This is a genomic window from Shewanella sp., assembly GCF_047975355.1.
Lineage (GTDB): Bacteria > Pseudomonadota > Gammaproteobacteria > Enterobacterales > Shewanellaceae > Shewanella.
This window is the reverse complement of the sequence record NZ_JBKEDJ010000022.1, coordinates 1-52,807: the sequence shown is the minus strand read 5'-3', so window position 1 is coordinate 52,807 and position 52,807 is coordinate 1. Positions and strand designations below refer to the sequence as shown.

At 48.4% G+C, this 52,807-nt stretch carries 43 protein-coding genes; 10 read left to right on the top strand and 33 right to left on the bottom strand.

All coding sequences use genetic code 11. From position 1 onward, the window contains the following. Positions 1 to 85: 85 nt before the first annotated feature. Positions 86 to 1,249 carry a cystathionine gamma-synthase gene (gene metB, locus ACK5NH_RS08190; protein WP_416919086.1) on the bottom strand — a complete coding sequence of 388 codons (1,164 nt, stop codon included), beginning with the start codon at positions 1,247 to 1,249 and terminating at the stop codon, positions 86 to 88. 222 nt (positions 1,250 to 1,471) lie between these two features. On the opposite strand from metB, the gene metJ reads away from it, so the two are divergent. Together metJ and ACK5NH_RS08180 are read left to right on the top strand one after the other, a co-directional pair. After that, on the top strand, positions 1,472 to 1,786 hold the full coding sequence (metJ, locus tag ACK5NH_RS08185) for a met regulon transcriptional regulator MetJ (protein WP_416919076.1): 315 nt from the start codon (positions 1,472 to 1,474) through the stop codon (positions 1,784 to 1,786). Positions 1,787 to 1,893: 107 nt separating this feature from the next. Further along, positions 1,894 to 2,637 (top strand): sulfite exporter TauE/SafE family protein, encoded by a 744-nt coding sequence (locus ACK5NH_RS08180; protein WP_416919074.1) that lies wholly within the window; start codon positions 1,894 to 1,896, stop codon positions 2,635 to 2,637. A gap of 100 nt (positions 2,638 to 2,737) precedes the next feature. Here ACK5NH_RS08180 and nrfD read toward each other — a convergent pair whose 3' ends face one another. The 4 genes from nrfD to ACK5NH_RS08160 form a co-directional block, all read right to left on the bottom strand. Next, positions 2,738 to 3,682: an NrfD/PsrC family molybdoenzyme membrane anchor subunit gene (gene nrfD, locus ACK5NH_RS08175; protein WP_416919072.1), complete on the bottom strand. Its 945-nt coding sequence runs from the start codon at positions 3,680 to 3,682 to the stop codon at positions 2,738 to 2,740. 2 nt (positions 3,683 to 3,684) lie between these two features. Further along, on the bottom strand, positions 3,685 to 4,251 hold the full coding sequence (locus ACK5NH_RS08170) for a 4Fe-4S dicluster domain-containing protein (RefSeq protein WP_416919071.1): 567 nt from the start codon (positions 4,249 to 4,251) through the stop codon (positions 3,685 to 3,687). A gap of 12 nt (positions 4,252 to 4,263) precedes the next feature. Further along, positions 4,264 to 6,546, bottom strand: coding sequence for a thiosulfate reductase PhsA (phsA, locus tag ACK5NH_RS08165; protein WP_416919069.1), 2,283 nt, complete (start codon positions 6,544 to 6,546; stop codon positions 4,264 to 4,266). Between the two features lie 382 nt (positions 6,547 to 6,928). Then, positions 6,929 to 7,555, bottom strand: a complete 627-nt coding sequence (locus tag ACK5NH_RS08160) for a pentapeptide repeat-containing protein (RefSeq protein ID WP_416919067.1) — start codon at positions 7,553 to 7,555, stop codon at positions 6,929 to 6,931. A gap of 703 nt (positions 7,556 to 8,258) precedes the next feature. Here ACK5NH_RS08160 and ACK5NH_RS08155 point away from each other — a divergent pair. Further along, positions 8,259 to 9,362, top strand: coding sequence for a phosphoribosylaminoimidazolesuccinocarboxamide synthase (locus tag ACK5NH_RS08155; RefSeq protein WP_416919064.1), 1,104 nt, complete (start codon positions 8,259 to 8,261; stop codon positions 9,360 to 9,362). A 571-nt stretch (positions 9,363 to 9,933) separates the two neighbouring features. Next, complete coding sequence (locus ACK5NH_RS08150) at positions 9,934 to 10,833, top strand: DUF2971 domain-containing protein (protein ID WP_342201576.1); 900 nt, start codon at positions 9,934 to 9,936, stop codon at positions 10,831 to 10,833. Between the two features lie 363 nt (positions 10,834 to 11,196). Here ACK5NH_RS08150 and ACK5NH_RS08145 read toward each other — a convergent pair whose 3' ends face one another. The 3 genes from ACK5NH_RS08145 to ACK5NH_RS08135 form a co-directional block, all read right to left on the bottom strand. Further along, on the bottom strand, positions 11,197 to 11,982 hold the full coding sequence (locus tag ACK5NH_RS08145; RefSeq protein WP_416919062.1) for a class I SAM-dependent DNA methyltransferase: 786 nt from the start codon (positions 11,980 to 11,982) through the stop codon (positions 11,197 to 11,199). A 132-nt stretch (positions 11,983 to 12,114) separates the two neighbouring features. Then, positions 12,115 to 12,891 carry an EAL domain-containing protein gene (locus tag ACK5NH_RS08140; RefSeq protein ID WP_416919084.1) on the bottom strand — a complete coding sequence of 259 codons (777 nt, stop codon included), beginning with the start codon at positions 12,889 to 12,891 and terminating at the stop codon, positions 12,115 to 12,117. Between the two features lie 190 nt (positions 12,892 to 13,081). Beyond that, positions 13,082 to 13,792, bottom strand: a complete 711-nt coding sequence (locus tag ACK5NH_RS08135; protein WP_011624181.1) for an oxidative stress defense protein — start codon at positions 13,790 to 13,792, stop codon at positions 13,082 to 13,084. A gap of 436 nt (positions 13,793 to 14,228) precedes the next feature. On the opposite strand from ACK5NH_RS08135, the gene rimO reads away from it, so the two are divergent. Further along, on the top strand, positions 14,229 to 15,659 hold the full coding sequence (gene rimO / locus ACK5NH_RS08130; protein ID WP_416919060.1) for a 30S ribosomal protein S12 methylthiotransferase RimO: 1,431 nt from the start codon (positions 14,229 to 14,231) through the stop codon (positions 15,657 to 15,659). Between the two features lie 289 nt (positions 15,660 to 15,948). On the opposite strand, the gene ACK5NH_RS08125 is transcribed toward rimO, so the two are convergent. Continuing rightward, the gene (locus ACK5NH_RS08125; RefSeq protein WP_416919058.1) at positions 15,949 to 16,182 is read right to left on the bottom strand and encodes a ribosome alternative rescue factor ArfA; all 234 of its coding nucleotides are present in this window, start codon (positions 16,180 to 16,182) and stop codon (positions 15,949 to 15,951) included. Positions 16,183 to 16,464: 282 nt separating this feature from the next. Between ACK5NH_RS08125 and ACK5NH_RS08120 the strand changes: the two genes are divergently transcribed. Beyond that, positions 16,465 to 17,283, top strand: coding sequence for a substrate-binding periplasmic protein (locus ACK5NH_RS08120; RefSeq protein WP_416919082.1), 819 nt, complete (start codon positions 16,465 to 16,467; stop codon positions 17,281 to 17,283). Between the two features lie 186 nt (positions 17,284 to 17,469). Further along, positions 17,470 to 19,596 (top strand): TonB-dependent receptor, encoded by a 2,127-nt coding sequence (locus ACK5NH_RS08115; RefSeq protein WP_416919056.1) that lies wholly within the window; start codon positions 17,470 to 17,472, stop codon positions 19,594 to 19,596. Positions 19,597 to 19,741: 145 nt separating this feature from the next. On the opposite strand, the gene pmbA is transcribed toward ACK5NH_RS08115, so the two are convergent. Further along, positions 19,742 to 21,085, bottom strand: a complete 1,344-nt coding sequence (gene pmbA, locus ACK5NH_RS08110) for a metalloprotease PmbA (protein WP_416919054.1) — start codon at positions 21,083 to 21,085, stop codon at positions 19,742 to 19,744. Between the two features lie 175 nt (positions 21,086 to 21,260). On the opposite strand from pmbA, the gene yjgA reads away from it, so the two are divergent. Then, on the top strand, positions 21,261 to 21,794 hold the full coding sequence (gene yjgA, locus ACK5NH_RS08105) for a ribosome biogenesis factor YjgA (RefSeq protein ID WP_011625015.1): 534 nt from the start codon (positions 21,261 to 21,263) through the stop codon (positions 21,792 to 21,794). Between the two features lie 28 nt (positions 21,795 to 21,822). Beyond that, positions 21,823 to 24,339, top strand: a complete 2,517-nt coding sequence (locus ACK5NH_RS08100; RefSeq protein WP_416919052.1) for an Ig-like domain-containing protein — start codon at positions 21,823 to 21,825, stop codon at positions 24,337 to 24,339. A 53-nt stretch (positions 24,340 to 24,392) separates the two neighbouring features. On the opposite strand, the gene ACK5NH_RS08095 is transcribed toward ACK5NH_RS08100, so the two are convergent. Continuing rightward, a complete protein-coding gene (locus tag ACK5NH_RS08095) occupies positions 24,393 to 25,724 on the bottom strand; it encodes an APC family permease (protein WP_416919050.1) in 1,332 nt (443 codons plus the stop codon). A 514-nt stretch (positions 25,725 to 26,238) separates the two neighbouring features. Here ACK5NH_RS08095 and ACK5NH_RS08090 point away from each other — a divergent pair. Then, a complete protein-coding gene (locus ACK5NH_RS08090) occupies positions 26,239 to 26,778 on the top strand; it encodes an outer membrane beta-barrel protein (RefSeq protein ID WP_416919048.1) in 540 nt (179 codons plus the stop codon). 143 nt (positions 26,779 to 26,921) lie between these two features. On the opposite strand, the gene ACK5NH_RS08085 is transcribed toward ACK5NH_RS08090, so the two are convergent. From ACK5NH_RS08085 to ACK5NH_RS07980, 22 genes are all read right to left on the bottom strand, one after another. After that, entirely contained in the window at positions 26,922 to 27,323 is a 402-nt protein-coding gene (locus ACK5NH_RS08085) for a hypothetical protein (RefSeq protein WP_416919046.1), read from the bottom strand. 182 nt (positions 27,324 to 27,505) lie between these two features. Then, positions 27,506 to 28,642 (bottom strand): ABC transporter permease, encoded by a 1,137-nt coding sequence (locus tag ACK5NH_RS08080; RefSeq protein WP_416919044.1) that lies wholly within the window; start codon positions 28,640 to 28,642, stop codon positions 27,506 to 27,508. A 4-nt stretch (positions 28,643 to 28,646) separates the two neighbouring features. After that, a complete protein-coding gene (locus tag ACK5NH_RS08075) occupies positions 28,647 to 29,882 on the bottom strand; it encodes an ABC transporter permease (RefSeq protein ID WP_416919080.1) in 1,236 nt (411 codons plus the stop codon). Between the two features lie 53 nt (positions 29,883 to 29,935). Beyond that, positions 29,936 to 30,910: an HlyD family secretion protein gene (locus ACK5NH_RS08070; RefSeq protein WP_416919042.1), complete on the bottom strand. Its 975-nt coding sequence runs from the start codon at positions 30,908 to 30,910 to the stop codon at positions 29,936 to 29,938. Next, complete coding sequence (locus tag ACK5NH_RS08065; RefSeq protein WP_416919040.1) at positions 30,900 to 32,321, bottom strand: TolC family protein; 1,422 nt, start codon at positions 32,319 to 32,321, stop codon at positions 30,900 to 30,902. The genes ACK5NH_RS08070 and ACK5NH_RS08065 overlap by 11 nt, the downstream gene beginning before the upstream one ends. Positions 32,322 to 32,431: 110 nt before the next feature. Continuing rightward, complete coding sequence (gene tldD, locus ACK5NH_RS08060) at positions 32,432 to 33,880, bottom strand: metalloprotease TldD (protein ID WP_416919038.1); 1,449 nt, start codon at positions 33,878 to 33,880, stop codon at positions 32,432 to 32,434. 125 nt (positions 33,881 to 34,005) lie between these two features. After that, on the bottom strand, positions 34,006 to 34,854 hold the full coding sequence (locus tag ACK5NH_RS08055; RefSeq protein ID WP_374922804.1) for a carbon-nitrogen hydrolase family protein: 849 nt from the start codon (positions 34,852 to 34,854) through the stop codon (positions 34,006 to 34,008). Beyond that, the gene (locus ACK5NH_RS08050) at positions 34,778 to 39,031 is read right to left on the bottom strand and encodes a YhdP family protein (RefSeq protein ID WP_416919036.1); all 4,254 of its coding nucleotides are present in this window, start codon (positions 39,029 to 39,031) and stop codon (positions 34,778 to 34,780) included. Before ACK5NH_RS08050 ends, ACK5NH_RS08055 begins: the two co-directional genes overlap by 77 nt. Beyond that, positions 39,031 to 40,497: a ribonuclease G gene (rng, locus tag ACK5NH_RS08045; protein WP_416919078.1), complete on the bottom strand. Its 1,467-nt coding sequence runs from the start codon at positions 40,495 to 40,497 to the stop codon at positions 39,031 to 39,033. The genes ACK5NH_RS08050 and rng overlap by 1 nt, the downstream gene beginning before the upstream one ends. Before the next feature lie 153 nt (positions 40,498 to 40,650). Beyond that, the gene (locus ACK5NH_RS08040) at positions 40,651 to 41,235 is read right to left on the bottom strand and encodes a Maf family protein (protein WP_416919034.1); all 585 of its coding nucleotides are present in this window, start codon (positions 41,233 to 41,235) and stop codon (positions 40,651 to 40,653) included. A 2-nt stretch (positions 41,236 to 41,237) separates the two neighbouring features. After that, positions 41,238 to 41,726 (bottom strand): rod shape-determining protein MreD, encoded by a 489-nt coding sequence (gene mreD, locus ACK5NH_RS08035; protein ID WP_416919032.1) that lies wholly within the window; start codon positions 41,724 to 41,726, stop codon positions 41,238 to 41,240. Beyond that, on the bottom strand, positions 41,726 to 42,739 hold the full coding sequence (gene mreC / locus ACK5NH_RS08030; protein WP_416919030.1) for a rod shape-determining protein MreC: 1,014 nt from the start codon (positions 42,737 to 42,739) through the stop codon (positions 41,726 to 41,728). The genes mreD and mreC overlap by 1 nt, the downstream gene beginning before the upstream one ends. A gap of 43 nt (positions 42,740 to 42,782) precedes the next feature. After that, entirely contained in the window at positions 42,783 to 43,832 is a 1,050-nt protein-coding gene (locus tag ACK5NH_RS08025; protein WP_011624203.1) for a rod shape-determining protein, read from the bottom strand. 342 nt (positions 43,833 to 44,174) lie between these two features. After that, positions 44,175 to 47,918, bottom strand: a complete 3,744-nt coding sequence (locus tag ACK5NH_RS08020) for a DUF6701 domain-containing protein (RefSeq protein WP_416919028.1) — start codon at positions 47,916 to 47,918, stop codon at positions 44,175 to 44,177. Positions 47,919 to 47,946: 28 nt separating this feature from the next. Beyond that, a complete protein-coding gene (locus ACK5NH_RS08015; protein ID WP_416919026.1) occupies positions 47,947 to 48,405 on the bottom strand; it encodes an MSHA biogenesis protein MshP in 459 nt (152 codons plus the stop codon). Next, positions 48,395 to 49,243 carry a PilW family protein gene (locus ACK5NH_RS08010; RefSeq protein WP_416919024.1) on the bottom strand — a complete coding sequence of 283 codons (849 nt, stop codon included), beginning with the start codon at positions 49,241 to 49,243 and terminating at the stop codon, positions 48,395 to 48,397. The genes ACK5NH_RS08015 and ACK5NH_RS08010 overlap by 11 nt, the downstream gene beginning before the upstream one ends. Further along, a complete protein-coding gene (locus ACK5NH_RS08005; protein ID WP_416919022.1) occupies positions 49,243 to 49,821 on the bottom strand; it encodes a type IV pilus modification PilV family protein in 579 nt (192 codons plus the stop codon). The genes ACK5NH_RS08010 and ACK5NH_RS08005 overlap by 1 nt, the downstream gene beginning before the upstream one ends. After that, entirely contained in the window at positions 49,811 to 50,299 is a 489-nt protein-coding gene (locus ACK5NH_RS08000) for a type II secretion system protein (RefSeq protein ID WP_416919020.1), read from the bottom strand. Before ACK5NH_RS08000 ends, ACK5NH_RS08005 begins: the two co-directional genes overlap by 11 nt. A 250-nt stretch (positions 50,300 to 50,549) precedes the next feature. Beyond that, the gene (locus tag ACK5NH_RS07995; protein WP_416919018.1) at positions 50,550 to 51,065 is read right to left on the bottom strand and encodes a type II secretion system protein; all 516 of its coding nucleotides are present in this window, start codon (positions 51,063 to 51,065) and stop codon (positions 50,550 to 50,552) included. A gap of 13 nt (positions 51,066 to 51,078) precedes the next feature. Then, entirely contained in the window at positions 51,079 to 51,588 is a 510-nt protein-coding gene (locus tag ACK5NH_RS07990) for a type II secretion system protein (protein WP_416919016.1), read from the bottom strand. 52 nt (positions 51,589 to 51,640) lie between these two features. After that, positions 51,641 to 52,258 carry a pilin gene (locus tag ACK5NH_RS07985; protein ID WP_416919014.1) on the bottom strand — a complete coding sequence of 206 codons (618 nt, stop codon included), beginning with the start codon at positions 52,256 to 52,258 and terminating at the stop codon, positions 51,641 to 51,643. Between the two features lie 76 nt (positions 52,259 to 52,334). Next, positions 52,335 to 52,807 (bottom strand): MSHA biogenesis protein MshF (locus tag ACK5NH_RS07980; protein WP_416919012.1); only part of this gene is annotated, 473 nt, incomplete at its 5' end.

Here is a 52,807-nt window from a genome sequence, read left to right as displayed (position 1 = left end):
TGGGCGACTCGGCGGTAACAATCGGCATCGGCTAAGCTGGAACCACCAAATTTATGTAAGTGACAACGTGCCATCTCGAATTCCTCTACTGACAAGCCGCTACGGCGGCCAATCCTGCTTGAATATCTGCAACTAAGTCGTCGGCATCTTCAATACCAACCGACAAACGTAATAGGGTGTCTTTAATGCCAGCTTCAAAACGTGCTTTGGGCTCCATCGCCCTGTGGGTCATAGTCGCGGGTACGGCCACTAGACTCTCAACGCCACCTAAGCTCTCAGCCACGCTGAATAAACTTAAGGCATCTAAAAAGGCGACCACTTCGTCCTCGCCGCCCTTAAGCTCAAAACTCAGCATAGCGCCAAAGCCTTTTTGCTGCTTGGCTGCAATGGCATGACCGGGGTGATCCGCAAGGCCTGGGTAATACACTTTGCTCACCACAGGGCTGCTCGTCAGCACGTCCACAATACGCTGGGCATTGCTTTGGTGCTCACGAATACGCACGGCTAAGGTACGCAGACCACGCAGGGTTTGGTAACTATCAAACGCGCTACCGGTTAAGCCTAAGGTGTTCGACCACCAATGTAACGTCTCACCGAGCTGAGGATCTTTGGCGATCACCGCCCCGCCCACCACATCGCTGTGACCATTAATGTACTTAGTAGTTGAGTGGATAACGATATCGGCACCGAGTAACAGCGGTTGCTGCAAAATTGGCGAGAGGAAAGTGTTGTCCACCACCACTAAAGCACCCACGGCATGGCTCGCCTGAGCGATAACCTCAATATCGACGACTCGCAGCAGGGGGTTAGAGGGGGTTTCAATCCACACCATCTTAGGTTGCTGGGCAATGGCTTGCTCAAGCGCTTGGCTGTCGGTTTGATCCACCACCAGTAATTTAAATTGGCCTTTTTTAGCCAAGTTAGTAAATAAACGGTAAGAACCGCCGTAGCAATCGTGGGGCACCACCAGCAAATCATCGGGACCGAGCAAAGTGGTGACTAAGGTAATGGCGGCCATGCCTGTGCAAGTCACCACACCGGTTGCGCCCTTTTCCAGCTTAGCTAGGGCATCACCTAAGATGCTGCGGGTAGGATTGCCAGAACGGCTGTAATCAAATTCGCGAGGATTTTTATGACCATCGAAGGCGTAATTCGTCGACAGGTAAATTGGCGGCACCACAGCGCCATACTGAGTATCGCTTTCGATACCCTGACGCACTGCTAATGTGGCTAATTGACGTTCGGTCACTAATTTGCCTGCGGTCATCGTGAACTCCTAAGTTCGCAAAGAGATGTCTGGACGTCTAAATGTACCTAAGCCCAGTGGCATCGTCAATAGGCGTTAAGACGTTTAGACGTCTAAACATAAAGAAATCTGTTTGCAATCACTAAGAAATAGTAGCAATAATTTGACTGTTATCTGTAAGGGTTTAAAATCTGCCCCGAATTTAGCGTTATAACAGGTGAGTCAATGACTGAATGGAATGGGGAATACATCAGCCCCTATGCTGAACATGGCAAGAAGAATGAACAAGTAAAGAAAATTACTGTGTCTATTCCGCTCAAAGTGCTAAAAGTCCTCACGGATGAACGTACGCGTCGTCAGGTGAACAACCTGCGCCACGCGACCAATAGCGAGCTTTTGTGCGAAGCATTTTTGCATGCCTACACCGGCCAGCCTCTGCCTGATGATGAAGATCTGTCGAAAGATAGCCCAGACAGCATTCCCGCCGAAGCGAAACGGTTGATGGACGAAATGGGGATCGAGTGGGAAGATATGGAATAACGCTCAGGCGTCCATAATCCTGCCGTAACTAATTATTAGGGATCGTTAATACTCATCTTGCCTGATGGGTTAGAGTAACGATCCCTATTTTGTTTTGATGGAATCCTATGTTCTCCTTGATAGATCCACAAACGCTCGCCATTGCGTCTGTGATTGTGTTTTTAGGTGCCCTCACCCAGAGTCTGATTGGCTTTGGCCTTGCCGTTGTGGCGAGCCCATTGTTGTATATTGTCGATCCCGAATTAGTGCCCGCCCCTGTGATTGTGATGGGCTTTTCCATCGCCCTACTCACCCTACTGCGTGAACGCGGCCATTTAGAATTCAACGGCTTGCAATACGCGCTGATTGGTCGTGTGCCCGGTGGCTTTATCGGTGCCAGCCTATTACTGTTTGCGCCGCAGCCGATTCTTGGTCTCGCGATTGCTAGCATTGTGGCGGTGGCCGTGGTGCTGAGCCTGTATAAATTTACTCTTCCGGTGAATAAAGCGACCCTGTTTGGCGCAGGCGTGGTATCGGGGATCTTTGGCAATATCGCCGCCATTGGCGGCCCACCTATGGCAATTTTGTTGGCAGGTAAGGATGCCTCTAAATTTCGCGCCGCACTGTCGGCCTTCTTTATCTTCAGCTCGACCATAGCCCTGGTCATTCTTGGGGTGACGGGCCTACTCGAAATCAAGCATTTGTGGTTATCACTCATGCTGCTGCCCTCAGTGTTTTTAGGCTATTTAGTAGCGGGCAAACTGGTGGGGAATGTGGATAAACACAAGACCAAGATGGCAACCTTAGCCCTCTGCGCTATCAGTGCCTTAGTGCTTACGGTGAAATCTGTGATTGAGTTATTACCGCAATAAAATCCTGCCAATCGCCCCCATAAAAAAGCACCGTTAATCGGTGCTTTTTGCTTGCTGGGATAGGTGATTGACCCCATTGATATTGCATTGAACCAAAACACTAACTTAGATAGCTTTGTCCCGCATACACAATAAAGTGTCTCAGTGCTAACACGCCGGTTAAGCTGGCGCAGGCCACCATGATCATCGCGCCCTTGCTGTGGCGCGTCGCGGAAGGCAACAGCATAAACAACAGCGGAATACCAAAACCAATCCCGACCACGCCAATCCAGAATACGCTCGCCCACATGCCTGAGGTGAGTGATGCTAGCGCCGCAGCTGCCGCTCCGCCCTTAAAGTACAAGGCGCAGAACAACATAAACAGGAACATGATTTCGATTGCCATCACTGGCAGCTCTAAACCATGCATTTTGGCTAAGGTCTTGTCGTGGCTATCGGTCTTGAACATCACCAGCGCCAGCACCGCATTAGCCGCCGCGCCTGCCGATAAACCAGAGACTAAAAACAGCGCCGGCAATACCGCAGTGTTCAACATTGGATAGGCATTCATGGCCGAAATTAAGAAGCCAGTATAAGCGCCCACACCAATCGCGAGGATAAACAGCAGTACTTCAATCGGTTTTCTAAAGGGCATCAGCAGCTTAGCGATAGGCACGAGGAAACCTAAGCCCCACTTTGGCAGCTCATCGCGCAGCACAAGAATCGCGTAGGCAAATGCCAAGGGGGAGTAAGCCAGTAGCGCTAATACCCCAATCGCCATCACTGACTGGAAGTTATAGTTGATTAAAATCAGCCAGAAGTGAAAAGGCTTAGTTAAATCAAACACTAAACATGCTAGGCCTAGGCAAATGGCCACAGGGCCAATAATAGCAGCGGCCTTGAGAATACTCGTCTCACCCTGCGCTTGCTCCTTATTAAACCAACGCAGGCCAATGCCAATCAGCAAACTTCCGGCGGATAAACCCGCCATAAACAGATACACGGCGATGATCCAATGCCAAGTGATGGGATCATATTGCGCCATATCGCCCCAAGTATTGTTCATAATCAAATCCCCCCTCTTTTGGTAGGAACGCGATATACCCTAGGCTGAGTGCCTAAATGGGTCCTATCTTGGTAAGTGATCTTAGTGTTGAGTAGCATAGCCACCTCACTCTGTGGATCGTTGGCATCGCCAAACACTAAGGCATCGGTCGGACACACAGTCACACAGGCGGGTTCTTCACCCCGGGCCAAACGCGTGTCCTTACAGAAGTTACACTTATCAGCCACTTTGGTTTCTGGGTTCATAAAACGCACCTTGTAAGGGCACGCCGCCACGCAGTACATACAACCCACACACTTATCGCCATGGATGGAGACAATCCCATCCTCGCCCACATAGGCCGCGCCCGTTGGACACACCTTCACACAAGGCGCATCTTCACACTGCTGGCAGGAAACCCTGTGATACTTAAAGTGCAAGTGTGGCATCTCGCCGAAGGGGCCTTCGATGCGCACCTGTAAGCGAGTCACGCCCTCGGGGACACCGTTTTCACTGCGGCAGGCCACGTTACAGGCTTGGCAGCCGATGCACTTGTTCTCATCGTGCACCATCACATATCTTTTCGTCATTTGAGCCTCCAATTAGCGTTTTGCCAGCGTGACGCCTGTCGTATGAATATTCATGCCACACACTGGGGCTGTTTGATGGGGCAGCAAGTTTCCGCAGTGGATACCTTTACCTGTCGCTCTAACCAACTCTTTGTTTTTAGAGCCAAAGCCCATATAGGCAAACACGGTATCGGGACGAATGCCCGGGGTGACTAAGGCATGGCCTTCTTCGCTGCCCACGCTACTGGTTAAGCGAATTGGATCGCCATTGCTGATCCCTAACTTGCCCGCCGTGACGGGATGCACCCAGATGGCGTTATCCGACATCAGGTTAGCCAGCATGGGGATATTGTGAGTCGCACCATTGGTATGCACGGCCACCTTGCCTTGGATAAAGTACAGCTCATCGGCTTTCTTCAAATGCACTTCACGGAACTTAATCACCCCGCGCCCTGGCGCCATGGCCTCGACCTTGGCTGAGGTCAATTCAATCTTGCCGCTTGGGGTTTTAAAGCTGAGTAAACTGCCGTAGGTGCCGTCTTCATCCACGGGTTTGGCATTGGTGTAGGCCTTAGTAAACTCGGCCACCATCTTAGGTTCGCGCAGCATGATGGGCTTACCGAAGCTAACAAAACCTTCGTCCTTAATGCGGCGCAGCAACGCAGTATCGCGATTCACCTGCAGCAGTTGCAGGGTTTCCATGTTATCCCAAGGGTAGAATTCACTTAGCCCGAGTTTATGGCCAATATCCTTAAAGATTTGCCATGAGGGCTTAGTGTCGCCTAAGGTTTCCACCACGCGTTGGCGCACATAGTAGGCTGGATTTTTACCCGACTTGTCGGCGATTTCTTCATCGCGCTCAAGGTAAGTCGATTCGGGTAAAATCACGTCGGCATAGGCAGCGGTTTCACTGATATACACATCACACACGGCAATAAAGTCGAGCTTTTTCATGGCTTCAACGACACGCGCCCTGTCGGTCATGGTTTGCATGGGATTGGTACGGGACATCACCCAACCATGTAATTGATATGGCACAGCACTTAAGGTCGCATCGAGGATGGTTTGGTAAATCCCGCCCGATGACCACATCATGGCGTACTGCTCTTCCACTTGGTCGATACGTTTCGCCGCAGGCTTAGGCATATCTTTCACGCCGGGCTTACCCAATACGGGCGCCACGCTTTCTCCCGCCAGCTTGTTGTAATCGCCAGGCTTCTGCCCAAGGTAAATACCGCCCTTACGCTCGATATTACCAATTAGCACGTTCGCGGCGTAAAGCGCGCGGCGCATCTCAAACTCTTCGGTGGTAAAGGTGGCTCTGTGACCAAAATCCACCACAGCATGGGGCGCCTTGGCCGCATATTCGTGGGCGATACGGCGAATATCTTTGGCGGGCACATCGGAAACGGTTTCGGCCCATTCAGGGGTGTAGGCTTTCACTTCGGCGGTGAAGGCATCAAACCCTTCCACATAATGCTCGATAAAGGCCTTGTCGTAGAGATTATCTTCAATCAATACATGGCAAAGCGCTAAAGCCACCGCCACATCGGTGCCGGGGCGGATCGCGTACCATTCATCGGCCTTATCGGCGACGATGGAGAATCTTGGCTCGAACACCACCAGCTTGGCGCCTTTATCCATTTGCGCCGCCATCATGCCGCGGGTTTCGGACATGTTGATGCCTTCGTACAGGTTATGGCCGAAGTTAATGATGTATTTTGAGTTGCTTAAATCACGCTTCACCTTAGTGCCAAACATGGCCTTGGCGGCAATCTCGTAACCACCGGGGCAAGTTGAGGCATGGGTAAAAGTATTCGGGCTGCCAAAGGCGGTGGCGAGATGGAATAAGTGTTTTTCTTGCGAACCGGATTTTGAGGAAAACGCCACGGCTTCAGGGCCGTGTGCTTGTTTGATTTTATTGAGATTATCGGCAATCAGTTGATAGGCTTCATCCCAGGAGATCTCGGCCCACTTGCCCTCGCCGCGTTCGCCAACCCGTTTGAGTGGCTTCACAATCCGCTGTGGATCGTAAAGTAAACTATGGCCAGCGCCACCCCGGGCACAGACTTTACCGCCAAAGGATTTGGCCGCCTTGTTGCCGCTGATAAAGACGTTTTTACCCTCAATCACCCGCGCCGAAATCGGGCAGCGAGTCGAACACATCTCACAGATACTGGCAATGTCTTTGCCCATACCTTTTAGCTGCTTGCTCTCTAACGCCGCTAAGCTGCCCGGCAACAGGCTAGCCAATGCACATGTTGCGCCGCTGGCCCCTGCGCCCTTTAAAAAGGTTCGCCTATTAAGCTCAATCATGGTTACCTCCATCACACTCATCCACCCTAATGCGCCACTTGGCACACGCAAACTTAGGCTTTTGTCACCCTGCGGTTAAAGGCTAAATTCGCTCACAGGTTTTTAGTTATTAGTGCCAACAGACCTAGTGTTACGTCGTGTCGGCATTTTGCTGTTTCAGGGTGATTGTTATCCCTAAAGGGGTAAGCGGATATTGTGGTAAACCACATAGGCAAGTTGAGTGTGATCTGCGGCAACTAAAAGTTAAAAATGGTCTAAAAATTCGTGAATAGGATCAATAGAATTGGCGAGCCCTTTGAGGAACCACTCGCCTATATTTTGAGATAAAAAACTGGCTAAAAAAATCTAAAAACTGACCAAACAAGCTCGGTAAAATAGCTGCTTAATCGACTAGGGTGATCTCTAAGCCATTGAGTAAACGAATGGCTTCGTCACGGCTAAACTTAGCGCCCTTAATTTTATTGTTAAAAATATCGATATCGTAATCGCTCGCCTCGGAGAAATCCGCTTCCATCAACTCGGTGCGGCCGAATAAGCTGTGGCGAAAATCGCTGTAACTAAAGTTGGCGCGATTAAACTTGCCCTCACGGAAATCCACATCCTGCGCCTTACAGCCCTCGAGCACCATTTCATCGAGCTTAAGCCCCATAAAAGAGCAGTCATTTAGGATGCAGGTTCTAAAGCTAAAAGGCGCCGCAAAGGATAATCTCGGCCAAGCGGCGCGAGTCCAATCTATGCCCACCAGCTTACATTCTTCAAAACTTACGCCGTTAAATTGGCTTGAGGGCACCTTGAGCAGGCTCAAATTACAGCCCACAAAACGGCAATCGATAAACTTGCAGTTACGGAATGTGCTGTCGCTAAACTGGCAATCGTGGAACTCGCACTCTTCAAACTCCAGATCTTGCCACTGGGTTTGGCTCTCGGCCAAGGCGATAAATTGCTTCGAGAAAAAATACCGCCCCTCGGAGGCGGCGCGCGCCATCATCGGCGTTTTTACATCTGTCATTGACTACCTCTATATGTGCCACCCCTGCTATAGGCTAAGGGCTGATGGGCAAACTGTGTTTTTCAATTCACAAAAAGTGGGCGTTAACGCAAAAGGCCACGCGGTATAGCTGCTTAGCCACTCGCTTTATTCAGGCCACCTATATTACCCCGACTTACAGAGCTAACTGCATGCCTATATTGGGATTAATACCATTCTAAGGCTTAGCGAGTCACACTATAAACTCAAGCTTCGCGATTCCTCTGCTCGGGTTTTATGGGAAGTATTTTCAGTCGCCGCATTGCTCCCTGCCCAATTTACACCGACACGCCGCACAGATGTGCATAAATAGCCGTGGAAAATTTTGCGAATAAAGGTAAAATGGCGCCACTTTTCGCGGCTGTCTAACAAGGTTCTCTCGGATTAATGGTTAGCCTTTTCGAGCAAAATGGCACGGGGTTCCCCCGCTTGAACAGACCAGATTCCTTCTGGCGCCAACCTTGCTCTGCGTGCTATTTTTACCCCTTATCCCAACCTTCTCTCTCCTGCCTATCGCCCGAAAATATCCTATTCGCTTTACGTTTTAACCTCACCAATCTCTTGTACTCACTGAGCGATAAGCTATTGGTCAATAATAAAAAGGTGGCAAAGCAATTACGGCTTAAGCACACCGCAACGAATAAAAAACTCGTCCCTACACTCTCTATCCAAAGGAATACTCGTCATGAGTCTTGCTGATTCCGTATTAGCCGTAAACAACGATTTACCCATCCGCACCGACAGCCCAGTCCATAGCGGCAAGGTACGTAGCGTTTACTGGCTAACCGACGCCGACAGCCGCCGTTTAATCAAAACCAAGGGCTACAATGTGCCCGAAGATACGCCACTTGCCATTATGGTGATTAGCGACCGTATCTCAGCCTTCGACTGCATCTTCCACGGTGAAGGCGGATTAAAAGGCATTCCTGGTAAAGGCGCGGCATTAAATGCCATTTCTAATCATTGGTTTAAGCTATTTGCCGAAAACGGTTTAGCCGACAGCCATATTTTAGATATTCCGCATCCCTTCGTTTGGATAGTCCAAAAAGCCCGCCCGATTAAAGTCGAAGCCATTTGCCGCCAATACATCACTGGCTCAATGTGGCGTGCCTACTCTAAGGGCGAGCGCGTATTCTGCGGTATCACACTGCCAGAAGGCTTAGAAAAAGATCAAAAGCTGCAAGATTTGTTGATCACCCCTTCGACCAAAGGCATCTTAACTGGAATCCCCGGTGTGCCCGCGCAGGACGATGTGAACATCAGCCGCAGCGATATCGAAGCCAACTATCAAGCCTTTGGTTTTGAAAAGGTAGAAGATATCGACCTGTACGAGAAACTGTTAAAAGATGGCTTTAAGGTGATCTCAAAAGCTCTAGCCGACCTTGACCAAGTGTTTGTGGATACCAAGTTCGAGTTTGGTTATGTGACCGATAAAAACGGCAGCTCAAAACTGATCTACATGGATGAAGTGGGCACCCCTGATTCATCTCGCATTTGGGACGGCGCCGCCTACCGCGATGGTAAAATCCTTGAAAACTCTAAGGAAGGCTTCCGTCAGTTCCTGCTGAACCACTTCCCTGATCCAGATATTCTGCTTAACAAGGACAGAATGCCAGAGCGCGAAGCCCTCGCCCGCGATAATGCCCTGCCATTAGAGGCCATGATGAATGTGTCACGCACTTACACTGGCATCGCCGAGAAGGTGACTGGCGCGGCAATCCCGCTGCCAGCCAATCCTAAGGCAGATATTATTAAGATCCTACGTGAAGAGTATGATCTGATTGTTTAATCAGATTTCAGGTTAGTTAGGGTGTTACCCTCAACCTAAATTGAAAAAGGCGCTTAGGCGCCTTTTTTGTTTTTCAAACTGGGTTTGGATTTATTTGTATGAGTCAATTTGACTCAATTCTGAAATTGTTAATCTGAGGAAAAACAAAGTCAAAGTCGTGGGGCTTCACCCCACACCCGACCAAGGAGGACTGCTCGTCCTATCCTCCTTGGATGCTCCAAGACGCCCCTACGGAGTTGAAAGCCCCTTGGGTATTCGGCGCCCTTATGCTATCGCGTCAGACGCTCGTCCCTGATTCGACTGACGCTGTCTCGGCATCCATGCCTCGACCACGCAACGGACACCAATCCCCTGCGGCAACTCCGAGGGTAGGTGTATTCCTAACCCACGGTGTTTGCAAAATATCAAGAGGTTGACACCTATAACATCTTAATTTCAGTACCTAGAAAAAAACCTTAAACACCATTCAAAATGAAAACAAAATGAGGCTACCTGAAGCATTATTTTTCTTAATTGAAAAATAGAATACTTCTGAGTTAAATTAAAACAACACTCATATGGATGAAGTAACATGAAATTTATTTATAAATATATGAGTGAAGTCGCCGCGATTTCATTCTTGAAAGACCCATGGATAAGAGTAACCCCGAAAGCAGCATTGAATGACCCATTTGAATGCCGTCCCACACAACTGACAAAAGAAAGAATAGTTAAGAAATTTAAAGGTCAAAAATCATTATCTACACAGCCGAATTTGATAATTCATAACTTCGAAGGAGTAATGGACTATTTTGGTATTGTATCGCTTTCTAAAAGCTTCAATGATTTACTAATGTGGAGTCATTATGCCGATTCGCATAAAGGCCTAATGCTTGAATTCGATTTGGATGAAATCAAGAAGTTAACAATTCTTTATGACGATAAGATCGAAGACAATGTTCAATATACCCACTCAAGAGCTTTTGAGGGAGTAGGTAATAGTTTGAACGAAATCAGAAGGCATTACTTTTTATCCAAATCACCACCATGGGGCTATGAGAATGAATACAGACTAGTCTTACCTATAAATCTAAACATGAAGGTTGCATTTGACCAAGAAAGTAAAGAGTCTCTGCATGATATGAAGGTTTTAGGTTTTAGCGCAGAACTTTCCCGAAATAAATCAAGGTTTACTGAAAAGTATTTTTTAACACACCTTAATGAAAGTGACTTTGACAAATTATGTGACGTTTGGCTTAATTCCAGCCAATCAAATACACAGTTTTACCAGTATATTGGTTATAAAGCATTAAATAGGATTTACTTAGGGGCTAACTCTAATATTGATTTATTCAAGATGCTATTCGATGAATTATCTGAAACCCCTGACCCTTATCGTACCTTTAAATCGATAATAACCGACGAGTACAATGGAATTTATCATATGAAATTAGATCCTGATAAGTATGAATTAATAGAACAGCAACTCTAAAAATAAAAATACATAACTTACAGAAGTTCACCCGCCCTGCGAAGTTGCTGAAGGGCGTTGAAGAAAATCGCGTGAGCGAGACATGGATTTCTCGCTAGCTTTCGGGGTACAGGATGTACCATCGGAAGCGTTAGCGATTTTCGAATAAGCCCGAAGCCACTAACCAATGCATCTAACTTCGCTAGGGACGCCGGGGGATTTCCAAAAGGGGAACAGGCGTTTTTCCCCTTTTGGTCGGGTGTGGGGTGAAGCCCCACGACTTTGATTTTGACTTCTAACAGGACAGATAAAACTTAAGCAATTTCATGTTCAAGCACGAACGTAGGGGCTAACATCCCAAGTTGTCACACCTTCAACCCAAGGTTAAATCTTCACACAGACAAACAGCGCAGTACCCGAGCTTAAATCCCATGGGACGATTTTTTCATAATCGTGTTCAAAGATATGCACTTCAAAATATGGCGCGAGTAACGCTTGCAGCTCCGCAAAACTGGTCGCGACCATAGTATGTTGGTCTTGCCATAATTCTGTCTGCAGCATAGAAGTATCGACTTCTACATCAGCCTGTTGAGTAAACGGCTGCTGACGCTTTGCAATACTCAGGTTTAATGACTGGTTTTCGCCATGCCCACTGTAATGCCAGCCAGATTCAAAGGCAAAATGGTGCCCCTCAAACTCGGCAAAATGCTTAATCGATAAGCGGTTATCGATGCGGTGCTTATCAACCGAGTTAAAACAAAATATCCCGCCGTCATTAAGGGCGCGGTGCACACTGGCAATACAACTCTTAAGGCGCTCGATACCCGCACTGTAATGAATGGAATATAAAAAACAGGTAATTAAATCCACTGGCTGCTCAAGATAAAAGGCGGTCATATCCTGAAGATTAAACTGTGCTTCAGGGCAGCGACGCATGGCCATATCGAGCATCGGCTGATTAATATCCAGACCACGACACTGATAGCCAAGGTCGATAAAATGCCGTACATGCGGGCCAGTGCCACAGGCTAAATCGAGGTGTTGCTTGCCATTATTCCCTAAGAACTGATGCAATCGATGAATGCTCGCACTCTGTTGTTGATAGTTGATATCGGAGCACATGAGATCGTAATAACCGGAGAGATCGGTATAAAGCGCGTTAGAAGACATAGCGGCAAACAGGAGCCATAGGCAATTAAGGGTGGCGCATGATATATCAGTTGGCTAAGAACCGATACACACAATGTGACGCCTCAGCGTAAGCACAAGACACTTGCATCAATTTAATCGAATAAATCAATGCTACAACGCAGAATAACAATCCAATGTCTCAAAGCTGGTTAAATGCTCGAGCCGAGGCTTTGCAAAATAATAGCCTTGAAAATAGTTAATTCCACGGCCAACAAGATAGTCTAATTCCTCTTTACACTCGATCCCTTCGGCCAGCACCTGAGTGTTAAGCGTGCTACAAATACCGAGGACTTCATCGATAACAAACTGTTTTTGCTTATCTAAATGGATATTCCTGATCAACTCCATATCGAGTTTTAATACCTGAGGGCGTAAAAACTCCAACCAACTCAAATCAGCAAAGCCACTGCCAAAATCGTCGATGGCGGTAATAAAACCTCGTTTAGCATAACTTTCAAAAATACGGCTCAACTTGGCCCTATCGACAATCTGCTCCCCCTCAGTCACTTCAAACATAATGTGATGAATATTAAAACCAAAGAGGTCAGCCGCTTCAATCGAGGCGCGAATACAGGTTTCGGGGTTATAAACAGCATTAGGTAAAAAGTTGATACTTAACACTTTATCTAGACCAAGCTTGGCTGCGGTTTCAATAGCCTTCACGCGACAAGCCTGATCAAAATAGTACTTATTGCTTTCGTTTATGCGCTCAAAGACCCAAGCGGCGCCTTCGCCATTTGGACCTCGTACTAGGGCTTCATAACCAAAAATTTGCTGATTTGGCCAATCGATGATTGGCTGAAATGCCATGCGAATTTCAAATCCGAGTGACTTGCCACTTAAGCAGTCCATGCAGGTTTGTTGCTTGATTTGAGAGGGGAAATCCATCATAGGTCTCCTTTAGCTTGCCCTCTCTCAGTGTGGGGATGATTAACTCATTTTTCCAGCTTTTCGTGTTTCAACCCGCTCAATAAACACTATTGTGTAAATTCATGGCAGAGCACTGATAGATTTAAATACAAAATAAACGATGGATGAGATCTGCAAGCTTCATCCATCGTTTTGATTTACTGTTGTTTTATTTGAGTTTATAAACCACTTCGACTCTATCTTCGATAGTGACTTGGCCATATTGATAGCTTTCGGCAGCGCCCATGGCATCGGCCTTGGCATTCATACGTAACATCACGGGCTGCACAGGGCGTTGATCGTAATAACGAATTTGCCACACCTTACCTAAGTTCTCCCCAAATCCCTTAGCTAAGCTTTCGGCTTTTTGTTTAGCATCGACAATCGCCGCTTGGCGCGCCTTGGCCACATACTCGGCCTCTTTGCTCGACTTAAGGGCGATATTATTGACCCTGTTAATCCCCTCCTCTAAGGCGGAGTCCAAAATGGTATTTAAGCGGGCTAAATCACTAATGGTGACTGTGATTTGGCGACTCGCGGTATAACCACTCAGCTCTGGCGCCTTATCCTGGGCATACACATATTGCGGCTGCAGATTTAAGTTAGCGCTTTGGATTTGCTCCTTGGTAATGCCCGCGGCGGTTAAACGGGCGATAAATTTCGCCACTGCGGCATCCGAATTATCCTTGGCGGCCTTAGCCTCTTTCTCGGTAACGGCTACTTCGACATTAAGCTCTGCCATATCCGGCTCAACCTGAATTTGACTCACCCCCATGGTTTCGATATGGGGAAAATCTACGTCGGCGGCCATCGCCTTCGCGGTAAACACACCTGAAAAAAGACCACCAGCCACTAATACAGCTAAAAGAGAATGCTTCATTGTTAACTCCAACTAAATCATTTAAGGCGAGACTGCCGTGGTTCTGACGCGGCGGCTATCGGTTAAAAGTGCGACTCGCTGTACCAATATGTAACAGCACCAATATGTAACAGCCCGATTTGTCGTCCGTTGCGATAGCCACGCATCATGCAAACTATCCCTATAAACGCAGGCAAAAATAAAAAGGGTTAATTTTTTTGAAAATTTTTTAAATCGGCGGCGAACGGCAGTGCACTGCGCCATTCAAACCGTAAAGCCATTCACTCAAGATGAAATGCGGCGGGATAACTAAGCTACGGACTCTGCCGCGCCGCAACTGGTAGAAACGCACTCTTGGCTGTACACTTTTCACCCAAAGACACTGTACCTTTTAATCACTTCAGGTATAATCCGCGCTCTTTTTACGGCGCTCTTTTATCAGCATCAGCGAGACACCATGACAGTTGAAACTTTTAATCCTAAGCAAACAACCACGCTTGAGACCCCAGCCAAGACATTAGAAGCAGCGAGTGCTGATTCTACTGCTACAGGGAATCGCATCGGTTTCGTGTCTTTGGGTTGCCCAAAAAACCTAGTGGACTCAGAGCGCATTCTGACCCAATTACGCATCGACGGCTATGAAGTCACCAACAGCTACGACAATGCCGATCTGGTTATCGTCAACACCTGTGGCTTTATCGATGCGGCGGTTGAAGAATCCTTAGATGCGGTGCGCGAAGCCCTAGAAGAAAACGGCAAAGTGATCGTGACTGGCTGTTTAGGCGCCAAAGAAAACCAAATTCGTGAAGTGCACCCAGATGTGCTCGAAATCACCGGTCCGCACAGCTACGAAGCCGTGTTAAAGCATGTACACAAGTACGTGCCAAAACCAGAGCACAACCCATTTACCTCTTTAATCCCACAAACTGGGGTTAAATTAACGCCTAAGCATTACGCTTACTTAAAGATTTCAGAGGGTTGTGATAACCGTTGTACCTTCTGTATCATCCCAGCACTGCGTGGCGATTTAGACAGCCGCGGAGCGGGTAGCGTATTAGATGAAGCCAAGCGTTTGGTTGAATCAGGCGTGCAAGAAATTTTAGTCGTTAGCCAAGACACCTCTGCCTACGGTAAAGACAAGGGCGGCCGCACCGACTTCTGGAACGGTATGCCAGTGAAGCAAGACATCACTAGCCTTGCTCGCCAACTGGGCAAGATGGGCGCTTGGGTACGTTTACACTACATCTACCCATACCCATGGGTTGACGATCTGATCCCCTTGATGGCCGAAGGTTTAATCCTGCCATACCTAGACATTCCAATGCAGCACGCCAGCCCACGCATCCTGAAAATGATGAAGCGTCCAGGCCGCGTTGACCGTCAGTTAGAAGCGATTCAACGCTGGCGCGAAATCTGCCCAGACTTGGTGATCCGCTCAACCTTTATCGTGGGCTTCCCAGGCGAAACCGAAGAAGACTTCGAAATGCTGCTCGACTTCCTGCGTGAAGCGCGCCTCGACCGCGTTGGCTGCTTCAAGTACTCAGAAGTGGAAGGCGCTGTAGCCAACACCATCGCTGAACTTATCAGCGAAGACGTGAAAGAAGACAGATACCACAGATTTATGGAAGTCCAAGCCAAGATCAGCGCCGAGCGTTTAGCCCGTTTTGTTGGCCGCACTATGGATATTCTGATCGATGACGTTGACGAAGAAGGCGCGATTGGCCGCAGCTTCGCCGATGCTCCAGAAATCGACGGCATGGTCTTTATCAACGGTGAAACCGAACTCGAACCCGGCATGTTAGTCCGTGCTGTGATCACTCACTCGGACGAACACGATCTGTGGGCCGAGTTAGTCGACGCCGATGCAGAAGATGATATCGAGGCTTAAGCACTCGACTTAAGCGTGCTACTTAAGTGCTTGCCCTCGGCAGTCGATTAGCCGGATTAAAAACATAAATAGCGAGCCCTTGATATTAATACTAATAGTCAAGGACTCGCTTTTTTATGGGCAATCGTTACCAGCCTAGTGATAGGTATTGAAGGAAATAGGCAGCAAATGGCAGAGCAAATAAGTCGAGGAATAAGTTCAGGAATGGTGCGTTAAGAGGCTTACTGGATAAGAATCAAAGAGAAATCGAGCAGAGATAAGGGAGAGACAAGTTACAAGGCGAGCAAAGTTAAAACTTCAACACTAGCGAGGCAAGCCCCATAAAGTCGAAAGGGGTACCGCCCCTGTGCTGATACCCCTTTCGGTTTGCTGCTTTACGGTTGTAAGACCCTTTGCCTTTTTTCGGCTTTTCGGTTCGCATTCTAAACAGTGAACTCGTCACCACAGCCTTGAGTGCGTTGTCGGTAATAGTGCCGCGACCATTTTCATGTTCGAGCACGCTAGTATCTTTAAGCTTTGCCATAGGAACTCCTCAATTAATTTCATACAGGCCAAATGTACCTCACCCGACCTGCGGCGACACTATAGCGCAATATGACAAGATGTACAGAGTTTGTGCAGTAGTGCAAAGAATCTCTCTTTTTATTATCAAAAAGTATGATAGATTAATTCAATAAAAATAATACATTAGGCTAACAAGCCTTCGCCTTAGTTGTACTTTTAGCTCGCCCATTGGCGGCAAGATTACCCTTTGTAATCACGGGATAAGGAGATCATTTTGCAGTTTGCAGTTATTTATCGGCCTTTGCTTAGCCTCGTTTTCTTGTTACTCAGTTTCTTCCCCAGCTTAGCGCAGGCTTTTTCAAGCTCTGAGTGCATCATTACCATGGGGTATCGCACCAGTGAGCGCCTTCCTTTTATCCAACACGAACCCAATAACCAAGGCTTTTACCACGACATCTATCAAGCCGCCGCCGAGCGGATTGGTTGCAAACTCAGGATCACGCGGGCGCCTAAGATGCGGATTTTGCGGGATCTCAAGCTCGGTAATATCGACTTTTACCCAGGGCTCAGTTTTAGTGAGGAACGCGCCCAATTTGCCCATTTCATAGCTAACGGTTTGTCGGAACGCGCTATAGGGATTAGCCGTGCGGGAGCCGCCGATATCATTTCACTCGAGCAACTATCCCAGAGCGGAATGACACTGCTAATCGCGCCCGGCAGTTATGACTTTAACGGCTTACCCGAGACCATGTCGGTACGTAAACCGCCCGAGCTCGATGTACCTAAGGCCTTAGATCATCTGCTTGCCAGCCAAGGGGATTTTTTTATCTACGATCAGGCAACCATTACTTATTACCTTAAAAATCGGGATATGAGCCAATTTAAGCTACACCCTAATTGCTGTCAGCAGCCTCTGCCCATGTATTTGGGATTTTCGAAAAAAAGCCGCCATTTTCGCGGGCAACATAACCCTAACTACCGTGCAGACTTACCCGTCAGCCCAGATAACAGCCCCAACAGACTGGCCGAAGATTCGAAGGCCTATGAGTTTGCCAAGGCACTCGCCGCCATGGATGCCGAAGGGGAAACCCAGCGTATCTACTTTAATCACTTCGGTTAATCCAAAGGCGTGTTAAACCGCGCCGCTTGTTATCCTCTAGCTTATCTTCATCTCGGTGCTAGCTAGCCTTCAGGCCGCTATTTCAGCTTTGTCTTTATAAGCTCTGCGACAATATGCCGCACCTGTCACACTCGGATGATCTTTATAATGCAGCGCAATTTATCCGAGTGAATGGAAGACAAAACGATGGCTGCAAACGCTTCAACTATCCCCCACGGCTTTAAATGCTCCGCAATCGCCAGCGCGCTGACCTTAGCATTTGGCGCTTCGGTTGCCTCACAGGCCATGGCCGACGAGACCAATCAGACTCAAATTGAACGTATTCAAGTCCATGGCGAGCAGAGTATTGGCCGTAATGCCTTAGGCTCGGCCGATGCCTTGCTGAAAGACCAAGGTGTCGATTTCTCCGAAGCGGGCGGCGTTTCCGCCTTGCCCGTGCTTAATGGCATGATGGGCGATCGCATTAAAGTGTTAGTCGATGGCGCGGATATCACCGCTTCCTGCGCTAACCAAATGAACCCACCACTTTCCTACGTGTCAGCTAACCAAATCAGCTCGGTAGAAGTGGTCGCGGGCGTGTCCCCTGTTAGTGCAGGCGGCGACAATATCGCCGGGGTGATTAAAGTTAATAGCCTCAATCCAAAGTTTAACGACAGCGAAAACCTCAGCTTCGAAAGCGGCGAGATTTCATCGGGATACCGCAGCACCAGCGACGCCTTCTTACTCGGTGCTAAGGCTGGAATTGCCAGTAAGAACTTAAGTTTCAGCTATCAAGGCGCCTATGAGGATGCCAATAGCTACCAGGATGGTCACGGCGATAAAGTGCTCGATACCCTCTATCGCGCCCAAAACCACGCCTTAACGGCGGCATGGCGCGATGACACACAACAACTGGCGATTAAGCTAACGCACCAAGCTATCCCGTTCCAAGGTTTTCCTAACCAATACATGGATATGACGGATAACAAGAGTTATGGCACCCTAGTCCGCTATCTGCGGGATTTAGACAACGACGGCGAATTTAGCGCCCAGTTAAACTGGCACAGTGTGAAGCATGAAATGGGCTTCTTCACTCCAGAAAAAACCGGCAAGATGCCAATGAATACAGAGGGCAGCGATTACAGCTACCAACTGCATTGGCGCTTACCTATGGGCGATAACAGCACGCTACTCATCGGGCAGGAATATTATAACTATCAACTCGATGATACTTGGCCAGCCGTGCCCGGCACTATGATGGCCCCCAATGACTATATCAATATCAACGACGGTGAACGCCGCCGCGCCGCAGTCTACGGCGAATGGCAACAAAACCTCACGCCACTCTGGTGGCTATCTGCAGGGATACGCTACGAATATGTCACCACAGATACTGGCGAAGTGCAGGCCTACAGCAATATGCCCATGATGGGCATGCCGAATATGGATGCCGAGGCAGCCAAAGCCTTTAATGCTATGGATAGAAGCCGAGACGATAACCTTATCGACGCCACTCTGTTAGCGCGTTATAAGCTATCGGCCAAACAACAATTGGAATTTGGCTTAGCCCGTAAAAACCGCGCGCCAAACCTGTATGAGCGTTACAGCTGGGGCCGTGGCGTGATGGCAACCACTATGATCGGCTGGTATGGCGACGGTAACGGTTATGTGGGTAACCCCGATCTTAAGCCCGAAACGGCGCACACCCTGAGCGCGGCCTATAAGTTTAATGGCGATGCATGGCAATTCTCGACCACGGCTTGGTATAGCGCGGTAACCGACTATATTGATGCCGAGGTGATTGGCAGCTTTAACCGTACTGGCCTAGCCAACGGTAAACGCAATATCCTTAAATTCACCAACGAAGATGCCAATTTATATGGCGCTAAGTTGAGTGCGAACTACCTATTAGCCGATACCGACAGCGGTAAATGGCAGATGCAAGGTAAGCTCGATATCACCCGTGGCGAGCGCGATGAGGGTAACAAGCCGCTTTATCAAATCAAACCGCTACAAACCGAGTTAGCCCTTAGCCATCAACTGGGTAATTGGGAAAACCGCCTGTCATGGCAATGGGTAGCGACTAAGGATAAGGTCGATGATCGCCGCTTAGAAAATGAGACCGACAGCTATTCGCTGTTAAATTTAAGCAGCAGTATCAAATGGCAAGAGCTGAGTTTAACCTTTGCGATCAACAACCTGTTTGATACTTACTACGAACTGCCACTGGGTGGTGTCAACCTTGCCGAATTTAAGGCCGATAGCACGGGTGGCTTTAGCCAAGTCGCAGGCTCGGGCCGCTCATTTGAATTAGGCGCTAGCTACAAATTCTAATAAGCAGCGCCGCTAACAAGTGGCAAGGCTATTTAGGACGAGGCAATTAAATCAAAAAGGGCAAATGCAGCTGCATTTGCCCTTTTGTTTAAAGCTCACTTGGTGAGAACTGAGTCATTAAATGAACCCGACTAAGTTAACTCAATCAGTTACCCGCGACCTTCATCTCGGATAATAAGATCCCGCCGGTGCGGATAGACGAACGTAAATCGAAGTCTTTACTGACCGCCTGAATCCCACGGAACATATCCTTCAAATTGCCCGCGATAGTGATCTCTTCGACGGGGAACTGCACTTCGCCATTTTCCACGTAAAAACCAGCGGCGCCGCGGGAATAATCCCCCGTTACCATATTCACGCCTTGGCCCATCACTTCTGTGACAATCAAGCCAGTGCCCATGCCTTTGACTAGCTCATCGAAACTTTGGCCAGTGTGCGCCAGCGTCCAGTTGTAGATGCCGCCCGCATGGCCTGTGTTAGTTAAGCCTAATTTGCGCGCCGAATAGCTGGTCAGCAGATAGCTTTCTAACATACCACGGTCGATGATGCGTCTATCTTGGGTCGCCACACCTTCGCTATCGTAGTTGGCACTGGCAAGTGCGCCCAGCAGATGCGGTTGTTCTTCAATGTTGAACCAATCGGGGAAGATTTGGGTATGAATCGCATCCAACAGGAAGCTGGATTTACGGTACAAGCTGCCACCGCTGATCGCACCGACTAAATGGCCGATAAGCCCTGTGGCGATTTCAGGCGAAAGCAGAATAGGTAAACGCGAAGTCGCAATCTTACGCGCGCCTAAACGGCTCACTGTCTTTTGTGCGGTTTTCAAACCTACGGATTCTGGAGATAGCATCTCACTGAATTTACGGGCGATAGTGTAATCGTAATCCCGCTGCATGTTGCCATCACTGTCTTCGCCGATCACGCTGCAACTTAAGCTGTAGCGCGAGCTGCAATAACCATTTAAGAAGCCGTGGCTATTGCCGTAAACCTTGACCGAAGTGTGGGCGTTTGCGCTGGCACCATCGGAGTTATTGATGCGCGAGTCGGCATCGAGCGCCGCGGTTTCTGCGCGAATCGCCAATTGGGCTAATTCGTCGGGGGAAATATCTTCAGGATAATAGAGCTTAAGATCGCGGATCTCAGTCGCCATTAGGGCTTTGTCGGCTAAACCGCTAAAGGGGTCGGCAGAAGTATAACGGGCAATATCGTCCGCCGCTTTCACCGCCAGAGCAATGGCTTCGGGACTGAGATCGGAAGTCGATGAACTGCCCTTGCAACCATCGCGATAAACCGTAATCCCTAGGGCGCCATCTTTATTAAATTCAACTGTTTCCACTTCTTTTAAGCGGGTTGAAACCGATAATCCCTGTTGTTTGCTGATCGCCACTTCGGCGGCATTTGTCCCTAATTTATTGGCATATTCGAGGGCCACGGCAACCGCATCTTTCAGCGCGCCCAATTCACTATCGATTCTGTTCAAAGACACAAAGCTACTCTTTCGTTGTCGGCAATGGCGTTAGCATAACAAACACCCATGCCATTCTCATTATTTATTGCGCGCTTATTTCGTCAATCTCAGCCATGGCGCACGCGCTTTCGTTAGGCGATTTTTGGCGGGAGATGTTATTATTAGGCCGTTATTTAACTGAGGTTTTATCTATATGAAGATTGTTGGTGATTCAGAGCATTTTAAACAACCCTATGACAGTGACGAAGAGTATGTCAGCAAAACCGAGGACAAGCGTGACTGCGAAGCTGCTCAAAAAGTCGGTATGGAATTGGTGTCGCTCAGCAAGACCCAGCTAGATAAAATCGAGCTGGACGAGCACTTATATGACAGCATCCAACAAGCTCATAAGATTAAGCCGAAGACCGAAGCCTATCGCCGCCATATGCAATATATCGGTAAGTTGATGCGTAACGTCGATGTGGAGCCAATTAAAGCCGCGCTCGCTATCGTACTGAACAAAAACAACAACGAAACCGCTAAGCTGCAAATGTTCGAGAAAATGCGCGAGCGTTTACTGAGCCAGGGCGACAGCGAAATTCAAACCTTAGTGGAACATTACCCACAGCTGGACAGACAGAAGCTGCGTACCTTAGTGCGCCAAGCCACAAAAGAGTTGGCAAAAGGCCCTGAGTCCAAATCATCAAAAGAGCTGTTTAAATACCTACGCAGCGAAATCCAAGACTAACAATTCAGCCCAACAAGGATGTTTGCTTATGCGATTTAGCAACACGTTTTGCAATCTTACTTTGCTTTCTATTGGCTTATTTGGACTTTGGGGCTGTAACGGCCCTTCTGACGAAGATAACGGTGGCACAGATGCCAGCGACGGTACTTACAAACTGTCTATCGACTTTAAAACCCTATCGGGTAGTCAATGTGGCAGTTTTACCTCACTTCAAAGTTTCCCTAAAGACGCAGGTTTTTGTGCTGTCGCCAAGTTAAACAAAGGTTCGGCTAAGGTCAGCAATCAGAGGGTTAACTTTACGAGCGACCTTGGGGCGTTAACACCGGAAAGCAAACTCACAGATAGCAACGGTGAAGCCATTGTTATTGTTAGTAATCCAGATTTGCTCATCAATGCTGGCACTATTACAGCAACGACCACCCCAAATGACTCAAGCACAGTGCTATCAGCGACTCGCAACTATGAATTTACCGGCACTATCGATGGTACGGGCGCATCAATCGCCCCAAAACTTAGCGCCAGTATTCTTAGCGGCGCGAATTTAGTGACTCGCTTTAAAGTGGATGAAGCCGTGCAACTGCAGGCCATCTTACTCGATGCCGAGAGTAACGGTATTGCCAAAACCAAGGTCACCTTTAGCGCGGGTTCGGCCACCTTAACCCCTGCCAGCGCGCTAACCGATGAGCAAGGTATTGCCCAAGTAACTTACACCCCGAGCGCGACCGAATTAGGCGCCAATGCCTTAACGGTAACAGTGGATTATCAAGGGCAATCGCTACAAAGCAGCAGCTTATATGAAGTGCTCAGCAAAGATGCCGTTAACGAAGCCGGCACCTTAAAATTAGGCTCCTTTAATGGCGGCAGTTTTACCGAAGGTAAACTGGCGAGTACGTTAACGGCGCAGGTCGATGGCAGTTATAAAATCAGCGCGGGCGGCAGCTTTGGCGTGACCGCAAGCTTAGTGTTAGAGGCCAGCGATGGCACTATCACTCGCGTACAGACGCCGTCATCTATCAGTTTCAGCTCTGACTGTACTGCCAGCAATAGTGCAACCTTAGACACGCCTGTCACGACCCTATCGGGTAATGCCAGCTCGACCTTCCAAGACACCAGTTGCAGCGGTAATAGCGAGCGTAACGATCAAATCGTCGCGACCACAGTAGTAGGTAATCAAACGCTGACGGCAAACTTCCCCTTTACACTACAACGCCAAACCTTAGCTAGCATCAGCTTTGAAGCGGCAGAGCCTAACCAAATTCGCATTAAAGGCGCGGGTGGGACTGGGTCGAGCGAATCATCGCTGGTGAGCTTTAAGGTGATCAGCGCTAATGGCCAACCAGCAGCGCAGCAAAAGGTCAGTTTTAATTTAGATACTGTGGTTGGTGGCTTAAGTTTTTCAAATGGCAGCGCCAATGCCGAGGGGCAAACAAACTCCCAAGGTATCGCCAGTGTACGCGTACTTTCAGGCACAGTACCGACCCCTGTTCGCGTAGTCGCCAGCGCAGTGGATGCCGATACTAAGGAAGTGATCACTAGCCAATCCGAGCAATTAACGGTTAATACGGGCCTGCCACAGCAGCTTGGCTTTAGCCTTTCTACGACCATATTTAACCCAGAAGCGGGCGATTATGACGGTGAAACTGCGACTATTACCGCCAGACTGTCGGACAGCTTTGGAAACCCAGCTCCCAACAATACTACGGTTAACTTTACGACCGAAGGCGGTGGTATTACATCTTCATGCTTAACACTAGATGGTGCTTGTAGTGTTATTTGGACGTCTAAAAATGCACGCCTCACCGACCACCGTAGCACTATTCTTGCGTATGCCTTAGGTCACGAGACCTTCTTTGATACCAATGGCAATAACATCTTTGATGATGCTGATATCAGTAAAGATATCAATGGCGCGCCAGTAACGGATTTGGCTTGTTTAAATCGTGCCGGTATTGCCACAAAATGTACTGGCAACGGGATGGATATCGAAACCTACCTGCCTAAAGGCTTCAGTGATTTAGGAGATGCCTTCAGGGATGATAATGAAGATGGTATCTGGAATTCAGGCGAGAAATATTTAAATACTCAAAACAGTGGGACTTATCTTGCCGCCGATGGCAAGTTTAACGGCCCTCAATGTGAAGGCAGCCTCTGTGGCAAAGACCAAGCGAATAAAATCTACATTCGTAAGGCTTTGGTGCTAAGCATGTCTGGTTCGCAAGCTTATATCAGTGTGCAGCAAGACGGCGTGCTACTACCTAGCATCAATGATATTAAACCCGTTGCCGCAGGTGCCGAGTCTGAGTTTGTGGTGTTTGTGCACGACAGCGCCAAGCAAATTCTGCCTGCCAAGACCAAAATCGAGCTCTGTGTCGATTGTAACGGTACACCAGAAATCATTGAGGTAGCCAATATTCTCACCGCGAAGAATGGCTTAGGCACACCACTCAGTTTCACCGCCTCTGCGGGGAGTCAAGTCAGCATAGTGACCACTACGCCTAAGGAGATTAAGACCTCCAATTTAGGCTTTGCCGTGCCGACACTGTAAAAACCAAAAGACCCGCCAAGGCGGGTCTTTTACTTTCTAACTCAATTTCTCGGTTAATTCTGTAACTCTACCGCCTTGCGTAAACGTAGGCTTCGCAGCGCCAAGTACAAGACCCCAACAGCCGCCCAAATTAAACCAAGCTCTAAGGACTGAGGCTCAAGGTTAAGCCACAGCACGCCAATAGTCGCCGCGCCGCACAAGGGTAAGACGAAATACTGCATGTGCTCTTTAAGGGATTGGTTGCGTTTCTCTTTGATATAAAACTGCACTATCACCGACAGGTTCACAAAGGTAAAGGCAACGAGCGCGCCAAAGTTGACGAGCGCCAGTGCCATTTCAAGATCGAAGGAGACCGCCGAAAGCGCCAGTAATCCCACCAGAATCACGTTAAATGCCGGCGTGCGCCATTTGGGATGAATATAGCCAAAGCCTTTATTGGGCAGCATATTGTCACGTCCCATCACGTAGAGAATACGTGCCACACCCGCATGGGCGGCCATGCCCGAGGCCAACACCGCAATGGTGGTGGCCACCAGCACCACTGACTGGAATAAATTCCCCCCCACATACAGGGCAATCTCTGGCAGCACAGCATCTAACTGCTGGAAGCGAGAAATATCCGGGAAAAACAGCTGTAAGAAATAGGATACGCTGACAAAAATTACGCCGCCAATCAGCGCCGTCAGCACGATGGCGCGGGGGATGACTCGCTTAGCGTCCTTGGTTTCTTCACTCAACGAACTTAAACCATCGAAGCCTAAGAAGGAGAAACACAGAATAGTCGCGCCAGTAAATAGCGGCGCAAGGCTTATCTCTTCGGAATAGAATGGACGCACACTGGCAATCACACCTTCACCTTCGCCAAGGGACAGGCTGTGGGCCATTAAACCGATAAACACTAAGATAATGGCTATCTGGGCAAATACGATAACACCATTAAAATTCGCCACTAAATCTATGCCCCTCAGGTTTAATACCGTCATCACAGCGACTAAACTAAAGATAAAAATCCACGGTTCGACGTTAGGGAACATGGCCGTGAGGTAAATCTTTGCCAGCAACATATTGATCATCGGCATAAACATATAATCGAGCAGCGATGACCAGCCCACCATAAAGCCGACATTCGGGCTAAAGGTTTTTTGCGCATAGGTATAGGCCGAGCCCGCATAGGGATATTTACGTACTAAGTGACCGTAGCTAAAGGCGGTAAACAGGATCCCCGCTAACGCGAGCAGGTAAGAGGTGGCCACATGGCCTGAGGTGATCTCGGAGACAATGCCAAAGGTGTCAAACACGGCCATTGGCGTGAGATAGGCTAATCCCATCACAACCACTTGCCACAGACTAAGGCTTTGCTTTAAGCCTGGATTTTGTTGGCTCATATCCAACCTCCTTTTGCAGCAGGTGGAATTGCAAACGCAACAGATTGATTTACGGCAACTACCGAACATCCGGTAAACAACAGCCCCATTGAATTGTCCTCAGTAAAGTAGGTTCAAACGAACCTCATATCATTTCCGGATGTTTACCGGCCTCAATTGGTTTAAAACCCATACACTCAAAAAGAAAATAACCGAGATACTGAATACCCCGGTTATTTTTGCGGCGCGCATTCTCCCCCAAAACAGAGTCGAAGACAACCCAATAAGGGCATTAAGTTGCCTATCTGTGCTACAGGCAGATAAAAACCTTCCTATTCAGAACTGAATCTCCACTCTTAAGGATAAGCGTACAAATATTGTACTTATCAGTGTGAACTTGATCTGATTGTCGCGATTTTTGAGACAAAGAGACACGCTGTTATGGGCTTATCCCAGCTGAAGGGTTGCCGTAAAGTATGTTCCATCAACCCGATATGATTTTAATAAAACGACTTAGCAGTCTTAGGAGTCCATGATGAAACTGAATAAAACCATGATGATGGCAGCAGGTGCAGCCTTACTGTGTAGCAGCGTTCAAGCCGTCGAGATCGATTACTTCGCGGGTATGGGTTTAGGTTATCAAGCCGATGAAATTGAAGGTGTTGTCAACAAAGACACCGAAGACCTGAGCTATCAAGCCCGCGTTGGTATGTTGATTGAGCAAAACCACCGCATTACCGGTACTTTTGGCTATATGGAAGATAAATTCAACTTTGCCAACGAGAAGTACAAACAGGAACAGTACAGCTGGTTAGTGTCCTATGACTACCTGTTACCAGTGCATAAAGACGTTAACCTGTTCGCCGGTGTCAGCATTGGCGCAAACGACAACAAAGTTTCAGGCAAATCGGCTACTGATTTCGTTTATGGCGGTCAAGTTGGCGTGCAATACAAATGGAGTGAGCATTTCTCATCGGATCTTGGCTACCGTTATTTAGCCCAAGACTATGAAGAAAACGGTAATGAAATCAACAACAGTCAACAGGTTTATCTCACCCTAGACTACAAGTTCTAACACTACTTTCTCCCTCATTATTTTCTTGGAGTACCTAAATTATTTGGGTACTCCCTTTTTTTGGACAGCCTACTGTACAGATACGACCATCGACAAAGACTTACATTCAAGATACAGGGGCCATAAATCGATGTGAGAGAAGCTTAGAAGTAAAGGCTTTCTACGATTTTACCATTAACCAGCATATCGCATTTATCACCCGAACTAGATTTAGTCGCTTGGACCACACCCGCAATCGCTCCAAATGCACCACCTTGGCTGCTCAGAACAGATCCAAAATAACATTGACTAGAGATGGTATATCCCTTGTACTTACCGCTTAGGTTTTGGGTTGGCGTGTAGGGAGGAAAAGTGCCTTTCATCACTGAGTCGCCATTCACAGACAGTGAAATATTTTTGCGTTCAGTATCATAGCTGCCGCCAAAAACGAGATTGATACCATCGATCTCAACGGTTTTTTCTTGAGCTACTATAGGTGGTTTTGCGGCGCAGGCGGCAAGAAAACAACTGCCAATGGCCAGAGAGAGTAAAGTAATTTTACGCATTTCATCTTCCTTTTGATGCGATAAAAAATGAAGCAATTGCTTCGAAATTAAACGGCCCCTGTTTAATTTTTTGCCGGACGATTATATCTATATCTGCCTAATATCCAATAACAAATTTAATACAAACGTAAAAATCAGTGTTTTGTTAGCGCAAATGACACCGCATCCTTAGGTGCACAGCGTTAACCTAATGCCCGCAAGCGGCGTTGAATCCCTAGAATGGCAAGGCAAAAAAACAGCGTAAACAGTCCCCAAAGCTGTAACCATTTTGGCAGCACACTCGCCCAGCTTGCCCCCATTTGATTCAGCTCCAACATACCCATAATGGCGGGAACCGCAGGGATAATCTGCGACCCCAGCACCAAGGGCTCAGGGATCAAGGCAATCGGCCAGACAAAGCCGGAGACAAACAAGATAGGCATGGAAATCAGCAGCAATACTTGAGTCGGTAAATCACGGCGGCTAAACAGGGTGCTCATGGCAACCCCTGCCGCAGCCGTCGACAGTAAAAATGGCAACAACCATAGCACCACTAAACCAAGACTCGCCTGAATGCTCACCTTATACCAGTGGTAACAATACCCCACGTAAAAGCTAGTAAACACAATATAAATCAACATAAAGGCCAGAATACGACCACAGACCAATTGCAGCGGCGAGACCTGCTGCCAATAGCTGCGGCTGCGCCACTGCCCCGCACCAAGGATCCCAGTCCCAATCAACAAGGTTTGATGCAGGATAAGTAAGAACAGCCCAGGCACCACGTAGGGCGTATAACCTAGGCTAGGGTTAAAGGCGGGTACACTGTTTAAATGCAGCGAGTTTAGGTTCTGCTCGGCTTCTTTTGGATTTTTCCCCTGCGCGAGCATTCCAATTAATTGCACTTGCTTACCCGCATCCATTCCCGCACTGACAAGCCCCTCGGCCACCGCCGAATAAATCAAGAAGTAACTGGCATCGCCGCCGTAGCTTAAGGTCACGCCCTTACCCAGCAGTAAGTCACGGCGAAACCCTTCAGGGATCACGAGTAAGCCGTGGGCCTTGCCGGTTTCAATAAAACGCTTCGCCTCAGTGATGGAGCCGACTTGACCTATCACTTGGATTTTTGCACTGGCATCCGCATGGCGAATAAGCTGACGGCTTAGGGAAGAGTGATCTAAATCCACCACAACAAGCTGTTGCTCTGTAGGGACTTGGTGCAAGTAAGGCAAGGGATAGAGCACCGAATAAAATAGCACACCGCCGAATAGGGTCACGGCAATCGCCTTGTCGCTAACAATCGCCTTGAGTTCAGTGAGCACTAACTGCCATAACGTCATGCTATTACCCCTTCACTGACAGAGGTGTGGCGTCGAATACAGCCTGAGCCTTCACCGTCATCGGCAGTAATTTACTTGCCAAGGCATAAATCAAAGGCAGTAAAACGATAAATCCCCAATAACTGCTGAGTTGCTGCGCCAGCGTCGGCCAAGCGGCGCCATAACTCACCACGCTTACATGGGACTCGATGTAGTGGCTCGATGGCATGACAAGTCGCCACCACTGGGCAAGTTGCGGCATTTCATGGGTAGGGAAAGTGTTCCCCATAAAGGCGAAGGCTGGAGCAAACAGCGCAGTACAAAAACTGATGACCCGCGCGCTATCGCGCATCAGCACAAAGATAAACAGCACTAGGCTCCACACCGCCAGTAGCATAATCAACTGGGCAAACAGCAGCAGCGCTAAACGGCCTGCAAAAGGCAAAGCCAGATACAGATATAACCAAGCGAGGATAAACCCGCCTTGCAACATCAATATCGGGGTAAACAACAGGATTTTAGCCAACACCTTAGGCCAAAAATGCTCGGTCAATCGATTGGAGATCCCATCCTCTGACTGCGCGGCATTAAGGTGTAACTCGCGATTTAAGCTGTTGGCCATCACCAACATAGATAATAACTGCCAGAGTGCGACCAATACCGGCGGCACTAAAAAACCTATGTAGTTGTTATTACGGTTAAACAGCGCGGTCGTTTGGCTCTTTACTGGGCTTAAATTCACCGCCACTTGGGATTTTGGCGTGCCCGTCATCAGTTGCTTAAGGCCTGCGACCTGTAACAGTCCATCGCCTAGACTCAACTGAATTTGGCTCGACAGCAGCTTACCCACCAGCAAAAACTGGCTGTTGTAACGCACATCGATTGTTGGTTTATGGCCGATGAGTAAATCCTTTTTCATATCATGGGGAAATACCACCACGGCATAGACCTGCGCCTGCTGCATGGCCGCGACGGCCGAAGGGAGATCGGTAAAACTGCGCGGCTCGGTGACAGGGTTAGCTTTGAGTTGACGGGTCAACATTCGGCTCAATTGGCTATGGTCTTGGTCGACAATCGCCACGGGTAATTGCCGTGGCAGCCCAGCACTAAATAACCACCAGAGACACAAGATGCCCAGCAGTGGGATGTAACTGATAAGGGCCAGTTGCCAAGGATCGCGCCATAGCGCCCTAAGCTCGCGGCGCACTAATGCAATGATGCCTGAAGATGCAGGCTGCGTCGCATTCTGAGCCTCGTTCAACGGCTTAGACTCGCTCAAATGCGTTTGCTCGCTCGGTAACTTAGCCACAGTCGTTACTCACCACTAAGCAGTACGGACATACCGACACGCAGATCTGGGATCGACGCAGTGGGGCGCAGCTCCACCTCGAAGGTGCGCATATCAAAATCATGGCCGCTTTCGGTTGATCGCCAAGTCGCAAAGTCGCCCATCACACTAATATGGGAGACAATAAACTCGACGGTTTTATCTAGCGCAGGCAGAGTCAATTGCAGTTTGTCGCCCTTTTTAAAGCGTTTTAGCTGATCTTCACGCACTTGGAATACCGCCCAAGCGTCCTGCATGTCGATAAGACTCACCACGGGGAAGCCACTTGGCGCCAACTCACCCGCTTGCAACAATACTTCGCTGATTTCCCCAGATTTAGGCGCGCGCATTTGGCTGTCGGCCATGATGGCACTGACTTCTTTCACCGCGCCTTCGGCCATACGTGCATTGCCCGCCGCTGCCGCTTTGGTTTCGACCCGCGCGCCTTCTTCGGCCATTTGATACATGGCTAATGCGGCTTGCTCTGTATACTTAGCCGCTTGCCACTGGGTAAAGGCTTCATCGCGTTTTTGTCTTGCGGCGACTCCTTCGTTGAAGAGATTTTCCACTCGGGTATAAGTGGTTTTAGCTAGCGTTGCCGCCGCTTGAGCCTTAAGCCACTGCTCCTTGGCCGCCATCACCTCTTGGGTGCGGGCGCCGTTATTCGCCTCCTGTTGCAGTGCTTTTGCCGCATCACGGCCACCTTCTGCCTGCATCAGCTTGGCATCGAGCTCAGGACTGTGAATAGCAAATAACAAATCACCTTCATTGACGCTATCACCACGGCGCACAAGGACCTGCTCAACCCGCCCAGGCACTTTGGAGGATACGTTATATTCGCGGGCTTCAATTTGCCCCTGCAACAGGCTTGGCTGCGGGCTGTAAGCCAGCTTAAGCCCATAGGCTAAGATAAGGCCTAATGCGACCAACGCCGTTAGGGCAAGGATTCTGTTAGCGCGCATTGATACTCTCCTGCGATTGAGTGCCTGTGGCACTGCGACCAATAAATTCGTCTAATTGACCACTGATGGCCATTAATCTGGCATAGGCTTGCACATAACGATAACTGGCACCGAGCTGTTGGGTTTTGACGGCACTCAGTTTTAATTCGGCATCGACCCTGTCGATAGAGGTCGAAAGCCCTTGATTAAAGGCGATCTCCCTTAAACGTAGGTTCTCGGTGGCCAGTTCGAGTGAGGTATTCAATGCCTTAACCTCTTCCTCGGCCTGCAATAACTGGCGATAGCTTTGGTCGAGTAACAAACTTAAGTCTTGGCGGGTCTGCGCCTTAGTGTAACGAGCTTGCAGCAAGGCACTCTTAGCCGCTTCAACCTTACCACTGCGGCCATCGCGACTCAGCAAGGGCACTTTTACGCCGACACCCACCATCCAGTCCGGCTCCACCTTAGAAAACAAACTGTCATCTTCGTATAAGGTGTAATTACCAAAGAGGAAAACCGTGGGGTGATATTTGCCTTTCTCTAAGGAAACCAAACCATTGGCCTGCGCTTCTTTAGCCTCAAGCAGTTTAAGCGCGGGATGCTGGCTCAAGGTCACTTGGGTTAAATCCCCCAATGAAGGTGCCTGTGGCAAGACGAACAACGGCGAGTTAGTGCTGACATCACTCAGCTGCAACATGCGCGATAGGGCGATAACGGCCATTTCATGTTGACGGCGGGCGCTACCTAAATTGACCTTAGCGTTGTCTAAGGCGACTTGGGCATTGAGGCGTTCAACCTTTGCGATTTGCCCTTCGCGCTCCAGCGCTAGCGAGTGGTCAACGTGCTTAGTTAAGGAGGCCACCAGCTCAGTTTGGGTGCTGACGAGGGATTGAGTCACGTCGACGGCATAATATCTGTCAACTAATTGAGTGAATAGATCACGGGTCGCTAACTGTAATTCTTGCTGCTTCTCGGCCACCATGGCGGCATGAATGCCTTGAGCCGCAGTGATCTGGCCACCAGTATAAATCGGCCACATCGCCTGTAAGCTGGCGCGGAAAATATCTTGCTCGGTAAAAGGCGTAACAAACATCGAACCCGGAATACTCGCCAAGGCGCCACCGAGAGCGGGGGGCAAGGTCGCAGGGTCAAGCGAGGCTAAGGGATTAAGATCCCTTAAATCTAATTCAATTGGTTTTTCGAGGTGGGTATAACTGCCATTCAGGCTGAGGGACGGCAGATTTAAACTTTCGCCAGCCTCTTGCTCGCCCTTGGCGCGATTCACCTCTTGGGATTGGGCCTGGAGTTTATCGCTCACCTTAAGCACTTGCTGCCAAGCCTCAGTAAAGCTACTGGGCTGGGCACTAACCGCTAACGGCAATAGCGAGGGCAAAGGCAATAAACACAGCCATGCCAAACGTGATAGTTTCATTAACACCTCTAGAGTAGTTACTCTAATTTCCTTTGAAAATGATAACATCCATCATGGAAGGCGGCTAGAACCCACCGCCTTAAGTGCTGCCTAGACAGTAAACAAGCGGGTTATGCCGTACCTCCAACGGTTAAACGGTCAAGTTTGAGAGTCGGTTGACCGACACCCACAGGCACGCTTTGACCATCCTTACCACACACACCAACGCCCTTATCTAGGGCCATGTCGTTACCCACCATGGAGATCTGGCTCATGGCTTCTGGGCCATTACCAATCAGGGTAGCGCCCTTAATTGCTTGAGTCACTTCACCATTTTCAATCAGATAGGCTTCAGAAGCGGAGAACACGAACTTGCCCGAGGTGATATCCACCTGACCGCCACCAAAGTTAGGCGCATAAATGCCCTTCTTCACTGACTTGATGATCTCGCTCGGATCAGACTCGCCCGCCGTCATATATGTGTTGGTCATGCGAGGCATAGGCAGATGCGCATAGGATTCACGGCGACCATTCCCCGTCGGCGCTACGCCCATCAGGCGCGCATTTAATTTATCCTGCATATAGCCTTTAAGAATACCGTCTTCGATCAACACGGTTCTCTGGGTTTGTACGCCCTCATCGTCGATGCTCAGTGAGCCACGGCGATTCGAAAGTGTGCCATCGTCCACCACGGTCACGAGTTTCGAAGCCACTTGCTCGCCGACCATTCCACTAAAGGCGCTGCTGCCCTTGCGGTTAAAGTCACCTTCTAGACCATGACCTACAGCCTCGTGCAATAACACGCCTGGCCAACCGTTACCGAGTACTACAGGCATCTCTCCGGCTGGCGCATCGATGGCATTGAGGTTAACTTGCGCCTGACGCACCGCTTCACGGGCGAAGGCAAAGCACATAGGTAAACCAGTTTCATCCGTCACCATAAACACGCTGTAATCGTGACGGCCACCGCCACCTGCGCTGCCACGCTCACGCTTGCCATTTTCTTCTAAAATGACGCTGCAATTAAAACGCACTAACGGGCGAATATCGGCGGCCAAAGTACCCTCACTGGCGGCAACCAGAATTTCTTCATGCACGCCCGCGAGGCTAATCACCACTTGGATAATGCGGCTGTCGAGGCTACGAATATAGGCATCGGCCTCTTTCAGTAGATTGATTTTTTTCACTTCTTCCATGGCGGCGATAGGGTCGAGACTATCGTACAGCGCCAAGGCTTGTTGACGTTTGAAAGCCTGAACCTTGGCCTGCTCACCCGCCCCGGCAATACCACGCGCCGCCTCGGCCGCAGCGCTTAATGCCGCTGGCGTAATATCATCGGCATAGGCAAAACCGGTTTTCTCGCCGCTGATGGCACGCACACCGACGCCGCGTTCGATATGGAAGCTACCATCTTTAATAATGCCATCTTCGAGCACCCAAGATTCGTGGCGACTACCTTGGAAATAGAGATCGGAAAAATCGACTTTATGTTGATGTATGGTGTTTAAATAACTCTGTAACCCATCTAGGGCTAAGCCACCCTTTAATAAACTTTGCTCTACTTGTGCTAAAAAAGGCATCGCGGTTCTCTCTGAAAGCTTGGCTAAAATTGGCAACTCACTCATTTTTAAAATAACTTAAATTCGCTGTGAGTCTATTTCATCTTAATCTGTTGAAGGCTTAATCTGTTCAAGGCTTGATCTGTTCAAGGCTTAAGGTTCGGTGCAGTAAAGCGATTATGTTGCGCCACGGGCATTTTACTGCGAATGCTGTGCACCTCGGCCACATCGATATCGGCATGCACCCAACCTGTACCGGTTTTCTGCTCGGCAATCACCTCGCCCCAAGGACCTATCACCATGCTCTGCCCCCAGGTCTCGCGGCTGCCTTCGTTGTGGGCGCCCCACTGGGCGGCGGCCAAAATAAAGCATTGGGTTTCAATGGCTCTGGCCTGTAATAACACCTGCCAATGGGCTTCTCCCGTAACCTTAGTAAAGGCCGAAGGCACGGTAATAATCTCGGCTCCTGCGAGGCGCAGCGCCCTGAATAAGTCCGGAAAGCGTAAATCATAACAGATGGTCAAGCCAATTTTGCCAAAAGGGGTGTCGATGACGCTGATATGATTGCCAGGGCAAAAGGTTTCACTCTCGCGGTATTGCTTAGTGCCGTCGGCGACATCCACATCAAACAGATGCAATTTATCGTATTGCCCTAAGGTATCACCTTTATCATCAAACAGATAACAACGGCTGTAGACACGTCCATCCTCCGCCAATGCAGGGATGGTTCCCGCCACCATATACACGCAGTAACGGGCGGCTAAGGCACTTAAGGCGGATTTTAACGGGCTAAGATGACTGTCGCCCGCATAGGCGAGTTGTTGACTCTCATGGCCACCAAACAGCAGGCTGCATTCTGGTAGCACCACTAAATGCGGGGCATCTTTGTCCCATTGCAGGCGCTCACGGGTTAATTCCTCAAGCTGCGATTCGATAAACAACAGATTCGCGCTGACGTCGCGACTGCTCTGACATTGCAACAGGCTGATGCGCATGACTATCTCCTTGAATTGTGTTTATCAACAATGCCACCTTGGGGCTCACAGGCTTAGGCTGTTCGGGTTCGACTTGGGATGGCTCTAAAGGCTCTACCTTAGGGAGCGTCGGCGCTTGGGGTAATGCCTCTTCCTCGACCGCTTTTGTTGGTTCATCTTTAGGTTTATCAGCATCTGGCGCAGGCTGCTCATTGTTTTTCTCAGGCTCGACGGTCGGCGTAGCGTCTTTCTTAGTCGGGGCACTATTCTTGACGGGCACTGCATCGCTCTTAGGCTCACCGCCCTCGGTTGGTGCAGGCAATTCGCCCCCCACCATAGGCAGAATCGACTCGGGGATTTCAATCTCTTTACTCTTACGCTCGAGTTCTTCCACCACAGGATCGGACATAGTGCCAGTCACTCGGAAGCGAATTTCCGAAATCACCTCAATCACAGGTTCGAGCACCTTGGTCAGTGCAAACGCACCAAGCCCCAACGTCCAAGCACTGGTACTGAGCAGCACTACAGTCGGCACACTCGACGCCAGCTGCGGCACAAAACGGATATCATAATTTAAGCTTTCGCTGGTAAGATCCGTATAGCCGCGAACCTTCATATTGCCGGCAATCGCATCCATTTCGGTGTCCGTAGTTTTGACTACACCATTATCGATTTGCAGATTGCCGCTAAAGGAGTTGAAGTACATGCCTTGGCCGAACACATCGCTAAAATCTAAGGATAATTTACGCACTAATGAATCGAGGCTGAAGAGAGAGAAAATCCGCGCGCCCTTATCGCTCACTTGGGATAAATGTCCCTTACCCAGTTCAAACTTCATTTTTCCGTTTAAGGTTTCGAGGGAAAACGCATAGGGAGCACCTTGCCAAGCCAGCTCGGCATTCACCTTCAGTGGCGCCTCATTAACGCCAGGATCTATGCCCAATTGCTGACTCAAATAATTAAACTGGCTGGCGTTTAAACTCACCGTCAGTTCAGTTTGGTTTTGACCATTCTGCTGCTGCCAAATACCGTTGCCCTGTAAGGACACCTCTGGCGTCGTCAAAGACAGGGTTTGAATACGATAACCCGACGCTTGCGGGCTCGCCTGTAGTACTAGCTTGCCAAAGGGTTTGTCGAAGAAACGAAAATCTTCCACATTCACCGCAACTGGCGGTAAATTTGTCAGCACCTGATCTGCCGCAAAATCGGCTTCACCTTCGGGTTTGACTTCGGGGGAAAAATAAAACTTACTGGCGGTAACTTTTAAGCCTTGGGTCATCCAATTCGGGTAAAAATCGACCGTTCCCTCAAACTCGCTGGCCTTGGCATCGAAACGCCAGCCATGTTCGTTGGGTTTAGCGCTCAATCTGAGTTCGGTCAGCCCTTGTCCCAATAAATCAAACTTACCGATATTGGCATCGATCCCAACCACTGAGGGGAACAAGGCGGAGTGGCTCGCCTCTTCGACCAAAATACCAGTACGAACAGGCTGATTATCTGTACCGACAAAGGCATTGATCACAGGCAACCAATTGATGAGCTTGCCGCTGGTGACATCAATCTGGATATGCCCCAGCTCGGTATTGGGTACTTCGGCCGCATCGAAGAGTCGACCCAATAGCAAATCAAAATAACTGAATTGGGTGCCCTTTTCGGCCTCAAAGGCACCGATAAACTCGGCCTGCGTATCCAGTTTGACCTTTAGCGTCGCCGTTTGCTGATCGCCAGAAAACTCCGCCATTAAGGGTCTAGGTTCGTCCTCGGGTTTGGCAAAGGCGCCAGGCAGTTTTAAGCTTGCGCCAACCAGATCTGAGCCCACATTGGCTTGAATTTGGTAACCTTGATCATCGAATACCATGTTCAGATTGCCACCCCAAGCAAATTTACCTTGGTAAAAATCACTCAATGGATTGTGCAACTCTTGGGGTAAACGACTCAAATCCCAGCGGCTTTTCATATCCACATTGAGCACAAAGTCTTTACCTTCGGGTTTAGTGGCAAAACTAAACTCAAAAGGCTGCTCAAATAGACGGGATTTAATGCCTTTGCCTTCTACAACCTCATTCGCAAACTGCACTGCGCCAGTCACAGCCTTGAGCTGCAAACCGGGCTGGGCAATAAAGACCGGCGTATTATCAAACTGAATTTGGCCACGGATATCCTCGGCCTCGCCCTCATACAAGGGGATGCTGATGTCTAAATTCCCCGTCACCGCGCCCTGAACTTGCACAACGCTTAAGGTCTTGCCCACAGTATCGGCAAGGGGAGATGCCTGCAGCACTTGAGTGGCCGCACTGCCTTGGGTGGCGAGATCGGCCTGAATTTTTAACAGCGAATGCTCGCCTAATTCCGGAATAAACACATGGGCACCGTCGGCCACCACATTCATCAATTTACCTTGGTTGACCCAGATATCCATGCGGGCATTTTCAAATAATGCGTCGAGAGAAAGCTCAGTAACCGCGGGCCAATCGGGTTGGAATTGATACTCGGCGTTATCTAAGGTAAAGGCCGCTTGGAAAACGCCGCTATTATCCTCAAAGGGAAAGCTCGATAAGGCGCCCTGCCATAACACTTGCGCATTTTGGCTCTGACCGGCTTTGATCGCACCATCGAGATACTCCACCAGTGCCTCACCCATGGCTTTGACGGGGAAGTATCTGTCCGCATTGGCGGCATTTTTAACGGCCACATTGGCGGCGAGTGACATACTGGCAGCGGCGCTAAAATCCAGTTTTAGGGCGGCGGAAAGCCCAATATCGTCGTTTTCAAGCTGCACCTCAGGCACGGATAAGGTCGCCTTTTGGGTATCGAAGGCGCCAGTTAACTCTGCGCCATGCAGCACTAAAGGCGCAGAAAACTGATCGCCAAAATCGAGGATATAAGTCTGCTCGGGCAGTGAAAACACTAAGCTGTCATTCTGCCATTGCAATGCTAAATCTAAAGGATTGGTGTTAGGTATGCCTTCGACTTTCTGCCAATGTAATTGTTTGATATGAGTGCTGGCCAGCAGGGGCTGCTCGGCGACTTGATAGAGGCGGATGGGCCCGACACTGCCTTGGGGCACGAGGTGGAACCACTGCTTAAGTACGGCTAAATCGACACCAGGAAATAATGGCAATATTGGAAATAAAGTCGGTAAATCGACCCGACTCACATAGGCATATAAGGCATCGTCTTGCTGTTTGGCCGCAAGCTTAAGGTCGGGCCAATGTTCACCATTGGTAACAAAGTCCAAATCGGTACTGCTGATTTCCCAACCCTTCTCCTTGGGTAGCCAGCTAATACTACCGGACTGGATCTCAAACTTTTGCGGCTCACCTTCCATCGCCCATTGCAACCAACTGGGTTCAAACTGTACCAGTCCCGCACTGACACTGCGGTGGGCAAAATCAAACCACGCCTTGAGATTGACCACCCCTTCTAATGGCAACTTTTGGCTTGGATCATAGGGATTAGGTTGACGCGAAGCCCATTCGCCCAAATCTAAGGATTGAGCCGCGAGATAGATTTGCCCCTTCAGTGTATCGGGCACGGTCGCATCGCCATGAATATCGAGCTGCAAACTCAGCGACTCGTTTTCTTGAGCATTATTATCGAGGTAAATCTCCCCGGCACCACGGTGACGCTCACCATTATTACGCCAATTAAGGTGGCGAATATGGATGGGTCGGTATTCATGTCTAAGGCTCAAGAGCTGCACCGAGGCGTCCGTCAGCGAGAAACGTTCAAGCTGCTTTAAGAGCAACTTATACAACCAATCGGTTTGCGCCGTTTGATTGGCAGAACCCTGCGCCTTAGTGCTCGACAATTTGTCGATATCGAGGGCAATATGGACGCCATCAAAATTCACATCCTCGATGCGTGGACTGGTGGTCAGCAGCGATTGCCAAAAATCCAATTTGATTTGGACGTTCTTCACCAACACGGTAACTGGGAGTTTTTCCTGCGGCGGGATCACCAAATTATCGACCGTCACGGCCGGGCCAAAGGCCTGCCATTGGGCGGATAATTCGCCGACTTGAACATCGATTTGATATTCGCTTTTTACATACTCAACTAACTGCTGACGAACTTCGTCAACCTGTGGCAATAATCCGCGGATCAAGCTTACCGTCAGGGCAAACAAGACTAAGATCAGTGCCAGTAATTGCCAGCAAAAACGGCTTAGTTTTTTCGCAGTAAAAAGCGTTGCCACTACATCATCACCACGTCGTATTTATGCTGGGAATACATGGGCTCATTTTGCAGGCGAATACGCTTACCTATATAGACCTCAAGCTCGGCGACCAGATGACTTTCATCGCCATTTAAGCTGTTGTACACCGCTGGTGAGCAGTAAAGCAAAAACTCATCGGCATCATAGGCCCGATTCAAGCGAATGATTTCGCGGAAGATTTCATAAGAGACTGTTTCAACCGTCTTCATGCTGCCCGTGCCCTGACAAGCGGGACATTCGCCACACAGCACGTGCTCTAGGCTCTCTCGAGTACGCTTACGGGTCATTTCCACTAACCCAAGACCTGAGAAGCCACTGACGTTAGTCTTGACTCTGTCCTTGGCAAGCGCGCTGTTTAAGCTATTGAGTACCCGTGTTTTATGCTCGTCACTCAGCATATCGATAAAGTCGATAATGATGATGCCGCCGAGATTACGTAACCTCAATTGCCGTGCAATCGCTTGGGTGGCTTCGAGGTTAGTGTTGAAGATGGTTTCTTCAAGATTACGGTGACCGACAAAGGCGCCGGTGTTGATATCGACCGTGGTCATGGCTTCGGTCTGATCGATAATCAGGTAGCCGCCCGATTTGAGCTCCACCTTACGACCGAGGGCGCGCTGGATTTCATTTTCCACATCGTAGAGGTCAAAAATCGGCGCAGGGCCAGAATAATGTTCAATTTTGTCGGCGATTTCCGGCATAAACTCTTGGGCGAAGGCTTGCAGCTCGGCAAAGGTGCGACGTGAATCGACTTGAATTCTGTCAAGCTCAGTTCCCACAAAGTCGCGCACAATACGTACTGGCAAAGCCAAGTCTTGATAGAGTAAGGCCACGCCACGGCGCTGACGACGCTCTGAGACCTTAGACCATACACGGCGCAAAAAAGCCGCATCCTGGGCAAGTTCATCCTCACCTACACCCTCGGCGGCTGTGCGGATAATAAAGCCGCCGTCTTCATCGACAAAAGGTAGAGTGATTTTCTTAAGACGACTGCGCTCTTCTTCCTGCTCAATCCGCTGAGACACCCCAACGTGGCTAGAGCCTGGCATAAACACCAGATAACGAGAAGGCAGTGTGATGTCTGTGGTCAGGCGCGCACCTTTAGTGCCGAGCGGATCTTTTACCACCTGCACCATAATATCTTGCCCTTGGCGAACCAACTCGGCGATATCACGGACCACAAAATGGCCTTTTTCCACATCGGCCACGCATTCGGTGTGCGGCACTATGTCGGAGGCATGTAAAAAAGCGGCTTTATCTAAGCCAATATCAACAAAGGCGGCTTGCATGCCGGGCAACACGCGGCTGATTTTGCCCTTGTAAATATTGCCCACCAGACCGCGCTTCATGCGCCGCTCGATATGGACTTCTTGCAGCACGCCATGCTCAACCAGAGCCACACGAGCCTCAGATGGGGTTACGTTAATCAGTAATTCTGAACCCATCTTGCGCTGTACTTTATTCGGATTTAAGCGACCGGTATTCACGACTCACCCCATTAGGGAAATTAAATTAATCTCAGTATGTTTTAAGCCTGAAAACCAATATCACAGAAGTTTGTCTAGCAAAGACTCAACTAACGCCTTGTATTGTATCCATTAGCGTATGCCAGCCTCGGATAATAGTTCGCGGGTCTCCACTAATGGCAAACCCACCACGCAGGAGTAACTGCCCTCAATAGATTCGACAAAACAACCGCCTAAACCTTGGATCCCATAGCTGCCCGCCTTATCCATTGGCTCCTGTGAGGCAACGTAGGCATCGATATCGGCTTCCGACAGCACGCAAAAACGCACTAAGGTTTCGACTAAACGCACAGAGGTCTGGTCAGCCTTAGCTAAAGCCACTGCGGTCATCACAGTGTGCGCCTTGCCAGAAAGCGCACGCAGCATACGCTTGGCATCGGCTTCATCAACAGGCTTACCTAATATTTCGTTTTCAAGCACCACGATAGTATCAGAACCTAATACAGCAGGCTGTGACATGCCTGAGCATAATGCAAGCCCTGCCTGGGCTTTTTCGGCCGCGAGGCGCAGTGCATAGTCCCGAGGCAACTCGCCTGCTTTAGGCGTTTCATCAATATCCGGCGCCACTTGGGAAAAACTAAACTCGGCGCGACCTAAACCTATATGGGTCAACAACTCTTTACGGCGCGGCGAAGTTGAGGCTAAAACTAAATTCACTGCTAACGAACCTTATAATGACGTCGAATCCGACGCAAAATCCAAAAAATCCACGGCCAAAATACCAGGCCCGATAACGCGGGTAAAAACAGATCCGTATGGAACTTAGCGCCATCCATTACAAACTCGACCCAATAGATAATTAGGTGATAGATAACAATCAACACCATCACCACTAGCGACTGTTGCCATTTAGGAAAGTTGCGTAAACGCTGGCAATGCAAAATCGCAATATAAATCACTAGCGACATGGCAAGTGGGCGTACACCTAAGGTAGCACCCAACAAAATATCCAAAGCCAATCCCATCAACCATGCCGTGAGGATGTTATATCTGTGGGGCAGCGCAATGGACCAATAAATCAGAATCATCAATAGCCAATCGGGACGCCAAGCCTCGACAATCGTAGGCAAAGGCATAATTTGGCTTAACAGTCCGACAAATAGGGTCAGCCATACCACGAGTCTGCCATTTGCAGCTTGTAAACTCATTAGTGCACCTCGGCTGGCGGTTGAGTGATGGCAGCGTTCGATGCACCGTTAGCATTGCTCGGCGCCGCAGCGGCGTTAGGAGCTGTGGCGTTAGAAACAGCGCCTTGAGGATCGGTGCCATTGCCAGCATCGGGTTTAGCTTCTTCTACCGGATTATCCGCCGCAGGCACAGGGATTTGATTCGGTAAGGTCACTCCAGAATCAGGAGAAGGCCAAATCAACAGCAGATAACGAATCCTATCGAGCGCCGCTAATGGCTGAGCCGTAACACGCGCATAGCTCTGGCCGTCCTCGGTCAATACTTCCATCACCCGCGCCACCGGATAACCTTCAGGGAAGCGATTACCTAAGCCTGATGTAACTAACAAGTCGCCCACGCGAATATCAGTACTCTTGGCTACGTGGCGAAGTTCAATCTCATCCAGCTCACCAGTACCGTTTGCCACTAAACGCACATCGTTACGGGTAATACGTACGGGTAAACCGTGGGACACATCGGAGAGCAAGAGCACGCGACTCGTCATCTCACTGATCTGCACAACTTGACCGACAACCCCTTGGGCATCGACAACAGGTTGGCCAACAAACACGCCACTTCGAGAACCGTGGTTAAGCACCACATAATGATGGGAAGGATCACTGGCCACCTCCATAACTTCGGCAACCATCTTGCGGGAATCCTGATAAGCAGGCGACCCCAACAAGGCGCGTAAACGCTCATTTTCCTGACGCAGATGCTCGAAGCGCTGCAAACGCTCACTCATTAATAATTGTTGCCTTAGCAACTCTTTATTTTGCAATGCCAACATATTGCGGGTAGCAAAACTCTCCGATGACCAATCGAGGATCGCACTGGGAACACTCGCAAGGTATTGGATGGGGCTTAGGGCAGATGAAAGGGATTCACGGGCAGGCTCGAGACGGTGATTTGCGGCAAGCAAAATCACCGACAGGATAATTGCCAGTGTTAAACGGAACTGGTTCGAAATACCACGAACAAAAATAGGCTTCATAGGAAAGCTAAGGCGGTGATTAACCGCCCATACCGAAGTTAGATTAGGTTTCTTCGGAGAACAGATCGCCGCCGTGCATATCAATCATTTCAAGGGCTTTACCACCACCACGCGCAACGCAGGTCAGAGGATCGTCCGCCACCATGACTGGAATTCCAGTTTCTTGCATCAATAAACGGTCTAAATCACGCAGTAAGGCACCACCACCGGTTAATACCATGCCACGCTCAGAGATATCAGATGCTAATTCTGGTGGCGATTGCTCTAATGCCACCATGACTGCACTCACAATGCCAGATAATGGCTCTTGCAAGGCTTCTAAAATTTCGTTGCTATTCAGCGTGAAGCTACGAGGTACACCTTCGGCCAAGTTACGGCCACGGACTTCAATCTCTAATACTTCATCGCCTGGGTAAGCAGTACCGATAGTGTGTTTGATACGCTCAGCCGTTGCTTCACCGATTAAGCTGCCGTAGTTACGACGTACATAGTTGATGATGGCATCATCAAACTTGTCACCACCGATACGCACAGAAGAGGAATACACCACACCGTTCAAAGAGATAATCGCCACTTCAGTGGTACCACCACCGATATCTACGACCATAGAACCCGTCGCTTCAGAAACAGGTAAACCCGCACCAATTGCGGCTGCCATTGGCTCTTCAATCAAATAGACTTCACGGGCACCTGCGCCCATAGCTGACTCGCGAATCGCACGGCGTTCAACTTGGGTTGCGCCAACGGGAACACAGACTAATACACGTGGGCTTGGACGAAAAAAGCTGTTGTTATGCACTTGTTTAATAAAGTGCTGCAACATTTTCTCCGTCACATAAAAGTCGGCAATCACACCGTCTTTCATCGGACGGATTGCTTGGATATTGCCAGGGGTACGGCCTAACATTTGTTTGGCTTCTGTACCGACAGCGGCCACAGATTTCTGACCAGAACTACTACGCTCACCACGTATAGCAACAACAGAAGGCTCATTGAGGACTATGCCTTCGTCACGAACATAAATTAAGGTGTTAGCTGTACCCAAATCGATCGATAGATCATTAGAAAAAATGCCACGCAGCTTCTTGAACATGTAACTAGCCTGTATTCTGTGGAGTCAGAAGAAAAGAAAAATCAGCTAACTTTATCAATGCCACCCTGATTCCACAAGACCGTTGAGGTTAACAATCGCTAATGGAGTGTTTTTTTTTCAAATGTGCTGCTCAAAAACACTATTTAATCGAAAAAAGCGCTTTGCTGGCGAAAAATCCAACAGTTAAAAACCACTATCAATACAAATTCGCAACATTAGTAAAACCTGTTTCTTGCATTTATCCCTTGCCTCACACTTTACAACGCCGCCTCAAAAACCAGCACTCCATGATCAATCACCAAAGGCGATTCTCAATTCAGCAAAATCAAATTGAAAATAGCCTTAATTGACCTCTCTCCAGTAGATGATTCTGTCATGGCCACGGTAACGGCCAAAAAATGCACTCGCACGGGGATCGGATAAGCTGGTTGGGGAAACCCCGTTCCAGTTCCAATACCATTCTAACCATGTAGGTACATTCAACGGTGCAGTTACTTGGCCGCGGTATAAGTTGCCACTTGAGGTGAGCGCTCGCCACAGCAAATCAAATTGCCCCTCTTGAAAGGCTGATGAAGCGCCGGAGCGATTAATGCTCTGCCCTGTGGTTAAATCCGGATCAAAGTTATAACCCAGCCCTGCATTATCCACCTGAGACCCAAGGCCATAGGTAGCAATAGTGCAGCTATCATCGCCATTTAATACCCAATTAGTCCCATTCCAATATTCGGCTCGGGTCGGCATCCTAAGGATTTCAGTTTCTGGACCATAGGTATTGTCCATCACCACCCTGCCATGACGGAGGATCTGCGTGGTGATTTTCTTGGCATTACAGTTAGTGCAATTACCTGCCGTTGCCGCATCCATATCCGGTGAGGCCACATAGCTGAATAACCCATTTGGTCGAGGGTCGTTATCCGCTAACTGCACGCCAATATCAAGCAGCTCGAAGGGGCCATCTTGATATAAATTCGTCGTCACATTCGGAGTCACTCGGTTTAAATAAGCGCGGTAAGCGCCATCGACCGTCGCCACACCTTGATTCCAACTATCAACCTTCACAGGTAAGGCACTTAAACGACTCTGTAGATCTACACCATTGTTATTGTTTTCGCCCACCAATTTCGCGGTCGCGAGGGAGAATGGCGGAAAATAGTTCTGCGTCACCGCGCCGCCGATATTCAAGGCTTTGAGGCTCATCGACATAGGGAAGGGTTGATCCATATAGCTAAAACTGCCACAGGCAGGTACGACAGAAATATCTCCCACTAAAAATCTATCGGGCACAAAGCGGCCAATATTAGCGGAATAGCCAATCGGAATATTTAAGCTGCTGGCCGTACCGAGATAATTAGGGCTCGCCTGCGCCGAAACTTGGAACACCCCCACTTCGCTAATCGTCTGATTAGTTAAGGTATTGAGATTATTATCTTGGACAGTGTGGTTATAGGATGCCACGCCTAACGTCCCATCATGGCCGCCGCTGGCAATGCTTGGCGCCACGACTTTACTGGCAAGTTTCATGGCTTGATCGCTAAAGTTAACTGTAGATAAGTTGCCAGTGCAAAAGTCAGTATCGCCGTCTTTTTCCCAAGCCATAGCCTGTACTGTCATACCGAAATTTTGCCCCGCTTTACGGTAGGCATTACAGCTCATATTGGCACTCGGGCAACTGGCGCTGGCATCCGCGGGTTTAACACACAATCCTGCGGGCACACTGACAAATTGGTCTGAGCCCGTCATCACTAAGCCTTGCTCGTTACCACTGCCGATATATTTAGCATCGAGTTGTAATTTGCCCGCATCGGGGTAATTGACAGACATAACAGCTTGTCCCTTAGTATCAAACAGCAGCTCTATCGGTAGAGTTGAGGTACTGGCATTGCTCAACATTTGCCCATTGATTGTTACGGGCTGCGGGGATAACAATACCGAGGGAATAATGTTAGTAGACCAAAAGTTTAGGCTCTTAGTCTGGTTCTGGAAGCCAGGGGTGCATTCTTGAGTCACATCTGATTTTTTAACAGCCTTTATACGAACGTCAACTGGCTTATTCGCTAATTTATCTGGTACATCAAAGACAAAACCACTGTCGGCGAAGGTGAGTGAACAGTTGTTTTCACTCAAGCCACCATTACCGATACGGCAAAGAGTTTTACTTAAGGGTTTAGTTGTCGGACTCGAACCTTTTACCCCCAAGGTCACAACGCCTGGGGTATTACGCCTTAGCTGTAGTTGGGTTGTGCCATTACTAAAGCTCACCTGATTACCGCCAATCCAGATGCCTTCGGAGGTGGATTCGGGTAACAAGGTCGCCGTCAAAGGGTCGGTAAAGAGCTGGCTACAACTGGCGTTGGCACAAGCGCGAATCGTCACGGTTTCGGGATTACAGGTTAATCCCTGCCCCGTATGGTCAAACTCAAAATGATCGATTTGAGCGCCAATCGGCTTCGACTTTAAGGCACAAATTTGAACATTATCAATTTCATGATTGTTATTGGAGCCACCAGTCGAACCTGTAAGTGAAAGTAAGAAATCACTAGGGATTGCGGCTTGTCCTGCTTGGGCCATAACATCAAAGGAGGGGATTAAGGTAACAAATCCCGATCCTGTATTACGTTCAATCTTTACCATCGACTGGCCCGATACCTGCGAGTCTATAGTGATTTTATAACGGTGCGCAGGCGAGACATTATTGCCATCGACCGTGGGTGATAAGCAGTTACCATTGGTATTGCTCGCGCCACTGTTACAAGTGCCACGTAAATAATTATACCCAGATGTACCAACACCGGAGCCACGAACGACAACTGACTGACGACGCTGGCCGATACTGCCACCTCCCCCTTCACCGGAGAAATTACCAAACTCATCAATACCCACACCTAGCCAACCACCAGCGAACCCGCTAATACCAGGTTTAAAGCCATAACCTAAAGGCCCACCAAAGGCACCGGGCTGGGGGGTAATCGAAGCGTCAGACAGCACAAGCGCAATACCGTCGGCGCCATTGCCACCATAGGCATAATGGTCGAATTGGATTTCGACTAAGTTATTCGCTGCGGGGAATAATCTTTGATAGGTCGAGGCGGTGGATTGATCTGATTTCGCTTCGGTTAAGCGCATTCGGCCACTCACAATAGAAGGGGTAAACGAACCACTACTGCGTGACACCACCCAATCATTACTTAATGCACTCTGAGAGAAATTATCGCCAAAGCACTGTAAAACAGGTGCGGGATTACAATTCGGAACAACATCAATCTTTGCAGCATTATCATCAAATTTAATACTACTATTTCCGTCTAAGCTAATATTCTTAGCTGTAACAGACCCTTCCAAATAAGAACTGCCTTCTAGCACCGCATTTCCTTCAGCAACAACATAGGATTTAAGAGATGCACCACCATTGAGCGTAAAATTCGAATAATTATAAATGAGAAACCGTTCAGGTTTTCCAATAAGATTTAGGTCATTATGTTCATAATCATTTTTAATAAAAAATGAAACAGTTCCATTAGAGGGGAAAACTAAAGTTACACCATAATTAATTGATAAGGTTTCAATCCAATATTGTCCCGCAGCAAGTTCAATACGGCCTGATTTTGCTGTAAGTGACTTCATCTTATACACGCCATCATTACTAACAAAACGAATTGTTTTATCTGAACCACCATCAAGAACAATATTTTTATATTCACCTTCAGTTACATCAATCCGTGTATTATCCCACGATGGAGGGCCTACATTGACAGGGCTTGAAGATGTGCACTGAGAAAAATCAACACGGCCAGAGGGTAAGCTAGCAATATAATCGCCATCTTGACACCAACGATATGAATTATTAGACGTAACACATAGTGTTGCTAAGCTATTTCCCTTTTGAATAAAATTATAAGTTGGCAAATAGCTATACCAGATAAGTGCATTATTGGGTGCATTATATAAATAAGAGCTATTAAAGGTAATTGAACCATTTCTATCGTAATTATTAACACCTTCAATAAAGGTTTTACTCCAATCAGCCTTTGCCAAAGGGGATGAGCATACGATGATTAAGAGTGAAAGGATTAATGGAAATTTAACCATTACGTAGCTCAACACCATTTTTGATAGCTTAGTTCCCACGAGCTTCTACCTCTACTTGACGGCTAACACGGGTGTCACCACTCTCACATACCGCTTTGCTATTAACCCGATATTGTGTAACCGTTCCGACGGAATAAGATGCACAACTTAAACTCACGCTACAGGCATGAAAGCCAACCACATCAGGAGGTGTCCAAGTGCTTGAAACGCTTGAGCAGCTCGGAGTGTAATTTGCCGCAGCATTCAGCGGAAACAATTGTGCCAGCGCCGCATCGGCACCACTATTTGCCGCCGCTAAGGCGCGAGTTCCCCACACTTCTTGAGTTAATCCGGTATCGGCATCTTCCACTATGTTGATTAAGGCGGCGGCCAATAAAAACATGACGGTAATAACAAAAATACCTATGACTAAGGCGCTGCCACCTTGACGGTGAACCACAGACTGACCATATGCTGAGCCCGATAGGCTAAATAAGTTAGGGGGCATTAATCACCTGCACTTGATGTCGATATTGAAATGTCTCGCCGTTGACATTAAATCGCGGCTGTAGATGCACCATAGCATTATTGACTAGACTCGATGGCGTTAAGATCAGCGGTAAATCGGCGTTATTACTCAACTCATTGGCCACACTCTGTGCCATTAAAACGCCAGAGCTCATATCCGTCGGTGTTGGCTGGCTGGTATTAAAACCATACCCAGTATAACGCTTTAGGGTTAACTCATTGCCTGATGGCGCTTTTTCAAAGCAATAACTGACAGGTGCAGAAGCAAAATAGATCCTTTGTCGCGGAGAAGCTTCGGAAAATTTAACGTTAGCAGTAAAGGTTAAACTCACTTGGTTAGCTGCACTGCTAACGGTTTTAATCTGCGCGCGTTTTTGCCTCGCACTGTTATACACATCGCTATCGGTCAAAGGGTAAATCCACACATATTGATTAGCCTTAATCTTACTGGTCACATCATCCAATATCACAGTCCCCATTAGGGCTGCTGCACTCGGCGCTATCGGCATAGCTAAATAGGTAGTGCTCGCCTCGATAGGCACAAACTCAACACACTGATAGGTTAAGCCATTGCCATTGAGCCGCACACTATTAGGCACGGCGCTACGCAGTTCACGGGTCATTCGCTCAACGGCAAAGCGGCTCTGGCTTAACACTTGGTCAACCGAGCTCGACTCCACAAAAATCCGCGTGCCGAAAATAATAAAGCTACTCACGCCCACCACCAGAATGCCTAGGATAAGGATCACAGTGACCATTTCGACTAAGGTAAAACCCCGTGGGGAGCGCGCCATGCGCTTTGCGGATAAAGCGCCCATTAGTAATTGCTCCTCACCAGATTGTAAGTGATCACTTCGTTATCTGGGGTAGTCACATTAATGGTCACTAACTTGGTATTGGGCGCAGGTCCATAGGCGACAGAGACACTTAATTGGTAGTTAGGATACGCCTCTGCATAAGTTTGGCTGGAATTGAGCATAGTGGCGTTTTGGTTTAAGCCGTGATAGTCGTCCACATCGTTAAAGTCATTACGGCCCTCGCCCTCATTTGGCCATTTCCACTCTGATGGGCCGAGACTCGTCACAACTGAGCAAGGCAGTCCTAAAGGGCTGCCACAGGCGGGTACACCGCCATTGGCATTAGTCTTTTCATCGTAGCGCTTACCCCAAATCTCATTCATCACCGAATGGGCCAGCTCGGCGCTTTTTACTCTATGTAAGGTCTTAGCCGCGCGATCCGCCTGCGGAAATAACATGCTACTCAGCATCACAATAGCAATCGCAATAACCAACATGCCGACCACTAATTCGATTAAGGTAAACCCCTGCTGTGGTTTAGTTTTTGGAGATGTTTTTATTGATGTTCTTATTGAAAGCAACCGAGGATTAATTCGCATAGATATAGCCCTCGCTGGAGATACTAATCGCCACAGTGTCATTGGCAATCACGTTAATGCATGGCCCATTACAAGCCAACGAAGCTCTGCCATTAATATCAAAATCGAGGTTGAAATTACTAGCATTATTGCTAGCGAGCACTAACTGCGCACCGCCTTGAAAAGCTTGGCTATATAGCGGATTAGGAGAGAGTGCTGTGCCAGTGCACCCAGCATTATTTCGGGTCGCAAACTGACTCACTTGATAACCCGTAGGATAAACCGTGACGCGATAGCATCTATCAGTATTATTTAAAGCTTTTTGCTGAACCTGGCGCAGCTCAGCCATAAATTCATTTCGCAGGCTAAAGGCGCTGTAGGATGACTGACTGAATAAGCGCGGCAATACCGTCACCGAAAGTATCCCTATCAGGATAATAGTCGTGACTAATTCGACTAAGGTAAACCCAAACTGTCTGCCGGTGGAGAATCTACGCATCGTCCGCTTTGCCGTGGTTCTAGGTTCTAGGTTCTAGGTTCTAGGTTCTAGGTTCTAGGTTCTAGGTTCTAGGTTCTAGGTTCTAGGTTCTAGGTTCTAGGTTCAGTTTCTGCCAACTTGATTCGTAAGGCAAATATTTCACCTAAACAAAAGAAATAATTAGCAAATTCAGTTTATTACAGCCAACACCCCAATAGATTGTTGGCCTAAAAAAAAGGCCTGCTAGGCAGGCCTTTTAATGGAAATGTCTCTAGCAGCCAGATACATCAGTATTAACAGTGATAGGACCGTATGCAGTCAGACCATTCACATACTGAACATAACAAGTGCCAGGATTATTGGCATCTTTAGGGCTAACTTGTCCTTGAGGATAGAAATAAATGCTCTTACTGTCAGTATCCTCAAGATAAATCCACTCGCTTGATGTTCCACTATCGGCAGCATTAATATCTAATGCGTTTTCAAGAGAGTCTGTCCATACTGGCGTTGCATGACCATAGTTAATCAAAACTGTTTTACCAGTTTCAACAGTCACTTTTGGAGGCGTTGCAGCCGTAGAAGCAACTGTATTATTGCCCGCAATTAACGATTTTGAGTTAATTAAGGTATCTGCACCTTTAATCGCAGCCTCCAATCCTTTCACAGTTGAAGCGCGAGCATCCGATTGTAGATTGATAAATTTAGGCGCGGCGGTAACAGCTAAAATACCTAAAATAATAATCACAACCACTAATTCGATTAATGTAAAACCACTTTGCTTTTTCATTTAAAACCCTTACTTAACAACCAGATGACTCAACATGATATTTAGGAGGATTACTAGAATCTGCCTGTTTGTATTCAACCCAACATTTTGCCGTATTTGAAGGCGTCAACTTTTTAGGATGAATAATCACAGGCGATGTAAGTGTCGTTGTAACCGTTGGCGCTTCAACAATTGTCCACTCGTTGGTGGTGTCTAAATCAAGCACTAACACCATATCAGCTGCAGCTTGCTTCAGATATCCATAAACACCGTTTACTTTCACATCGTTTGCCGTATCAGAATCACCTTTATCATCGATGATAATGTTAGATGTAGCCTTACTTTCTACCCCCTGAATCGCCGCCTTAGAATAAACAAGCGAATTCGCACCTTGCAAAGAGGCTTTGACGCCATTCAAAGTGGATGCGTATGCATCTGACTGAAGATTAATAAACTTAGGCGCCGCTGTGACAGCAAGAATACCTAAAATAATAATAACTACAACTAACTCAATTAAGGTAAAACCCTGTTGTCTTCTCATCATTAACTACCTATGTAATAACAATTCTAAATACTTAAACTTCACGACTGTGTAATTAAGGCGTAAACGGTGTTTGAGTGAAACTTAATACTTTACCCGTACCAGGGTTATAAACCACCCCTTTAGCGCCAGCGGTGGATAAGTCTGGAGCCGGAGTCGGTACGCCCGTGGTTTGATTTAGTACCAGTGAAGCCACTTGGTGATACACACATAGATCTAAACCACTTACCGACGTGCCATTAATCGCATTTGAACTTCCGCCCGCACCATCGATAACGCGCACTGTATAACGTTGATTGCGCGCATCTTGCGAATAAAGCACGTTACGCGGTGCACTTTGCAACACAGTATTAAATACCTGCTGACAGCTTGCATCGGTCATCGCCGTCGCATCGGTACCAGAGGTGCCCGTTGGATAGCCAAAACGCGGGTCGAGGGACACTGAGGTACCGTCTAAGATCACACTGCTATTTTGGCGACCATCGACTTCCCATTGTGAACGCACAAAACTCACTGCGGTGGATAAACCACCCGCGACTCCGTCCACACTGGCATCTTCAGCATCATCGGTGACATTTAAAAAACGAGGGATCGCGGTTGCGGCCAACAGACCCAAAATTACGATCACTATGACCAGTTCAATCAATGAAAAACCATCTTGCTTATTCTTCATTCGTCTCTCCCTATCTTGATGAAAGTCCATTCTAACAGCTAAATCAGTTTAAAAAAGCCCGTTACTTAACAATATTTTACGGAAACGTCAAAAAAATGACCCTGCCAGAGTTGAGCTGATAGCCGATACTATCCCCATTTTGCGCGCGGTAACGGCAGCTATTATCCTTAGCAAAATACGAGCCGATAAGGGATTCGTCCCCCTGCTCCTGTCCCATTAATTGTTGCCACAATCGCTGACACGCTTGGTCATCCAACTGGCTAGGTTGTGGCCAACCCTGCGCATTCATCATCACAAAAGTTTGTTCATTATTTGTGCTTTGTTCGCTAAACCCTTCCCAATCTAGTCGCATTTGCGGCGGATTGCCAAGGGACAACCATTGAGAACGCACCATAGCCAACACGTTTAAGAAGCGCGTATGCTCTAACTCCACATTGCGGGCGGCCAGTTGTGGCATAGTCGCAAAATATTTAAATCCAATCACCGCGAGAATAATCAAGATCAAGGTCAGGCTAACGAGCCGCCCATACACACGTAATAGATCGCTTT

What these genes read in the sequence shown, in the direction of transcription:
- metJ (WP_416919076.1), top strand. Translation starts at nt 1,472, where the DNA reads ATGACTGAATGGAATGGGGAATACATCAGCCCCTATGCTGAACATGGC.
- ACK5NH_RS08180 (WP_416919074.1), top strand. Translation starts at nt 1,894, where the DNA reads ATGTTCTCCTTGATAGATCCACAAACGCTCGCCATTGCGTCTGTGATT.
- nrfD (WP_416919072.1), bottom strand. Translation starts at nt 3,682, where the DNA reads ATGAACAATACTTGGGGCGATATGGCGCAATATGATCCCATCACTTGG.
- ACK5NH_RS08170 (WP_416919071.1), bottom strand. Translation starts at nt 4,251, where the DNA reads ATGACGAAAAGATATGTGATGGTGCACGATGAGAACAAGTGCATCGGC.
- phsA (WP_416919069.1), bottom strand. Translation starts at nt 6,546, where the DNA reads ATGATTGAGCTTAATAGGCGAACCTTTTTAAAGGGCGCAGGGGCCAGC.
- ACK5NH_RS08160 (WP_416919067.1), bottom strand. Translation starts at nt 7,555, where the DNA reads ATGACAGATGTAAAAACGCCGATGATGGCGCGCGCCGCCTCCGAGGGG.
- ACK5NH_RS08155 (WP_416919064.1), top strand. Translation starts at nt 8,259, where the DNA reads ATGAGTCTTGCTGATTCCGTATTAGCCGTAAACAACGATTTACCCATC.
- ACK5NH_RS08150 (WP_342201576.1), top strand. Translation starts at nt 9,934, where the DNA reads ATGAAATTTATTTATAAATATATGAGTGAAGTCGCCGCGATTTCATTC.
- ACK5NH_RS08145 (WP_416919062.1), bottom strand. Translation starts at nt 11,982, where the DNA reads ATGTCTTCTAACGCGCTTTATACCGATCTCTCCGGTTATTACGATCTC.
- ACK5NH_RS08140 (WP_416919084.1), bottom strand. Translation starts at nt 12,891, where the DNA reads ATGGATTTCCCCTCTCAAATCAAGCAACAAACCTGCATGGACTGCTTA.
- ACK5NH_RS08135 (WP_011624181.1), bottom strand. Translation starts at nt 13,792, where the DNA reads ATGAAGCATTCTCTTTTAGCTGTATTAGTGGCTGGTGGTCTTTTTTCA.
- rimO (WP_416919060.1), top strand. Translation starts at nt 14,229, where the DNA reads ATGACAGTTGAAACTTTTAATCCTAAGCAAACAACCACGCTTGAGACC.
- ACK5NH_RS08125 (WP_416919058.1), bottom strand. Translation starts at nt 16,182, where the DNA reads ATGGCAAAGCTTAAAGATACTAGCGTGCTCGAACATGAAAATGGTCGC.
- ACK5NH_RS08115 (WP_416919056.1), top strand. Translation starts at nt 17,470, where the DNA reads ATGGCTGCAAACGCTTCAACTATCCCCCACGGCTTTAAATGCTCCGCA.
- yjgA (WP_011625015.1), top strand. Translation starts at nt 21,261, where the DNA reads ATGAAGATTGTTGGTGATTCAGAGCATTTTAAACAACCCTATGACAGT.
- ACK5NH_RS08100 (WP_416919052.1), top strand. Translation starts at nt 21,823, where the DNA reads ATGCGATTTAGCAACACGTTTTGCAATCTTACTTTGCTTTCTATTGGC.
- ACK5NH_RS08095 (WP_416919050.1), bottom strand. Translation starts at nt 25,724, where the DNA reads ATGAGCCAACAAAATCCAGGCTTAAAGCAAAGCCTTAGTCTGTGGCAA.
- ACK5NH_RS08090 (WP_416919048.1), top strand. Translation starts at nt 26,239, where the DNA reads ATGAAACTGAATAAAACCATGATGATGGCAGCAGGTGCAGCCTTACTG.
- ACK5NH_RS08085 (WP_416919046.1), bottom strand. Translation starts at nt 27,323, where the DNA reads ATGCGTAAAATTACTTTACTCTCTCTGGCCATTGGCAGTTGTTTTCTT.
- ACK5NH_RS08080 (WP_416919044.1), bottom strand. Translation starts at nt 28,642, where the DNA reads ATGACGTTATGGCAGTTAGTGCTCACTGAACTCAAGGCGATTGTTAGC.
- ACK5NH_RS08070 (WP_416919042.1), bottom strand. Translation starts at nt 30,910, where the DNA reads ATGCGCGCTAACAGAATCCTTGCCCTAACGGCGTTGGTCGCATTAGGC.
- ACK5NH_RS08065 (WP_416919040.1), bottom strand. Translation starts at nt 32,321, where the DNA reads ATGAAACTATCACGTTTGGCATGGCTGTGTTTATTGCCTTTGCCCTCG.
- tldD (WP_416919038.1), bottom strand. Translation starts at nt 33,880, where the DNA reads ATGCCTTTTTTAGCACAAGTAGAGCAAAGTTTATTAAAGGGTGGCTTA.
- ACK5NH_RS08055 (WP_374922804.1), bottom strand. Translation starts at nt 34,854, where the DNA reads ATGCGCATCAGCCTGTTGCAATGTCAGAGCAGTCGCGACGTCAGCGCG.
- rng (WP_416919078.1), bottom strand. Translation starts at nt 40,497, where the DNA reads ATGGGTTCAGAATTACTGATTAACGTAACCCCATCTGAGGCTCGTGTG.
- mreD (WP_416919032.1), bottom strand. Translation starts at nt 41,726, where the DNA reads ATGAGTTTACAAGCTGCAAATGGCAGACTCGTGGTATGGCTGACCCTA.
- mreC (WP_416919030.1), bottom strand. Translation starts at nt 42,739, where the DNA reads ATGAAGCCTATTTTTGTTCGTGGTATTTCGAACCAGTTCCGTTTAACA.
- ACK5NH_RS08025 (WP_011624203.1), bottom strand. Translation starts at nt 43,832, where the DNA reads ATGTTCAAGAAGCTGCGTGGCATTTTTTCTAATGATCTATCGATCGAT.
- ACK5NH_RS08020 (WP_416919028.1), bottom strand. Translation starts at nt 47,918, where the DNA reads ATGGTTAAATTTCCATTAATCCTTTCACTCTTAATCATCGTATGCTCA.
- ACK5NH_RS08015 (WP_416919026.1), bottom strand. Translation starts at nt 48,405, where the DNA reads ATGCCCCCTAACTTATTTAGCCTATCGGGCTCAGCATATGGTCAGTCT.
- ACK5NH_RS08010 (WP_416919024.1), bottom strand. Translation starts at nt 49,243, where the DNA reads ATGGGCGCTTTATCCGCAAAGCGCATGGCGCGCTCCCCACGGGGTTTT.
- ACK5NH_RS08005 (WP_416919022.1), bottom strand. Translation starts at nt 49,821, where the DNA reads ATGCGAATTAATCCTCGGTTGCTTTCAATAAGAACATCAATAAAAACA.
- ACK5NH_RS08000 (WP_416919020.1), bottom strand. Translation starts at nt 50,299, where the DNA reads ATGCGTAGATTCTCCACCGGCAGACAGTTTGGGTTTACCTTAGTCGAA.
- ACK5NH_RS07995 (WP_416919018.1), bottom strand. Translation starts at nt 51,065, where the DNA reads ATGAAAAAGCAAAGTGGTTTTACATTAATCGAATTAGTGGTTGTGATT.
- ACK5NH_RS07990 (WP_416919016.1), bottom strand. Translation starts at nt 51,588, where the DNA reads ATGATGAGAAGACAACAGGGTTTTACCTTAATTGAGTTAGTTGTAGTT.
- ACK5NH_RS07985 (WP_416919014.1), bottom strand. Translation starts at nt 52,258, where the DNA reads ATGAAGAATAAGCAAGATGGTTTTTCATTGATTGAACTGGTCATAGTG.